Raw genomic sequence first — 57,671 nt, 5'->3', positions numbered from 1 at the left:
TAAGGCTCAAAGACTCTTTCCATTTCTTCAATTCAGCATGAATCCCCTGTTCTATTTCTTCAACAGGTACCATCACAGGAACTTCATTATAAGAAATGGGATAAGTGTACACATTTATAAGTACCACTTCCTTATTCAGGGCTAGTGCCAGATCTACTGCATAGTCTGCTGCATTTTGAGCAGCCGGAGAAAAGTCTGTCGCAACAAGTATCGGGTTCATACCAATATAATTGATTGTGAAGAAAGAACTTACGATGTGAAGGTAGCTACAATTTCTTCTCTGAATAATGACAGGAATCATTCGAAACCCTGACCCATCTCATTGTCTATGGGCAAATACAAGATTAATTTTGTAGTAAAGTTGGCACTATGAAATCTGCTCGACCTAAAGGGATATTCATGGTTTACACGGATTTGGCGACAGACCTATTCCGTGTTTGCAGATTCATTGGCAGATACTTTTATGAATTGATCAGACCGCCCTATGAATGGCGTGAAATTGCCCGGCAATGCTATAACATAGGATACAGATCACTCGCCCTCGTCTCACTTACAGGTTTTATAACAGGACTTGTTTTTACCAAGCAATCGCGGCCATCATTAGCAGAGTTCGGCGCTACTTCATGGCTACCAGGACTTATTTCCATTGCCATTGTAAGGGCATTAGCCCCTTTAATCACCTCTTTGATTGTTGCGGGGAAAGTTGGATCTAATATAGGCGCCGAACTAGGCTCCATGAAAGTGACAGAACAAATCGAAGCAATGGAAGTTTCTGCCACCAATCCTTTCAAATTTCTCGTAGTAAGTCGCGTAACCGCTTTGACTCTGTGAATCCCATGCTAATGGTATACATGGCATTCATTGGCCTGTTAGGAGCTTATGTGAATGTACACCAGAATGAAAATACCAGCTTCATTGCTTTCTTTCAACATGGGTTTACCAGCATTTCCTCTCTGGATGTTCTTGCCTCTCTGATTAAATCGATGGCTTATGGCTTCTCCATAGGCATCACAGGATGCTACCAGGGATATTATGCGGAGAAAGGCACGCAAGGAGTAGGAAAAGCCGCTAACATGGCTGTCGTCATTTCAATGTTCCTCATTTTCATTGAGGAAATGATCATTGTGCAAATCGTTAATCAGTTCCGGCCATCTTAATAGAATTTTATGAAAAAAAGATCCGTAATAATAAACAAAGATAACGCCGTTATAAGTATCAGAGGGCTGTGTAAGTCGTTTGATACGGTAGATGTACTCATGGGCATGGACTTAGATCTGTTTAAAGGAGAAAATGTAGTGGTCCTGGGGCGCTCAGGAAGCGGAAAATCAGTTCTGATCAAACTGATAGCGGGCTTGTTGAAACCAGATAAAGGGACCGTGAAAGTAACCGGCGAGGAGGTAAGTCGCCTCAACGTTAAAGAACTGGAACACCTGCGCTTAAAAATTGGATTCCTCTACCAGGGGAGCGCACTATATGATAGTATGACCGTAAAAGAGAATCTCGAATTTCCACTCGTAAGAAATAAACGCCATTTGACCAGGAAGGAAATTGATGAAGAAATTAATCAGGTATTGGAGAATGTAGGATTATTACAGTCCATCAATCAGATGCCGGCAGCGCTGTCTGGCGGACAGAAAAAAAGAATTGGTATTGCCCGTACCCTCATCTTGCAACCAGAAATCATGTTGTACGATGAGCCTACAGCTGGCCTGGACCCTGTCACCTGTGGCGACATCATTACGCTGATTAACGATGTACAACAAAAATACAATACCAGCTCTGTTATCATCACACATGATCTCACCTGTGCTAAATATACAGGCGACAGAGTGGCCCTGATTGCAGATGGAAAATTCAGGAAAGAAGGAACATTTGAAGAGGTCTTTACCACCAGCGACCCGGAAGCCAAAAGCTTCTATGATTATAATTTCATCATTGACAAATGAGCAGAGATAGAAAAAAATACATGCTTGTTGTGAGCCTATTCTCATTAATCGCCATCATAATATTAGCGATAGGGATCATAACGCTAGGGGCACAACATAAATCATTTGAAAACAAATTCACCGTCAATGGTCTATTCAATGATGTCAATGGTCTGAAAGCTGGCGATAATATCTGGATTTCAGGCGTCAAAATAGGTATTGTAAAAAAAATAGAACTTATTGAGGATGGCAAGGTACTCATTACCATGAGTATCGAAAAAAAATCCAGAAAATATATTCATAAAGATGCAGCTGTGAAAATTGGTACTGATGGATTAATCGGCAATAAAATTATCATCATTTACGGTGGCACCAAAAACAGTCCGGTCATTGAGGATAACGAATACTTAAACATCCGCCAGGAAGCCGGTACAAAAGATATGATGACGATGCTGGATTCCGCCAGTAACAACCTTTTACAAATTACGGATAACCTTAAAAAAATTACAGATAAAATAATAAATGGACATGGCACGATAAATACCCTGTTAAACGACTCCACGCTTTCTGGGAATCTTAAAACAACTATTCATGATGCACGGGAAACAGCAGCTAACTTAAAAAACTCCTCTTCTTCCTCTATCCAGATGTTAAACAATCTGAAGGCATTTTCAGCACGCCTGAACCAGCAGGGAACATCTATTAACAGACTACTTGCTGATACTGCCATTTACAATAATATCAGTAATAGCGCTGCCGGATTGGAGGAAACCATCGATAATCTTTCCGCCTTTGCCGCCAATATCAAAGCTGCCAGCGATGCGCTGAATAAAAACAGCGATAATATTACCCACGTACTTTTACATGACGAGGCCGCTGCGGCTGCGCTGAAAAGCACAATACATAACCTCGATTCTGCCAGCAACAAACTGAATGAGGACCTCGAAGCGGTAAAACATAACTTTCTTTTAAGAGGATACTTCAAAAAGAAACCAAAGCAATAAGCCTTCTCATCTGCCACCAACGGTTTATTCACCCGCTCCCCCGCACGAATACAACAGTCCCCACCTGTTTACGTATAACCATTTCCGTTACAACATCTAATAAATTTCTACCTCACTTCCTGCCTGAATACAATAATGTCGCAGCGGGTTCCCCTAATTTTATCATGTTACCCTTATTTTTCAACAAATCTGTAGCACTATGAGAAAACTCTTACTCCTTGCAACAGTATTGATTTACAGCTCCATGTCGTTTGGACAGAATTATTGGAAAGCCCATACCGACCCAGCCAAAATCAACACCGACAAAGCCATTGCCCGGCTTTCATTCCCAGCAAATTTCAAATTATTTGATCTGGATCTTTCTGCGTTGCGCAGTGAAGTATTTAAAACTGTTACCAACAGGGCCACTCCCAAAACAGTTATTACAATACCCAATGCGGACGGCCAGATGGAAGAATTTGAAATCATCGAAGCCTCCAACTTCGATCCTGCATTGCAGGCACAGTTCCCAGAGATAAGAGCATTTTCAGGAAAAGGTATCACCGACAAATATGCCACCCTGAAACTGAGCGTTTCTCCACAAGGTATTCAAACAGTGGTTTTCCGTACAGAAAAGGAAAATGAGTTCATCGAACCCTATTCCGCAGACCACAAAGTGTACACCGTATTTAAAAAGCATCCCAAGGTATTACCCTGGAAGTGTACCACTCCTGAGCACAAAATGGCTACTGCCATTGGAAATCAATTACCCAACAATGTCGCCAGATCAACCGGCGATGCAAAAACGCTGCGACTCGCACAATCTGTAACTGCCGAATACTCCAATTATTTCGGCGCTACCAGTCCTGCGCAAGTTTCATTAGTACTGGCAGCTATCAACGCCACCCTTACCCGTTGTAATGGCGTATATGAAAAGGACCTGGCGATTCACCTGAACCTGATAGCCAACGACACAGCCGTGATATTCTACAATCCGGCCACCGATCCTTATTCTGTAGCTTCTACCGGCGCCGGCGGCGCATGGAACAGCGAATTACAGAATACGCTGAACACTAAAATAGGCGCGGCCAACTACGATATCGGCCACTTGTTTGGCGCATCCGGCGGCGGCGGAAACGCTGGTTGCATCGGTTGTATTTGTGTAGACAACTCAAAAGGAAGCGGATTCACGTCTCCCGCTGATGCTATCCCGCAAGGCGATAATTTTGACATTGATTATGTAGTGCATGAAGTAGGCCATCAGTTGGGCGCGAACCACACATTTTCTATGAGCAATGAAAATACCGGCGTAAACGTGGAGCCAGGATCTGGTATCACCATCATGGGATATGCCGGTATCACCAGTCAGGATGTGGCGCCACATTCCATTGATATCTATCATGCAGCGTCCATCGGACAAATTCAAACCAACCTTTCCAGCAAAACTTGTCCTGTCACTACCAATATTTCGGCAAACAATGCCACTCCTGTAGTGAATGCCGGCAGTAACTACACGATTCCTATCAGTACGCCGTTCGCCCTTACCGGCTCCGCTACGGATGCTAATGCAGGCGATGTGCTGACGTATTGCTGGGAACAAAATGATGCGGCCCTGTCTACTCAAACAGGCGCCAACAGTGTCGCTAGTCCAACCAAAGCAACAGGGCCTAACTGGATTTCATTCCCGCCTTCTACCTCTCCTACCAGGTATTTCCCTAAAATGGCCACTATCCTGGCCGGAAACCTGGTATCAGGTCCATTGCCAGGCGGCGATGCAGGCGCCAATACAGAAGCGCTGAGTTCTGTTACCAGAGATCTGAAATTCCGGTTAACAGTACGGGATAATGTTCCCTACAGCTCTACCCCTCCGGTTACGATCGGGCAAACCAATTACGGGGAAATCACCGTTTCTGTGAACAATACGGCCGGTCCGTTTCAGGTGACCTCTCCTAATACGCTTGTCACCTGGGTAGGAAATACCTCTCAACTGATCACCTGGGATGTAGCTAATACCACTGCATCGCCGATTAGTTGTGCCAACGTAAAGATATCTATCTCCACAGATGGCGGCACTACCTTCAGCACACTGGTGGCCAGTACGCCTAATGACGGCAGCGAATCTGTCACCATTCCTAACACGCCGACCACTAACGCCAGAATAAAAGTGGAAGCCGTTGGTAATATCTTCTTCGATATTTCCAATGTTGACTTCACCATTACGGCCGGTTCTGCATGTGCGTCTCCTAGCGGGCTATCCAGCTCATCTATCACTGCAACGACTGCAACGATCGGATGGACTGCTGTAAGCGGAGCTACCTCTTATGATGTGGATTATAAAGCGACGACCTCTTCTACCTGGATCAACGCAGCAACAGCTACCAGCAGCGTTTCAGCTGGTTTAACAGGTCTGGCAGCTAATACTACTTACGATTACCGGGTAAGATCTAATTGTGCAAGTGGTAGCAGTACCTATTCTGCTGGCCAATTCCTTACGCCATCTCCAGGCGGTTGCTTTGCTCCTACCGGCTTAAACAGTACAAGCATCACCAGTAGTGGCGCAACTGTCACCTGGACAGCAGTAAGTGGCGCTGCAGGTTATGATGTAGATTATAAAGCAAATTCCGCTTCCACCTGGATCAATGCAGTAACAGGCACCACTTCTACCAGTGTTAATTTAACTGGTTTGTCAGCACTTACCTTGTACAACTGGAGAGTAAGAACAAGATGTTCCGATACCAGTACCTATGCTTCTTCCCAGTTCACTACGGCAAGCGCTGGTTGCGCCAGTCCGCTGGATACTGCCACTAACAATACCATCGCAGGCGCTGCCACCATTCCGTTTAATACGGATGTTACAGGACTTATCAGTCCTAGTGGAGATATAGACAACTACAAATTTGTTATCACCACCGGCGGCACTATCACGATTACATTGGGTACGCTTCCTGCCGATTATGACCTCAAACTGTTGAATAGCGCAGGTACACAACTTGCCATTTCACAGAACGGAGGTACCACCAGTGAAAGCATCAGCAGAACAATGACCCCAGGTACTTACTATGCACAGGTATATGGCTACAGTGGCGCCAATAGCGCAACACAATGCTATACTTTACGCGTACAATTAGGTACCGCCAGTAAAACAACAGAACGTAGCAGCAGCGAGGAAGCACAAAGTATACAGGCATTCCCTAATCCTGCTAACAATGTTTTAAATATTAATCTCACCGGGTATAAAGGAAAATCAGAAGTGAATATCACAGACATCAATGGTCGCGTGGTATTACGCAGAATGGTAAGTACCACTTTATCGCAAGTGGATATCTCTTCCTTACAGGCCGGCGTTTATGTGATTAGTATTAAAAACCGGGACGGAAGTGTAACAATGACGAAGTTCATCAAACAATAAAGACAAATAATAAGTAGAACGAAAAAATCCCGCTGCAGTAGCAGCGGGATTTTTATTTCCAGGTGAAATCCGATTCCATTAATTAAAAGCGTACGTAAAGAATATACCAGCCGGGAAGCGGGTATGATTCTTATAATTCGCGCTTAAAGCAGCTTTATCCCTAAAGTTAAAGACACTGGTATTATTTTTCAGAAAGTCCATACCATAGGCTTTAATAGTATTCAGGTAAACTTCGCCGGTAACCGGGTGTACAGCGATGTTGTTATACACAATATTCGCATTCTCCACCATTGTCTTGGCATCCACCATAAACTCTGTGGTACCCACACTGAAAATATGTCTGTATATTTTCGTACCTGCGCCGCTGAAGTACAGGGTATCTCCTTTAGCAGTGATACCAGGAGTTGCACCAAAACCAGCGCTTACGCTACCTGCAGAGACTTCATTCGCCTTGATCAAAGAATAATCTCTGAAATTAATTTTGGAAATTTTAGCAGGAGATCCGGTGGTAGATACCCAGATATTACCATCGCTGGCACGGAGTACGCCACTAACGGTTGCTTTCATATCCAATGCATAAGTAATGGTATCCTTGTTAGGTTCTACTACATATACTTTTGTGCCAGCAGCCGCGAAAATTTTATTGTTTGAAACGGCCATCGTCATTTTCGCAGCAGATTTAGACCCTTTAATAAAGGTAAGTACCTTACTGGTGGTATTGAATTTATATAGACCGTTATTATCGCGCAGGATTACATTTTCTTCATCCAAAACAGCTACGTGAGTAGGCCAGCTAAGCGTTGCCAGTTCATCATTAAAGGCGGCTTCTTTTTTCAGTGTTTCAGCATTGGCGACAACCAGCAAACCATCATTATTAAAAGATGATCCTACTGCATTCTTCTTACCGTTTTGTGAAATGATGTATATTTTGTTGCGATTGATATACAGATCCTGCGTCACATTACCCAGTTCTGTGCCATTGGCTTTAAGATAAGCGCTGTCGGTCACTACGCCGGAAGGACTTATAAAAGTCAGGGAGCCGTTCTCTGTGGTCATATTTCCTTCATTCAGGATGAAGGTGCCGTATTTATATTTTCCATATACAGACACGGTTGCCTTGGATGAAGATTTTACCCCATACTTAGTGGCTGCTACTGTGATCGTATGTTCGCCTAAATCACTGGAAATAAATTTAAAGGTGGAATCGCTGCCTACAGCATCTTTCCCATCTACAGACCATACAAAGGTGCTGCCCTGGCCAGCTTTCGCCTTAAAGAATAAGGTGTCTTCCTGTGCTACATTGTTCTGAGAAAGTACATTCACAATTTCTACTTCATTGGCTCCTACAGGCTGCAATTCATTGGCATCATTTCTCGAACAGGATACAGCTGCAACGGCGATCATCGCCCCCAATGCTAAAACTCTTTTTTTCATAATTGTTTGTTACTGATTGTTTTTTTTCGCGTGACTCTTTTTTATAGATAAAATATTAGGTTGGTACTCAGTGCGCTCGGAAACTGGAAAGTTTCGATGTTCATTATTGTTTAATGGTTGCGATATTATTGCCTAACAGGTGTAAATCTTCTCCACGTCCCACTTCCGTGGATGCTTCTCCCAGCCAGCCATTCTCCTGGTTTACGCCGCTATACACCTTTACGAAGTCGATCCCAGGTAGATTTACTTTATTACCATTCTTATCGATGGCCCAGTCGATATCAATACCGGAATTATCATGGGTATTGGGATAGTTATCTACATATCCATATCTGTAAGCATAGAGTATATAATAGCTACCTTGCCCACTCTCATCCACGCCATTATTGGCCAGGCAAATACCTTTAAAGGTTAATTTATCATCTTTCACCCATGCCGGATAGTAACTTTGTACGTGATAGGTATTTTTGATCTTATAGCCCTGGCGGCCCTGGTTGTCGGTCCAGAAAATATAATTCCCTATACTGATATAGCCATTCGGGGTACCAGGTGTTTCTACGGTTGGACGATGATAGGTCATTTCATAATTGCGGTAGGTCTTGGTATCAATTTTACTGGTAACGGCAGTATTATACCAAGGCTCGTTTTCCGCGCCAAAATTTCCGCTGCCTTTTATCTCGTACCATTCATCATCATCGGGTTTGCCGTTTTTATTCTTGTCATATGCTACCATAATAATTCCGGGCTCGCAGCTGCCGCCAAATGGCGCATCCGGACGCGGATTACTGTTGGCGCCAAATGCATTTCCATAAATTCTGAAATCGCGCCTGCCGGCAACGTTCACAATAGTATGGTCAAAGCCCAGTACTACATAACCACCCCAGCCTCCTAATGTGATAATATTAGCATCTTCACCTATCAGCTCTTTACCTGCTTTGGCGACCATTGTTTCATAAGTATCTCCTGCTACATATTTCGGCAGTTCATTTACAAACTGGCCAGGGGCAGGAAGAAAGTCGAACACTTTAGTGATGTATGGAGATTGGGTCTGTTTAGCTTGTCGTACGGTTATCTGTAGCGTATCTACTAAATCGCCGGCAGAAACTTTCAGCTGGTACGTTCCTCTGCCAACGGTAGAAAACTGTGCAGTGGCAGTACTACTGTCTGTCAATCGGTATAAATCAGATGGGGCTGTCAGGATTTCCCATTTCACATCTTTCCTGTTGGCAAATTTATCAGATGCCTGCAGTGTTAAGATGGTATTGGTGGTGGTCTCTTTGTTGATATATCTTCCTGTAGTTATTTTCACCACTTTCTGGGCAATATTTCCCCGGTTAAAGGCCATCACAATCAGGTTGTATGTTCCAGGATCGGCGGGCGCCTGAAAGCTATACTGCAATGCATTCGCCACTCTCTGCCCATCTACCATCCATACCAACGAATCTACCTTTGTTTCAACAGAAGGCTTTAACAGCATACTCTCCTTCACTACTACATAATACTCCGATTCAATTCCCGCAATAACGGGTTGTGCATCCGGTATTTCCGCATCTTCCTTTTTACAACTACTGATTATTAATAAACTGCAGGCTAAATAGATAAGCGTTTTAAATGTATAATTCATTTTATCCAATTAATTTTCATGAGTAAATGACCCTGTTATAAGAAAGCCGGGCATTAAAATTCACTTACAGTATTACTGTGTCACTTCAACGTTATCGATACAGATATAAGCTGGCGTGTTCAGGCCATATGTACCGGAATCATTTCCTTCGAAGTTGAATTCAACACGGGTAACAGTACCTAAGTCCGACAGATCGAAGTAAGTCCAGCTAGTCAAAGGACTCACTACCGGCAAATGGTTATTATAACTTGCCAGGTAAATTTCAACAGGATTACCGCCATTTGTAGGGGTACTGCCATTATAGCCATATGCCAGTAATTTAAAGTAGCCCTTGCCATTTGCGACATCTTTGAGAGGAGTAGCTGTGCCGGAACCGAATGCATTACCATTCATAATTACGCCATAGGTATAGGAAGAAAGACATACATACATGCCTTCTACTGTTCCGCTACCGCTGGTGAAGTTCATCGTTGGACGAGTGGCATAGGAAGAGTTATATCCATCTACATATCCAAACATTACAGCGAAATTGCTGCTACCGCCATATCCGCCATTTTTCGAGCCGCTGGTACCAGAATAAACACTGCATTGGTTGAGATAAGAATACCACCAGTCGCCGGTTTTACCCAGGGTATTTGACTTGTAGTTCCAGTCGGACACCACAAAACCGCCATTCCAGTAATCTACAGGAGTAGATCCTCCGGCGCCTTTGATAGCAAATCTCAGATTGGTAGGAGTATGAACATAAGGCGCGATCTGCGTACCTCCCCAGGATGAATAAGCATTGTCACCATAGGAAGTCGTATCTGCCATATATCCGCGTCCTATTCCCTCAAATGTGATGGTATAGGTGCTTGCTAATAAAGATTTTTGTCCTGCTTTAATGGTTTCGGCCGACTGTGTTGGAATCGGCGACAAATCATTCTGCTTGGAACAGGAAGCTGCCACAAGAATAACAGAACAAAGGACTGCAGCTAATAGGGTTTTACTTAATTGGATTTTTTTCATTAGTTGAAATTTTGGGTTTTGATATTAAATCGGGTGGCCCGGCTTTCTTTAATTTTTGAGGCGTTTATCCAGGATGCCTGCTACCTGTAACATCCGTCCTTCTTCCATATTGAAGTCCACTATCTTACCTCCGTTATTGATAAAATCCTGTTCAAATGGATATATCACCTTCTGTACTTTCACAAAATCAATTCCTGGTAATGCCACATGCTCTCCTTTCTTGTCTACCGCCAAATCAATGTCAATATTCAGTTTCTGTAGGAATGGAGGAGCTCCTGTAAGGTTGCAGGTAATACGTTTTCCTTTGCGGGTAATTGTGTTTTTCCAACCATCCAGTAATCCTGTCTGCTTGGAAGTAAGGTCAGTCACACTTAAACCTGGAAAGAACCCTCTGGAAGAAAAGGTGCCATCGCTGGTCATGGAGCTGGTGAAGGTTTTGTTGGTAACCACTTCCCCCTGAGCAGGAGTGGCCTGATTATCGCTCCAGTTGAAGTAAGAATATATTCGCTTGCTATCAGTTTCCGTTTTGCTATAGGTAAAGGTCATTTGATAGTCTGATATATCTTCCAGCCCTAAATCATCATTCTTTATTTCATACCATTCATTGTCATCTGGTTTCCCATTCTTATTTACATCATAGGCTACATATACTGCTGGCACATCCAGTTTAGAATAGATGGCGGATATTTCCATATCAGGCCCCGACGCATTAGCAACCGTATGATCAAATTTAAAGGTGGCATATCCACCCCAGGAACCTATTACCAGCGCAGGCCCTGCGTCGTTTTTCCGGATATCAGTGGCTTTCGCTAAAAAGTCGTTGTAGGGAAGCTTGTATTCATCTCCAAATTTCCAGTACTCTGCTGTTCCAATAATTGCCCAGTTAAAGTTCTTGGCTGGCGATGGCGCATATTCCAGTACCATATAGGCATTCTGAATATACTGTGCCGCCTTTACTGTAACATTGCGGGTGGCAATGACAGTCTGCTTTCCGGCAGTGGCACGAAACTTCAGTTCAAAGGTGCCGGCAACTGGCGAAATAAAGCTCAGGTTACGTTGTCTGCCAATAACAGAATCTCCGATAGACCACGCATAATCATAATCAGATCTGTCAGGCCCCGTAACGCCAGGCACAATATCGAGCACTTGACACATGGAAACGGCCAACTGATTATCGATCGACAATACAATAGGCTTTTCCACTAATATTTTGAACGATTGCTGATCCTCCCCTCCCTTATTATTTATTTTAAAAACAACTTCAAAGTTACCTGGTTGCGTGGCATCAAATGTATAATTGACCTGCCCTTCCGCCATCTGTTTACCATTCACTAACCATTTGTAATCATTCCCTTTCAGATTGGTGATACTAGGCGCCAACACGAACTTATCTCCAATATTCAAAACAATTGTATCAGTACTTACGCCAGTAATAGTGGGCGCATTGAATGATTCTTTCGTGCAAGAGATGGCAAGACAAACAACTGCCAGCAAATTCAGAAAAAAGGTTTTCTTCATATGTTTATTTTCAATTTATGGGATGCGTTGATTGATGATTCTGGTAATGATATATAGAGAGATAGATGCCATGCTATCCATAGTGGTTCTTTCCAGATCCGCCTGAGGGAAGTGCATGCGCTGAATATTTTCACCGCTGAATTGTGGAGGAGGAATGCATGCTTTGCAAGGGGAAGTTAAAATAGTTACATCCCGTAAAGCCTTAACAGCACCTGTGTTCAGGTGGTTAGAATCGCGAACAGTATGCTGGCCATACAGAGCAGTACAAATAAAGGCCAAAAACGTTATCGAAAACGTTTTTAATGCATTTAACATAAGGGTCGATAAATTGAACCATCGCAATGACCTGACAAGCCATCGAATGACAAATAATAAAACCTGAAATGATTCAGTGTAAGCTGTACCCAAAGCCCCATCCTCGAGGGCATCGAATTTATCTGCAGTGGCAGGTCTCCTGACTTATTCTCACGTTGAACAGCCTTCCCATCTTTTTGCTGTAAAGACAGTGGCAAGTAGATCTCAAAGCGTTGTTATAGAACTTACAGTAGCGGGTCTGTTCAGGATTTGCACCTGATTCCCTATTAATTTCAACATGGCGGAATGCCATGCCAAAAACCATTGCGGGCGTGAAAGTACAACAAATTATTGAAATACCTTAACACAGTTTTAATAATAAACATCGGCAGCGAACTCTTACATGGATTTACCTGGGTAGTTTGCAGACTAATTTTGTACATTGTATAAGGCCAAACAACAACGCATGAAATTACAGCTGAACACCATTATCCTTTATGTACAGGACCCACAAAAGTTAAAGGTATTTTACAAAGATGTGCTGCACCTCGAAGTAGTAGAAGAAGATGCCGTATGGGTACTCCTGAAAGCGGGTGATGCATACATTGGCTTACACAAAATGGGCGACCAATATCTCGATAAAATATCAAACGGATATCTATTCGATAACAATACAAAGATTGTTTTTGAACTCCATGAAGATATCAACGCCGTACGCTCCCAGTTGCTGGCCCAGCAAGTACCTATGCGGGAAATAAAGACATTTGAGCATTATAATTACTGGCTTTGCGATGGCACAGATCCGGAAGGAAATGTATTCCAGTTGAAACAACAAAAGCGCAACAGCGAATAAAGCACCCTCCTTTTGGCTACAAAATAGCGACATTCGGCTACATCCATCCTGTTCATTGTTCCGACTTTTGTATCAACAAAAAGCAATAAGATGAACATCGTACTCACCGGCTCGCTGGGCAACATTGGTAGGCCTCTCACCACAACGCTGGTAAATAACGGCCATACTGTTACTGTTATCAGTAGCCACCCAGAACGCAAACAGGAGATCGAACATATCGGCGCCAAAGCCGCCATCGGCAAATTACAAGAGGTAGATTTTCTCACCACAACCTTTCAGGGCGCCGACATCGTGTATCTCATGGAAACCATGGAAGCAGTGGGCGATATGTTCGATAAGTCCATCGACTTTATCAGGGATATCACCCAAATTGGGCTAAATTATAAAGAGGCCATCATGCGTTCCGGCGTTAAAAAGGTCATACATCTCAGCAGCATAGGCGCACACACGAATAAGGGAACAGGCATCATTCGCTTCCATTATGAAGTAGAGACGATACTTCGGCAGTTGCCACCAGACATTGCTGTCAAATTTATTCGTCCGGTCAGCTTCTATATCAATTTATACACCTTCATTCCCACCATCAAAACCGCAGCAGCCATTATTTCCAATTATGGCGGCGATGTAAAAGAGCCATGGGTATCACCGAAAGATATCGCTGCAGCCATTGCCGAGGAAATAGACCTACCATTCAATGGTACAACTGTACGATATGTTGCCAGCGATGAAGTCTCCCCCAATGAGATCGCCAGAACGCTGGGAGAAGCTATTGGCCAACCAGACCTCGAGTGGCGCGTTATTTCAAGTCAGCAGCTCCTGGATAACTGGCTTCGCATCGGTTTTAATGAACAAGTAGCAAAAGGATTTGTCGAATTGCAAGAAAGCCAGGCTACCGGCTTGCTTTATAAAGATTATAATCTGCATAAACCCGTGCTAGGCAACGTAAAACTGAAAGATTTCGCTAAAGACTTTGCCGATGCATATCGCATGCAATAATAGGATAACAACCCTGGGAATCAAGGGCATTCTCAGGGTCGCAGTGCCGTTAATAATATTCTTTAACTTTGGATAGGATCGTTTAGGGAGACGAACAGTTGTCGGCACACCTCATTTACTTTAAGCGTCAACAGGAATAGTAGTTTATGAGTAACATTCAGCATTTAAAGACCATCCAGGAGTTTCATCAAACCAGGGGGCTTCCATCTCCGGATCATCCTTTAATCAGTGTGGTGGATTATTCCGAAGTGCAGTTGCAGCCGGAATTCTTTGACTGCAGCTGGACACTCGACTTTTATCTAATCGCGCTGAAAAGGAATATTGGTGGCAAGGTAAAATATGGCCAGCAGACATACGATTTTGACGAAGGCGTCATGTTCTTCATTGCACCAGGACAGGTTTTTCGTATAGAGCAACCGACAGGCTCCTCCACGGAAAGGTCTGGCTGGATGTTGCTCATCCACAAAGATTTTCTTTGGAATACCCCGTTAGCCAAAGCAATAAAGCAATATGAATTTTTCAGTTATACCATACATGAAGCGCTCTTTGTATCCAGGAAGGAAGAAGATACGCTCATGGATCTCATCAGCAATATAAAGCGGGAATATCACGCCAATATTGATAGGTTCAGTCAGGGTATCATTGTTTCTCAGATAGATACTTTGCTTAAATACGCTGAACGATATTACAATCGTCAGTTTATTACCCGCAAGCAGGCAGGAACGCAAATGCTGGAGCAATTTGAACGCCTATTCACCGCATATTTCAGCGATGATATTGCCAGCGAAAAAGGGCTGCCTACTGTGCAGTATTTCGCCGAACAGTTACACCTGTCTCCCAAATATTTAAGCACGATGCTCAAAACCCTCACCGGACAAACAGCGCAACAGTTTATCCATAAAAAATTGATTGAGCTGGCTAAAGAAAAATTATCCATCACGAAGCTGAGTGTAAGCGAAATAGCCTACCATCTGGGCTTTGAGCATACCCAGTCTTTTAATAAACTTTTCAAGAACAAAACATCCCTCACTCCCCTCTCATTCCGTAAATCTTTCGATTTAAACTAAAGATTTGTCCCTTATCTAATGAATGCCATTCCACTTATAAATTTCACTATAAAAAAAGTACGGTTTTATGTAGCTTGGATGTAAGCATGATTCTATCTTGTATGAAGTTAATTCCGCTAAAAACCCTTGTCGCCTTTATCCTTTTATCGCCATGCAGTTATGGGCAAACTGCTGATACCTCATCGTTCATTAAGAGTAACAACCCATTAAAAACGCCACTTGATAGCTTGGCGCAGCGGGCGGCAGAACGATACCTGCAATCTCCGGTAACATTTGATGTATCCATTGGCATCATTAAGAATGGCATTCCCCATCAATATAACTTTCATCGGGGACCTGGCGCTTTAACACAGGCTACTACGTTGTTTGGTCTGGGCTCCATCGCAAAAACCTTTGTAGGTATTCTGCTGGCACAGGCAGTGGTAGACAAAAAAGTACAACTCGATGATGATATCCGAAAATATTTACCTGGTAACTATCCAAACCTGCAATACAAAGGGCATGCGGTGCGATTGGTTGATTTAGCCAACCATACTTCCGCACTCCCCACTATGTCCAGAGAATATGATGATAAGTATGTGGACAGTATCATTAAACTGAAACCGGCAGCCTTGCGGGAGTTTTTCCGGGTATATACGGCGGATAGCCTGTTTGAGGACATGCATCACTTTACCTTGGATACAATCCCTGGAACCAAATATCGTTATAACGGTAACGGTATGATGGTATTGACGGCTATACTACAGCGTGTCTATCATCAGCCTTACAACCAACTTATTACCGCTTTTCTGAAAAAGCAGGTTGGCATCGTACATACCAAACCTCAACTGACAGCAATAGAAGAAAAACAATTTCTTGCAGGCCATGATGAGCATGGCCAAGTACTCCCCTTTACGCCTGATGATGGTTTCAGAGCAGCCCCTTCTATGTTTTCCACTCCCGGCGATATGCTGCAATACGCAGCAGCGAATCTTCTCCAAAAAAATCCCGCCATTCGCCTTAGTCATAAAATTACGTACACCTTACCCGATGGATTGAGTATGGGACTCAGTTGGAGATTAGGTCAGGAAGAGAATGGCATTCCCTTCATCATGCATACCGGCAGAGATGGATTTGGTTTCTCTTCTCTCTGTTACATTTACCCGGATAATGATGCAGCAGTTATCATACTGGTGAATGATAGTAGTGGCCAGGAAAGGGTGATGAATTTGAAGAATGAGATTATAGCCAAGCTATTGTGACGATAAATCGAAGCAGGAAGAATTAAAACGATATTAAAATATATTACATATTTTTACATACAACATATTCCATACCTATATATTGTATTACTGACAAATCCTAAAGCCTACACCTCCTATCATGATAAGATCATTGATCAAACTTACACTGACGCCACTTTTCATCCTATTCTTCTCTACAACTCATGCACAAATTGATCAGATCAGAATTGGACAAAGCGCTGTTAAAGTTCACACGCTGGTACTGGGAGAAGTGGAGAATCATAACAAGAATTACGGTCCGAAAGATCACTCGCGTATGAGTGCAGATATGAAGTCTTCCAACAGGGATATTACAGAAGTCATCTTATATTATAAAAAATCGGTGGAATCTGCCGCAGATTCCAACCTTAATTACTGCCAGCGTTATTTCATGGCGGATGGCAGTCTTTCTTTTAAACAGAAAGAATATGAGCAGGTGACAGCAGCACAACTGGTATCGATGTATGACAGAAGCAACATTTACCGTAAAGTGGGGAGATGTTATTTTACAAATGACTATAAATACTACACCCGGATTTTTGCGGCGCCAAATGGCCACGCTATTGCGGAGTACCGCAAAACGATGACGGCCAATTTGACTGCCGATGAACTGAAACTGCTTCAGAAACAGCTGCCTGCCATAAAAGCAGCTGAGCAGGAAGTATATGATGAAAGTATGGAGGAAAGCGACTCCGATAATGATGGCATTAGATTATCGACCCGTATTGAAATAGGACAATCGGCCGCACAGATCCAGTCGCTCATCTCATTTACCACGAAAGAGTATAATAAAATTAGTATATACAGAAATGAGGCATCTTATTGCAAGTCAGATGTACAATATCAATACGGTAAGATTGCCGCTGTGACGCAGTGCTACCAGAATGCTTATCTGGCCGATTTTCAACAGCTTACTAACTATTGCAAACAGTACAGGATGGTCAACAACAGGCTGGCAGATATAGTTACCCAATATGGGAATATGTCATTAGGGCAACTAAAATGGCACTATCAGAGAACCTCCTTTGATGATATCATCGGAGATCTCTACTTCACAGACGACTATGAACATTATACAAAAATTTATTTGTCTGACGGCCTGCCCACAACCGTCTATCGAAAAACTATTCTTTCCGAACTGCCAGCAAATATCCGCACTACAGTCAGTACTAGATTAACTACAATGCGGACACAAATACGGAAAAGAGAAATGGCGGCCTATATTAAATCATTTAAAGCGGAAGATGCGGGAAGAAAAATAAGGGAGAAGATATTGCTTGGCTGCAAGCCATTCAGCGAGGGACTGGCAGCAGTTGCCATTGCTTCGGCAAAAGACAGACCTGATTACAGGGATTATCTTTGGGGCTATCTCAATGAAAACGGTGATTATGCCATTCGCCCACAATTTGCCTACACCACCTCGTTTCACGATGGCATTGCCTTTGTTATCAGATATGGAGATAAAAATAAATATGAATGCATTAACAAAGCCGGCGAAATCATTTTTGATACCACCTTCTATAAGTTTCGACCTTTTTCCGAAGGGATAGCAGTTGTTGGAGATGGTTATTACTATACCTTCATAGATAAAACCGGCAAACGAATTACCGCAGAAACATATCAGGAAGTAGGCGATTTCAAGGGCGGCCTTGCAAGAGTACAAAAACATGGCCTGTGGGGATATATTGATAAGACTGGCAAGGAAGTGATTCCTCCCCAATTTGATCGTGCAATGGACTTTGAGGATGGCATTGCGATAGCTTACCAGCAAGATCATGACAGTTTCATCTACCTGGATAAGACAGGCGCAATAGTAAAAACAGTCCAAGCTTCAAAAGGAGGATATCAGGATTATGGGATTAACGGGAAGATGATACCTTTCCGATTTGTAAACAATTTTTCCATTGTAAAAGAAGGAGGTAGGTATGGCTTCATAAGAAGTTTCCGGAAATACCTGATAGGGCCCATATTCGATAGCGTGGCAAATTTCAGTGAAGGGCTGGCCCGGGTAAAACGCAATGGCTATTGGGGTTTCCTCGATACGACAGGACATATGGTTCTCAATAAAGGAATTATGAAACAGAACCAATTAGCATCAGATAGCGCTTTTCAGTCAGTAACCGATTTTTCTGAAGGATTCTCCGTGGTTAGAGTGAATGCTATGTACGGCTATTTAGCCAAAGATGGTAAATGGCTAATCCCCCCCGTGCTTGAAGAAGCCCTACCATTCTCAGATGGGAAGGCACTTATACTCAACACAAAAGAGAGAAAAGGTTGGAACTTCATTGATAAGACAGGGAAAATTGTGTATGAGGATTTCATGTAGCCGTTATACGTATCTCATGCAGGTATGTACTATCTGACAGCGCATGCGAAATAAATTTCGGTTCTAATATTCAAATATATTGCCGCTATTTCACGGTTTCGCATATTGATTACTTTCGGGACCAAACAAAGTAGCATGGAGAAATATCGCCTGATTTTTGATCGAATAGCTCGCTCATTTAGAGGATCTAAATAGTCAAAACATCGAAAGGGAAACGGGCCATATTCTAATTGTCCCGACAACTAACCTATATTTGCCGCGTATAAACAGTAGTATATGTCAGCACCAAACGAACTGGAACTTATTGCTCACAAATGGTTCGAAGCCTTCAATGAACATGATCTGGAGAAATTATTATCCTTGTATCATGATAATGCGATACATTATAGTCCGAAGTTAAAAATTCGACAGCCAGCAACGAACGGTCTTATCAAAGGCAAGCAGGCACTCCGTTCCTGGTGGCAGGATTCTTTCGAGCGATATCCTCAACTGCAATATAACTTACATACATTAACCGCCAACCAGGACAGGGTGTTTATGGAGTATCTCCGTCAGGTACCTAACGAAGAAGATCTGCTGGTGGGTGAAGTACTGGAGATAAAAGACGGAATCATTACTTCTTCCAGAGTGTATCACGGGTAGGCTGTTAAGGAATATAGGGACCTCCTGGTTCTCCCCATCCCCATTTGGGCATGGGTTGTTCTTCGTCCATTTTCAGCTCCGTTTCGTTGGAGTTAATAACGGCAATACGAGTGCCCCATTCCAGATAAGCTACAAAGGCGGAGCGGAACTCTGGGTCCTCCGGTAAATGCATTTCATCGGCCGTTTCCACCAATAGCTGGACCCATCTTTTACGATGTTGTTCTGTAAGATGCTTGCCGAGATGCTTTTGGACCATCTTGGAATGGGAGCCTCCTTCTGCGCTGTAACTTTTAGGGCCGCCAAATACTTCGGCAATAAAATGAGCCACATGCTGCTGATGGGTCGGCGACATATGCTTGAATATGGGTGCCAGCAGCTCGTCATGCAATACTTTACTGTAAAAATCAGTGATGAGTTTTTCGAATACCGGCATTCCACCAGCCCATTCGTATAATGATGGGATATTGTTGTTTGTCGTCATTGTTTCAAGGTTAGTTAAAAATGCAGCCAGTATAACACACCAGATTTTTTAAGTGTGCACTATTGGATTCCGGATGTTGCAACAGCTATTTTATGTCAAATAATTTCTCTTTTCCATTATGGAAGCTGTATTTTGGACAATAAATAAATGATGAAGAAAGAAATTAAAGCTGAATAGTCGCAGCATAAATTTTTTCATCATTAATTAGATATAGCATGCGATCCGGTAAAGCTACAGCTGCTACATCAGTCAAACAATAACTTACCAAAAAGTAGGGTCAAGAAAAGCTGGTCAATTATGATTACACTTCACAACAAAGTATACACTTGCCCCGTGGATGTTACTCTGAGTTTCATAGGCGGCAAATGGAAAATCCTGATACTCTCCCACCTGCACTGGGTCGAAAAGCGCAGCTATGCAGACTTGAGAAACAATCTGCCAGGCATCTCCGAGAAAATGCTGAGTCAGCAATTGAAGGAACTCGAAGCACATCAACTGATAGGTAAAGAAGTACTCTCCTTAAAGCCATACAGGGTAGAATACTTCCTTACAGAAGAAGCAAAAGAACTGGAGCCACTCTATGAGCTACTGAGCAGCTTTGGCGTAAAATATCTGAAGAAACACGGGATCGATTATATAAAAGACCAGGAGTTGTTTAAATAATCAGTAGTCTTTCTTAATTTTTCACTTCTTTGGATTCCCATAAGGGACCCAAAAACCCTCCCACCAATTATAATTATATTGGTGGTGATAATACCGAAGCACTTCCTTCCAATATGGAATATCGGCCTCGGCCAGACTGATCATCTGTAAGGCATCCAATTCCGGAATCCCTCTTACCATATCTTCGTATTCTTCCTGAAACTCTTCATTATAGTATTTTGCTGTCAGTCCAAGTTCCGTGGCAAATTTCCGTAACAAAAAATGGCGAAGGCTCCATGCCACTATAATAGAATCAAAACCATAAACTGAAATTACAGGCTTTAGGCCATGCCCTCCATCAGCCATCAGAAATGAGTGAGCATAGATAGGTAGTAACGCTGGTGTTTTTTGAAACCACTCTTTAAATACTACTATTTTCTCTTCCATAGTTTCCTTAGGCGGTCCCCAAGAACGAAGCCAGGATGTATTAGGTCCGGATATCGACCCCATTAACATATCTTCTACCCATGCAAGTCGGCTTACAATCCACTCTTTATCCGTTATCCAGTTATAGAAGTATGAAGGCCGATTGGGTGGATTCCAGAACTCAGCAATCCTTTTCTGCTCTGCTGTTATTTGATAATCTGCTTCATCTTCTGGTGCTTCCTCTATTTCATAATGCTTATCTATCGTGTGCAGTATTTTCAGAAAAGCCCGATGCTCTACATCAAATTTAATAGCATATGTTGCTTCTAGTTCATCAATTTGCGAATCTGAAAGGGGCAACCATTTTGCCCCATGTATTAGTTCTTCAGAAGACACTTTACTCCAATATGCTTCTGTTGTTTCACGCACCCAAATAAGGAAATCTGTAAGATCTTCAGGGAATGATATCATTGTATTCATCAGTAGTTGGTTATTCACGCATCGCGAAAGCGATACATATCATCAAATTGAAATCCTTTTATACTCATTCCGGTACAATACTTATTCTTTCTCCTATACTCGTTGCTATGGTGAACCTTTCACCACTCATCATTTCAGCTAGTGTCCCTTGTCTAATAATCTTTACTTTCTTAGTTCCCCAGGGATTTACCATGGTTAAAGATCTTCCCTTTTCACTCAGTATCTCTACATTAGTAATTTCCCCCGCTTTTCTTTCGGCAGAAACCAGAAAAGCGCCATAAGCTCTCAAATGACTAAACGACGCATCAATTCGGGAAGGTAGCGAAGGGAATAAACGGATTACATTTCCTACACTCATGCAAAGCATTTCATCAACAGCATTAGTGATGATACATGAGTTCTCAATACCATGCACATTATCCTTTATAAAGCCGTTAGGACGTAAATTGGTAATAAAGTCATGCAATTTGTCATAGATAGTGTCCCCGCTAAATCCTACCCTGATTGCCGCCATAAAGAAGCTGCTACTGGTGTTCTGATCTTTCCAGCGATTCATTTCAGCTATAGTATTCCGGGAGATAGCTAACAATTCAGGGTTACTGTCAAGTGTAATAGCACTAGCAGGATAGATATGTTGTATACCCAGTCCATTACCATCATTCCAGGCCATTCCTTTCTCTGTATAGCGGAAAACAGTTCTTCCATTTCTTTTTTGGGTCGGAAACTGGCTGATATGATTCAATATATTTTCCCATTTCGCAATTTCATTTGTATTGATATTCAAATTGCGACTCATATCAATCATCAGGCTAAATACATTACGTACTAATCCCAGTGATAATATCGGGTTGGTATTACGGCCAGATCCTTCATGTATTGCATCGTTATAAATAATATAACGGCCATCTTCGAATTTCATGTAATCTTCCCAAAATTCAGCTACAGACAATGCATATGGATAAATCTTTCTTGCATATGCGGTATCATAAGTGCTGTACCAATACTGTCCCATATTCAACAACGCATAAGCTGCATTAGATCTTTGCTGCCAGAACATGCCCCCTTTCTCAATCCCTGCAGGATGACTTTTTGTATAAAAGTTATCTACCTGCCTGGTTACTTCAACCCCCTTAGGTCCGATTCCCACGGGATACAATACTCCTCTGGTATGCGTTACATTCTCTGCATACCATTTCCCTCTTGGCATAAATGCGAGAATTGGCGCATCATGGGGCAAGGCTTGCTCTAAACGGTTTGCTGCGTAAAGTGAATAAAATGGCGCTTCAAAATTATAATTCAGGTGATAGTCGTTATTCCATAGAGGGCGGTCATTGGTGATCCATCCAAAAAGGCCGGGCGGGTAATCAGGGTTTCTGCTGCAGGCAGCCATGGTATACAGTCCCTGATAATAACTTTTCATCATGGTTGTATCATTCAACACTACACTGGATTTTTGCCAGTATTGTGTCCACCAGGCGTTATGTTGTTGCAGGAATGCAGGAATGCTCTGCTCAGTAATATTCGCCAATTGCTCTTGGATATACCTAGATGTTTTCTCGCCCTTGAAACTATTTTCAGCGGAAACTACCAATAAAAGAGGCTTATCCTTTTTTACAATAATTCCTGAGGAAACACCGTAATTCAGCATTTTCACAGCGGTAGTTGCACTAACACGTATATCCACATCATCGGAGAAAGAGCGTATATGATAGTGCGCACTATCCCATTGCCCTCTGAGCTCCATTGATGATTCATTATCCGGAGCTCGAAGCCTGATCTCCAACATTGCATCCTCCTTCTGGGCTGCCACCTTAATAAAAATTAAGTTTTGCGTAGCGCTGACCCAGGAAGTAACTAGAATGTTTTGACCGAATTTTGCCGTCGTTTGTCCGTTCCAGATATCTTGGGTGGCGGAGAACAAGGTATCATTTCCACTATACTGCTTCCATTTAAGATCATTAAATCTCATGGTGATGTTCGTCAGTATCCGGCTACCGGCCAGATCAAATTCAGTATCTCCATGCCCGTATTTGGAGGTCCATTGACCAAAATCATTTTTTGAGATATAGAACGTAAGACTGTTTGACGCTTGCCCCAAGGTAGCCAGCAAGTCGCCATTCCCCATTAGTGGAGCGTCAGTTGAGGTCCTCGACGGAATATGCTGAGGGGCTTTTGTCCAGATGTTTTGATAAGGAGGGATAAAGGTTGTTTGAGCGAATATCTTTATTGGCAATAGAAAGCTGGCAAATGCAATACTTAGTTTTTTGAAGCTGATAGTCCTGTTCATTGTGTCATTTTTAGGCAAAGGATATACTAAAAGTAAAAATGTTTTGTGTATCCTTTTAGATTTGTTTCTGTGATTCCACTGAGATTACCAATTGGATAATATGGCGTCCTTTCAGGGAAAGGCGTGTCGGCTATTACCTTTGAAAGGTTCGATTTCAATCTGTATAAAGAACTGATAAGGTTTTTAACTTATGATTAAATAAAACAGCGAAAATCACAAAGGTACTTTCTCACCACATGAGCAGTTGAACTATCTTTTAGTAATATTCAGCTTCGCATCTCTATCCGCTAAGAATTTAGCCTTCTGATCTCCCAATTGATCCATGAGATAAGCATGAGGATCCTCTACTCGGTGACCATTAGCCAGGAAGAACTTTTTAAGCAAATCATATACTTCGAAATCTGCTTTTAGTCGTTTAGTACCAGTTGTCATATGTTTACAACTTAAACAAACATTTAAGGTGGAAATTATTTTACCTGATGAATTATAAAAAACCACTGCGTCTCGATAATAAGGAGCGCAAAGAAAGTTCATACACTCAACCATTTCCATTTGCAAGATTTGCTTAAGATGCAGCACCTCTGGATCATCTGCTTGAAAAGTAGAAACTCTCTCACAAGAATGATGAAAAGACCCACTTTCATCAATCAATAGCTCTAAACCATTAAATATGGAGCCCAGTTCCTCAAGCCTCTTCGTATCAAAAACTGATAACCTTCCATGTCGTCCTCGTTTAAACAATTCGTCATATTCTGCCGTGAGTATAGGGTTCAATCTATTAAAGGAATAAGTTTCTATATAGGAAAAGTCCACGGATTTGATATATTCTTCTGAAAGTATCCATGGCGTATTGTCAGGGGGGATTAAATTGAGCATAGAAAAATATTACGCTTCGCAAAAATAGTATTTCATGAGCACTCAAAAGAAATAAAATCAAGCCAGCTAGATCCTGAAGTAAAATCCGAAATATTCGTTAACCTGAATAAAGCATGGCAAAGAAATCTGGGCTATATAAAAGGAACTCGACTAATTACTCAACTAAAACTTACAAACCCCGCACCAAGCGCGAGGTTTGTAAGTTTTCTGTGATCCCGCCGGGACTATATCAAAGGCTCTATCAGAGCCATTTTTCACGGTTTTAAAAGCTACTGTATCCGAATTTGTATCCTTCTGGAATAGCTTACTTTTATCTTGTTTGTTAAGAATCGATACCGTTAGCCGCTATGCATTTATTCCTCCTTGATATTAATACTTAAACAAAATTGATAATCGGCTCAAGAATTTCAAAAATTTTCATTGTTCTTTTTTGTTTAAACTTCAAATACTCTTTCCTATCCATTTTTAGTTTCGCAGGATCATCACTGTATTCCTCAACTAACAAGTGTTTTTGGATAGATATTCCTGAGTTTTTAAGATTAGTGAAATAAGATTCTGGATCCTCGGCCCTTTTTCTTATGTTATCGGACGCTCCTACTAATCTGTAATTACCAATATGATTGATATCTTTTGCATCGATTAATAATGGTTCCTTTCCGAGTTTGCTTTTAGGATAAATATGATCAACATGCGGCGCATTGTTCTTCAGCTTCACATTAAAAGCACTCGAACTATTTGTTTCTACGTATAATAAATGTAGAAAGAAGAACCTTAGACTATGATCTTCTAAAACAGCCATATCAAAGTTAATTCGAGTATGCCTACTATTTACAAAATATTCCTGAATATCTGATAGAGGAAAATCCTTACCAGCACAGGATTTCAGTGTTCTATTGAAAATAGCCTCAAGAACTCCATCAGTTTGAGAACTAAACCAATTAAAAATCTGCGCTTTATAATAGAATGCTTTTAGTCTACTTTTGTTTTCAGGGGTTGCAGCCGGATTAAAATACAAGTAAATTAAAATCGGTACTAAACTATTATAGCTTCGGATAATTTTCGAATTGTCCAGTTTTAAATCTGTAATGATGAAATCCCGCAATGCTTGAAATGCCGGAAGATAGTTTGAATCCCAATTCCCATCTATAGAATTAACCAGCGTAATACCTTCTCCTCCTTTAAATTTTTGGGGATCTACGGTAGCCCCCTTGCCATTAATTAATAAAATGGCTTTTAAAATAGTATCTATTTCAAAATTTATGTTTCCATTACTAAGTAGCAAGGCTGCATCCTCCAAGTTTTCTTCAATGTTCGCAGATAATTCCTTCATTGCAGCAAACATCAGATCTGAAGCATCGAGCTTTGTACCTCCGGAGTTTACACGAACAAATATTTCTAAAATTGTTTTATAAGGATATTCGTTAACTGTACCATCAAGCTCTTCTATCCAGAAATGAACATCTTCAGTAAGAATAGACCGGAGCTTGGAAATATTTTTACGAACGATTCTTTCCCTTGTCTTTTTTTCGTCAGCACTTTCGTTTAATATACCATCTAATTCTTCATTTACTTTATCAGATATATCTTCAGAGGCCGTTTTTTCATATTTTGAGAGTAAATCTTTAACTCGAAATAAGGGTAATGACTCTGGTGTTCTAGCATCCACAAATTGGAGGTTATAAATCTGTTCTGTAATAGTATCCACATTTATGCTGGTTATATCCAAGTAGGCTTCTTTCAGGACGCCAGCATCAGACTTCAAAAAACCATGATAAATACAGTAGAGAGTTTGCAACCTTTGTTGACCGTCAAGTACTAAAACCTTCTCTACTTCATTTTGTGATTTAGATTCATCATAAAGGGTATGCAAATCTATATCGACCTCAATTTTTTGCATAAACCTTCTTGTTTTTATTTCTTCTTTTGTCTTCCAAAATAGGAAAGTTTGAATGGGGTACCCTCTCATTAAGCTATCAAACAATTTACTCATTTGTGTCTCACTCCAAACAAAAGACCTTTGAATATGAGGCAAAAATATTTCATGATTAACTGCGGAAATAATACTAGATAGGGACCGGGATTTGTATGCCATAAAGGTTCTTCTTGATAATTTTAAATATCTAAAAAAATATAGCTATAAAAGTATCAAAATCAATTCATTATTTCAAGTATAATGCCGTAAATAACTGAGTAAGTAAAGATGGGGGTTATTGGAAATTGGAAATAGCCAACCGAATCATTAAATTAAATGAAATGAACTAAATAAATATTAGCTCCGACATTTATGGTTTAAAGTAATAAACCAATAAAACCCTTTACTGATAAGCATCTACCAGAAAAAAGGATACAGTAAAACTAAAATTATTTACTGTATCCTTTTTTGTATCCTTTCAGATTCGTTTTGTAAGATTTACCTTTTATTGATAAAATAAAAAAAGCCGCTTAAATCCTGTGATTTAAGCGGCTTTAATAACCTTTGATATTCTTGTTGTGATCCCGCTGGGACTCAATGACACCATTTCTACTTTACACAACTTTTCGCAAATTAACACCAACAAGCTGATTTTCACCATATTATAACACACCCAATCAAAACCTAATCATTACCTTTACTAAGATTAACAGCATTGAACTTGACTAAAAACTTGACTAAAAATGCTGTTACCAACAAAACTGGTTTGCCGAGTAAACAAGATTCGTCGCGATGGCACGAGTGTAATTTTCATTCTCTACTCTGGCAAAAAAGAAAAGCAAATTTTGCTAAATACAGGAAAAGCAATTCCACCAAAATATTGGAACCATAAGTTTAATCGGATCTCTCCGACTCTACCTTCAATCTATGGAAATCCCCAGGAATTAAACAAATACGTGACAAATTGTCAAAATATTGCAAATAAAATACTCGAATTCGCAATAGAGCACCAAATAAATGATATCCCCAAATTTGTGAAGGGAATTTACAAACCAGATTTTGACCTGGAACTATTGCCGTTTATGGCAAAACAATTGGATGAGGATGACCCCCATAAGAATTTTAACTTAAACTTCCAAATGGAAGAATATATTAAAAGTAAGTTGGGTAGCGTCTCTCCTAGAATGATCACGAATTATAGAAATATGAGAGATATTTTTATTTCCTATGAAACATTTTGCGGACAAATTCATACCTATAAGGATATTCACTATTCATTCTACACCAAATTTCTACGCTTCCTTACTTATGAATATGTTCAAAGAAGAAGGTCAGATTACGTTGATAACGTAAAACAGCCAATAAGGGGATTGAGAACATCAACAATTGGCAAAGTAATTAAGCATTTCAGGATGTTTGTTAAGAATAGAATAGCTCACAAATATTTTCCACCAATTGATTTATCAAAATTTACTTCTCCAGATGAAGAGTCGGATGCAATCTATCTGACCCCAGATGAAATCAAGAAGATTTATCAAACCGATCTGAGTACCTATCCTGAATTAATGGTTGATCGGGATATGCTAGTTTTAGGATGCCTTACAGGTCTACGAATTTCAGATTTTGCCTCGATTGATTGTGTGGAAGACATTCGGAACAATTCCATCTTCAAGAAACAACAAAAAACAGATAAATGGGTAGTTATACCACTTCTTGGAATTGCAAAAGAAATTGTAGACCGTTATAAATCACAATTTCCCAAACTTAGCGAACCAATATTTAATCTCAATATTAAAACTATTGGATCATTGGCTGGAATTTGTGATACTATCAAATTCTCCTACAAAAAAGGTACAAAGAAAATCGTCCAGGTTAAACCCAAATATGGGTGGATTACTTCCCATACTTGCCGACGCTCTTTTTGTACAAATGAATTTTTAGCCTCCACTCCAGTAGAGTTAATTATGAATATTAGTGGTCACAAAAGTCATCGTGACTTTTTCAGATACATTCGCGTCACACCAATGGAGGCCGCAGAAAAAATCAAAGTACTATGGGAGTCAAGATCCGAACAAAACAAAGGAGCCTGAAATTGTATTTTTAAATTATATACCAGTTTCTAGGATTCCTCTACATAAAGGCCCTTATACCCAAATTTGGAACCAAAAAAATAAAAAGAGTACTTCAAGATGTAGCAGTAACTAGTACAGGCCTAACAGCAGGTGTGGCGGAATTAATGGCAGTTACAATATTACCCAGTTTGGCAAGGAGAGTGTTCTTTATTGGCTTACCATCAAGTACCATTTTACGGACTATACCCTCATAAGAAGAAGCCGATATCCCAAAGGCTGCCACAATACCACTAATTACTTGGGTCTCTCTAAATGGATACAGTGTAAGAAGACCATTTATGTCTGAGGCAGCAACCATTTTGTCAAATTTGGCTACTTCAGCACTTAAATACTTCGAGGCTTTTTCGTCTATGTTCTTGAATAGCTCCTTGCTATCTAGCCCCTCACTAATTTGCCTCCATGTTGGAAGCCCTCTAGTTATTTCCTCCTTAATCCTATTTTCACAAACACGAGAACATAATCTTCTTTTGTGTGGCTCCATATTGGCTATGATCTTTTCTTGTGAGGCACTAAAAATGTCAATTGCTTTACGACCAACAAAATCAGCATAATGTTCAGCGGCTGCCCGAACGGTATCCGGATTATAATAAAGATATTCAATGGAATAGGCAGGTAGCGCATATACTCCTTTTGCCTCCATTTTTTTTATTTGATCCGTTGTCCGGTCATCAGCATCAATAATTCCAAATGCCTCAACCCAGTTCATAATAGGGTTTCCCCGTACGCCTTCAACAGCTCTTTCTACCTTCACACAACTCTCCTTACATTCGACAGTTGTTTCAGGAAACAATAGCTGGTATAAATCCATGTCCCTACTGGTAGGCGCTCCTTCGACAAAGAGAACCTTTCTTCGAGCCCCCAGGATTGCCCTTTTCATGTCCTCAGGGATTATCTCATTCATTATCCCACTCCCGGAGATCTGGTCAAAAGTCCAAAAAAACTTACCTCCTTTTTTAGTTACATTTCGCAAAAGAATGACAGCAGAGTTAACATTGGTCTCAGGCAAACTTAGATCATGTGTTGCTATAACGAAAGAACAATCAGGTCTACTTTCCACTATAGAATTTATTAATGGCCCCATTAAGGCAGGGTGCAGATGTCGTTCTGGTTCGTCAAGAATAAAAAGGGTATTGGTCTTGGCTGTCAATATCTCAGCGCAAAGCATGAAGGCATTCTTCTCTCCATCTGAAAGATCAACTATACTATATTTGGAACCATCTTTTCCTAAGGCAAAAAATTCCTGCAATTCATTCATAACAATTGAAATATTCAAACACATTTTTTTGAATATTTCATTGATCATCTGTAGAGGAGAGACTTTCTGTTTCAATAATTCTGCTTTTGTCATATCTCCAGATCTATAGGCCTCAGCTAATGCACGATCAATTCCATTTTGCATCTGTACCAAATTATCAAGTGCAAGTCGCCTTCGCTCATAATATTCAAAGGAATAGGTACGACCGGTATCCGATACCTGTTTTTTAATCCTTTCTTCAGTAATTTTTCTTTCTCCAACTGAAATAACAGCGGAATTACTTTCCATCCAAATTGGACGGTGAGCTAGTACTATGTAGGAATTTTTAATATTTTGTCGAAAAATATGATTTACTAAGGCCGATTTTCCAGCTCCATTTCTACCTATAACAAATAATAATTGCCCAGTTCCTATGTTAATAGGAATATTTTGATTAGTTGCTGTTTGAATATTAAAGGTAAACGTAGCCATAAAAGCCCCGGATTTTGATTGATGAAAAATATAAGTTATGAATTCGCAATATCGAAGCCAACTAAAAAGCGTTGTCGACCTCTCTAAAGTTTGGCCATAAGAATTAGAGTTATGAATTGGGGAACTTAACAGCAGGTTAATAAGTCGTTCATTTTTCTTTTTGCAAATCCATGACAGATAATTACAGAACTAAATTTAGAATAATTAAATGAGCTCTAGTAACGTTAATTACAGTATGCAGCAATTTTCTCATTAACACCATTCGCAACACAGGTGCCGAGTCTAACAGAACTACCGGCCTTTAGGCCTACAAGATGCCCATTCATCATACCCAAAAATCTAATCCAAACTATGCTTTGTCGAGGAGGTAATACCTCATCTTCCAAATAGTACTTCATCAACTGACTCGATTCTGAATACGCCTGATTTAGAAGTCCACCCGCGGCAGTAGCGCTTATGTTATCACTGGGAATAGTTACACATATTTCTGGATAAGTACATTCTAAGTTAGTGTAAGGAGCACCTTCCAAAATAAAGTTCGCCTTTAAATCCTTTAAAGTAATTACATAATTATCATCAATTAAAGAAAAATTATATGACCCACATAATCTTGTAAGTCCTCCAACATTATTATTCCAGGTTACGAATGGAGAGCAACTATTGTTAACAGCATTTATAGAGTTAATGCTAAAGTCTTTAATACATCCATTTCTAAGAATATTATTTACACCAATCGATAGTTCTAATAAATATGTAGAAATGAAACTTTGACTGGACCACAATTTGAGTAATTCTTTATCCCCCACAATTCTTAATCCATCGTGAGTAGGAGTCACCTCGTCAAGTAAACCAGAGGAAAATGCATTTGCTTGTAGAATTTGTAACTGCTGAATAACAGCCTCCATTATCCTTGGAGTCGGATCTACAACGCAGGTATGAGTGTAACTCGTTTGAATACGCCAAGAAATTTGGCAGCGTTCTCCGATTTGTGAATATGATGTCTCAACATGTTTCTCAAATAATTTCGCCCTCTCTATTGTGGCACTTGTCTGACGAACTTGTAGGCTTTCTTTTTCCATACAACTGCTAGTAAAAAATAAACAAAATAAGCATAGTCTCTGTAGACTAAATTCTTTTATTTTTATCATTTTTTGGATAGGGATTTTTATATTACTACAGATAATTTTGAACTTTGCATCAAAATTGTGCACCTACTTTGTACTAGATTACCATAGGATCGATTAAGCTTATTCAAATATACGGTAAACTCTCGTCATATCAAACATCTTCATAATAATCATCGAACAAAAAACGCCGACCAGGAGGTAATCCCAAAAAATCTAATACTTTTGGACTGCCAATATACTCCTGTCCCATCATCTCTTTTAAAAATCAGTCTTCCATCTAAAAACTTATAAACAGGAAAATTAAACTCTTTTGATAATTTCCCATCATAAACAGCCTCCCCACCATTAATAAACCTTTCAACTTCCTTCCGAATTAGTTTTCGCGGAAATTTATCCTGCGACATAATTGATATATTTTAAAATAACAAAAAAAACACCTGAATAATCTTCATCTTATTATTGTACTTCTTGAATATCATCCGAGGGATTTTGTGGCGACAAAAAAATAGTACTTAATGGATATCCAATTCGCATTGTTGTAATCCATTGTAATGGAGGAATAGGGTAAACGCTCATGCTAGCTCAAAATGCTTAAAACCATCCACCAATTATCATGTAATTATATACTTCCTAATAAAATCAATTTTCTTCTGAGAAAATAAACTAGATTCCATAAATTTATATAATAGGAAGAAATTCTTTAACCATTAGGATCAGATTTTTAAAATTGCGACAGGATGATCCAGAGTTGAGGAAGCGGTTTAATAATATCTATGAACCACCTTACACCGGCAAACTGGATCTTTGTGACAGAATGTATTCTCAGGTACAGATAAATCGGAACTTAATCAGAATTTAAAAAACAAACAAAATCCCAATCATTATTCCCCAAATAGTCATTTAGAAATGATAAAAAACTTACAAATCCTTGCAGATTTATCACCAGAGAAACAATTAACTTTTGCTTATCTTATTTGCAAAAGATTAGCCCCCAATTATGCATTTTTTTCTAAACAATTTGGCTTTGGAAATACCAATCAGTTAAATGCGTGCATTGATTTTATTTATAACCATATAATAAAGAATGATTTTGATGAAAATGCAGCCATAATACATTTACATAACATTGATGCCATTACTCCCTTCCCCGAAAACTTCAACACTATACTTGCATCCTCTGCACTGGATGCCTGTTCAGCAATTCTGGATACCTTAATTTTCATTACAGACCAAGATTTTAACCTAATTGAAAATATATCAAGTTATGCCACCGATTCAGTTGACATGTATGTACAGGATTTAGAAAACTTAGACAATAATACAGATGAGGATTTTGAGAAAAAGATTACTAACCATCCTCTAATGGTCAAAGAAATAAAAACTCAAAATGACATCTGTATTTCTCTTAAAAATACAGATGTCATTAATGAAGCTTCTATTAAAAGTCTTTTATTGTCACATGCCCCTCAAGGTAACCTAGGTCTAAATTGATACTGGGAGCAACTCACTAGAATATTCCAGAAATTCCAAATCCGAAAGATGGAAAGCTATTCACAACCTTTAGTCGAGAACTAAATCGGGTGAAATTCACCCGATATTTTAAGGAGTTTTTGAAACACTCCTTTCAAATTTTGAACTCCCCAGAAAAAATGTAGATTGAGAAAATGAAAATTTCAAGGCAGGCTTACAATAAAAAAAACCGCCGTACATCATACAGCGGGCTTTACTATCAAACTACTTTTTAGGTGGCTGTAGAAAATTTAACCTTCATATGCTCAACCATTAAATCTTTTTTATTCATATAAAGATTACGTAGCCGTTCTTCTACATGCTCATAATCCCATACAGCTAGCCGTTCTACACCAATGCAATCCTGTGGCCCAACTTTGGTTTCTCTTCCCTCTAAATCCACTAACCAACAATCATTTAAATTCAATACCCCTTGCCGAAAGAAAACAATTTTTCGTCGAGTCTCCTCCTCACTTAATGAAACGCATCCTATCACTTCCCAATCACTTTTCTTAAAGACATCAACATGAAGCCCTATAGTAAAGGCTACAGGTCGTTCTAAAAGATTGGCAATATTAATCTCCTCTTCAGTAAAAAAAGCGTAAACATCAAAAATAAGCTTTCTTATTACCCGCGCATATGCATGAACTTTTCCTTCAACCGGAATTCTAAACACCTCACCAATATGATCTTTTTTTTTCATATAACTATTTATATCTTAACAAATTAAACCCTGTAAAGGCGTGTAACTCCTCATGAAATAGAATGTTTGAGGTATAGTGATAAATAACTCCCCTTGGATTTAATTTCCCCACGCCCCTGATTCTATTTCCGGATGTTCCGTCATCTGAAAGCGCTCCACCATTGAAATCAATTAGTTGTTGCTCTCGCCCGCGAATTGCCCACTTGGCAGCAGGATTCTTTAAATTCCCTACCGCCTGCTGGTCAAGAACTGCTGGCCCATACCCCTTCAACCAAGTGTTGCTTGCTGTATGTTGTTTATCTCTGAGCTGAATAATTTGAAATGCCGTTAAATTTGCGGGACCACTGCTCCTACCACTATATACTGTCATAGTGCCATTTAGATTAATTTTAGTTTTGGTATATGTCACATAACGAATATTCTTTTCCGGATTATTCTTCTCATACAAATCCTCTGTTAGCTCCTGTGCATCAGCATCTCTGTTATTCAAATAAGAATTTTCAGGATGTCGATTCGTATTCTGAAAGAAATCATTAGGTATAATCGTCAGAAGCCCCGTCAATGCTACTAGCCTGGATAACGGCGGTAATGGTGGTAATTGCCCAATTTTCTCGATTGGATTATACCCTCGGATCATGTTCGACTTAAAATCAACACGCGTCCTAATTGCATTCTGCGCCTGTGGTGGAGTAGATGGTGTTGGTCTTGGATCCACAGCAATCTCACTGCTATTGACATTTACATTCCCCTCCAGACCATCAATATCTATTGACAAGACAGGAGTATTACTCGCAAACTGATAAGGTGTATAGAATGGGTACATTTGCGTCAGTGGATCGACACTCAAAAATCTTCCCAGCCTAGGATCATAAATCCTCATTCCATAATCCTGCTGATTCCCTTCACCTTTTACCTCATTATCATTTTCCTTGCCATTAAACCCATATCTATTCGGCACACTATCCTCCCAATTCCCTCCTCGACCAGGCATCAATGCCCCGAACGGATAATAATCGTGGGCACTGGTGACTACTGGTTCATAATGATCTATGGAAGTCCCATCTGTAGAAATAGAACGGCGCCTATCTGAGACAACTGCCATTACATTCCCCAGGTGATTACTTAATTCAAAGAACTTGTTTCCTCTTATAAATATAGGGAAAATACCATTAGTTATGCCTGCTTTTATAAATGGAGAAGTAACTATGGTATCCATCTTAATAGTATCCATCATCATACCGATACGAGAGACACCATAAAGGTGTGTTTCCGTCAAAGTAGGGCTACCATTATTTACTTTGCTATCTCCAATGGTATAAATACTCATCACATTACCTGTAGCATCACGTACATACCAGGTCTGCACTCCCCCAACACGCTTGCTGATCCTGTTGCCTGAAACGTCATAGGTATACTCAATTAATGGCTGTCCAGTGCGTTGAATACTGGATATTTTGCCGTACAGGTTCCATTTAATACTATCTATTCCCCCAGCATGGTCCGCTGTCAGGTTCCCAATTTGGTCGTACGAATAGTTATGAGCAAGTTGATTATCGATATCCGTATTATAAGCCGATGCCGAAACCGCATCACTTACAAAATCCAATTTATTACTACCCGCAATGTAATGATAGTTCAGACTGTCCATCGCCAAACCACTAGCGGCACTGCCGTTACGCAGATATTGTAAGATGTTACCGTTAGGATCATAGGCCACCTTCTCCTTATAATCATCCGCGGCTGTAGGTGTCCAGGTATTGGTAATGGTATTCAACCCACGGTAGGTATCCATACTAATTAACCTGTTCAAAGCATCATATCCATACGCATACATTTGTGCTTGCCCTACCGATGGTAGCTGAACACTCATGGCTGCAATATTTCCATTAAACAATGAATTAAATGCAGGGTTCACTGAAAGGGCAAAAGGTTTCACTCCATTGCTGACTGGTTTATAATCATCATCCCCATAATAATGCAATGCATAACCAAAAGCATCCCGGGCGACCTGCGACCCGGAGGCTCCGTCATGACCGATATCTGCGGCGGCTGTACCAGCAGTGCTATTAACTCCTTTCATCCAACCCTGTAGCGTATAGGCGTAATCGATACCCTGTACCTTCTGCTGTCCCATCTCAACCCTGGCCAAAGGTCCGTGTGCATAATACTGATAGTAAGCTTCTTTCTCCCAATAAATACTATCCCTACTGGTTTCAACATCTGTAAGTCGATTAGATGCATCATAGGAATACTTATGATAGAAGGCATCCTTTGCACCTGGCTGATAGGACACCTGGTTTACCTTTCCACTCACCAGGTCATAATCATATACGATACGTTTAAACCTGTTTTTCTGGCTATCCGCCATCAGGCCCAGTTTATAATCCTGTAAAAGGGTATCTACATTACCTAAAATATCATAGCTATAATAGGTCGCACTGGCATAACCAGCAGCAACTGTATCCGCAGCATTGTTATACACAGCACTATAAGCCACTCTATTTCGAAGGTTTCTGGCAGCCAGTGCAGGCGTAATGTTATCATTTGCCTGATCATAAACAGTACGAGTAATTTCCCTTTTGGTAGCACTCGCATTGGAGAGCCACGTTGCCAAGGAACCAGGAGTTCGGCTTATCGCACTGGTTATGGCAGTACCACTTGACAATTCACCTACCTCTGTAATACGACCAATATTATCATACAAGGTATAGGAGTAAGAAGCTGGCATAGTCCCTGCCTGACGCTGATTTTGAGACACTGCTAACCTACCCAGCCTGTCATACCAAAACAAAGAAGTACCACCATCAGGGCTAGTTTGCCCTACTACCTGGTTCAAGGAGTTATATCTATAGATCGTGCTGAGCTGATGGTTAGGAACTTTTCTACTACCTGTTGCACGCGCAGCACGCACCTGAGACAACCATGTTTCAGAACGATCTACTACGGCGCCTGCCGGAGGGACAGTACGAATCAGGTTTCCTGCCTGATCATAATAATACAAGGTATAGTGATATTCACTAATAGTGCGCGCAAGCTTGAACTGCTCCAAACTATCTGCCAATCTACATGTAGCAATATATTCGCTATCGAATTCTTTGTTCAGAGAATCCAGATAAGCATTATACCTGGCCATGGCATTCGTTGTTATAAAAAAGCTGCTGTCACTACAATTATTAAGTGTTAGTTGGTTTATATCGGTTAATGAAGTAGTGGTACTAGTAGGACATAAAGTCAGGCTATTTTCAAAAGCTTTACAAATACTGTAACCACAGTTACTCATTAGTACAGACGGAATACTATCACTCAAAAACACATACTGGTCATACCATGAAGATGGGGAAATTGTACTATTGGTGGTTGGAGCAGCAGTTACGACGGAATAAGTTGGGGCACTCGCTGTAGCTGTTGTATTGGTAAAGAAACAATTTACCATATCCGAACCAAAAGTAACTATAGCAGGAGAACCCAAAAACATCCCCGATGCAAATATCTTTGAACCATATGTCGCTATTCCTGTATAATAATTTTGACCTCCGGGAGAACTAAGGGAACCCACCCAGTCAAAGGAATTATCTGCCTTTATTTTGTACAGGTAATGGTTGGAGGTCTCACTTGTATTGACTTGCGTCGCCAAAAGGATACTTCCATCAGCCATCCTGGCACTGACATTTCCGTTAAGGTTAGAAGAGGCAGGCGGACGATCAATTAACACTGTTTGATTGAGGTTGAAATACTTATTTAGGTCGATCAGTAGTGTTTTCTCGTCATTATTGTTGTTATCCTGCTCATCAGAAAGAACAACCTTATAGCCTGTTGGCGTTGCGTAAAGATTTTGAATATCATTTTTCCTGGCACTCCGAACCCAGGAACTTATGCCCATGCTTCCGTCCACCTGGCTTACCTTAGCCAAAATTGTTTTGTAAAGTGAGCTGGTAAATCCTAGTCCCCCCAGGACAAGGCTGTCGCCATCTTCGGCCAGCGTGTACAGGATATCAGAACTTGTAAAACTTGTAATCTTGGCCCATGCCAGACTCCCATTACTATTTAATACACCATACTCCCACGCTCCTTGGCCATTATGTACATCATGACTTGCAGCTATTGCGTATTTGCCACTTGCCAATTGAATTATATCTCTACCATAATCCCCATATTGCGCCCCCGTGTGTAATGTTTTACTCCACTGGAGGTTTCCACTGGCATCCAGCTTTATAATAAACACCCCAATAGTTGCAGCTGAGTCATAACTTGCCAGCCCTATGGAAAGCGCCTCACGTAAAAATCCTGGATTACCGCTATTGAGGCTACTTGTACCAATAGCGATGTAGCCTCCATCTGAAGTTTGCCTGATTTTCTTTAAAGAGACTACACCATTACCTAAACTGATTGCCTTAGCCCATTCTACCCTGTTGACGTCATTCATTTTTACTACATAACCCATGTTGTACAACTCTCCAGTGCCAGTATCATACTTAATACCAGCGGAAATGCTGCCACCATCTTTAGTGGCTGATATATGGTTTATAACCTGTTTGCTATAATACATTGTTCCAGGATAGCTCGTATATCCACTTTCTTTCCCATTAAGCATGGCTAAGGATTGCTGTGAATAACATTCCATGTTATCAGATGGAGCTCCCACACAACGATTATGGAACTGAATATATTCCCAGGCCTGTTTGGATAATCCCAGCCTGCTATTCATGAAATTTTGGAATACCAGATTGATCTGCGTTTGCAAAGGGGTAGAATCCTTTAGCTGCGGCGTCATACCAGGATATGTAGAGGTAAAAGTGCCATAGCATAAATTAACCATATCGCATGTCGCGCAGGTAGAATCGATACTACGTCTGTTACATTGCAATACTGATGGGATGTAGATAACCTTTTCCAGATAGGTGCAGGACGTCATGTTACAGGCACTCAGCAATTTGGTAAGCACATCTGCACTCATATTGATACCGTGAGCCCTGAGCAGAAAATCGGAGAAGTTTTCACCATTATTCCTGAGCGTCTTATACTCTGTATTTAGTGCCGTTATATTACTACACTCGCAATCTGAAGGTTTGGTAATAATTGGTTTATCACCATAGTCAGGCTGCATATTGTAAGGGAAATGGGTGCTGATCAGTGATCCATTACAATATGGAGTGGTAGCAATTCCATTATCTGAGTTGAATCTATTTATTACATCTTCGAAACTCGCGTAAGCATTAGACCTGCCTGGATTGATCGTACTTGAACCATAAGGATGGTCTCTGTCAGCACCAGCAATACATACTGTCAGCAATCTGGCTATAATGGTATCCACTTGCACAGGGGAATAATATGTACAAGGGGACAACTGTTCTATCCATTTAGAGATAAACGATTTACAGTTCTCCAAATAGGTACGACTTTCAATGGCATTGGCCGAATCCTGTGCTACCTGTCCTGTACTGAAGTTACCACTAAGCAAATAGCCTGTATTGGTTTGCTTCAACACACTCTTAACATCCTGGAAGTTGACATATTTACCATTCGCTAATAAGGAATCTGTCGGAATGCAACCTGCTCGACTTATCAAGCTATCTATATAATCTTTCTTTATTTGCAAATACAAATCTCTGTAAGTCTGCCAGATCATATTACGATCGCCTTTACATACCAGGCTTGTATCTATTCCCCCTATGATCGCATAACTATTGACACAGTTCTGATCTGCCGTGCTACACAATACATTAGCAGCAGCAATACTCCATAAAGAGGTATGTCCTTGATAATTGCTTATTTTACTATTTAGGTCAGCCTTGATTGCTGCACTTTCTGCGGCCAGTGGATCTATCGTTGTTGGAACAAAATAACCTGCCGCCAATGCCTTAGTGTAATCTTCCTCATTGCGGTAGGCTATATCCCAGGCAAGGCTTCCGTTATGCTTTTCCTGTTCCACCAGCTTGCAGTATTCCGGATGGAATGGCAATAAGGTAGCGGCCCAGGAATTCTTAAATCTCCCAGCGAATTCTTTCATATTTAACTGCTGTGGACGTACATACGTTCCTGTTGCAGTACTAAATACTTTATCTGGATTTCCTTTCTCATCAAGATAAACCAGGTCGTCTCGCTGATATAGTGGAGTACTGGTATCCGTTTTCATATAAAAGATGGAATACTTACTGGCGCTGTCCAACAGTGTGGCATATTGCCCTGATGGCGCCGTCATGTCCAGTAGCATAGCTGTTCTAGTTTCCATGCTCTCTGTGGAAGTAGTACACAACGCAGCACAATTATCTGCTGCCTTCTGGTAGGCTGCTGTAATTTCACCTACATATTGGGTAGAATCAGCAAGGGGTATTCCAATACGAGCAAGGTAACTGTCACGGAAGGCGGGATAAGAGCCCAGAGTAGCAATGCAACTTGAACAGGAAGGAGCACAATCACCAATATTTACCAGACTACGTTGCTGCTGAACAAACTGATCAATGGTGACGCAGGCGCCAAATTGTTTACTATAAACACTATCGCGGTAGTAATCCATTGCATCCTTACTGATCTTCAAGGTCTTGACTACATTATAAGACCCCTGTCCAAGGTCTAAACTAAAGGATATCGTTTGAAAAGGTGGCGGAGTACAATTCGGTAAAATAGAGTCTACTAAAAAGTTGCGATACGTTTTGATGATGGGCTGTCTATCTGGCAACAACATGTTATTGTAATCATCTGAAATCTTTATCTCCAATTCATACAAACCCGCATAACAGGTTTCCTGTCCACAAATCGTTTTCTTGTATACTGGGGGACTGAGGTTATACGTAAATGTGTATTGACTCGATTGTTCAGCGGTAAATGAATGGCTGATAGACATGGAATTATCTGCGATCGTATTCTGTCCCTTGCCAGATAAGGTAATTATGTCCGTTACATCGGATTTATCAGGCAGATCTGATAACGATGTAAACATAGGAGATCCGGATAAGGCCGTAGCTACCGTACGTCCATGCATATCCAGATAGAAAACACTGTACACCCCATTGGCATCACGAACTGTATTCCTGAAGTAGTGTTGCGCATTACCTGCATCAGTGCCAAACATGGCATCCAGATCATTCTGTGTAGCGCCACCATAACTATAAACAGTTTCAAAGCCTCTACCTAATCTGAACTGACTCCCAAGTCCGCTTTGCCTGCTAACCCGATTGGTATTATCACTTACATACACCGTTTCTGTAAAAGGATACTGATTGGCATCTGGTATTAACTTGTTAAACCCGCTTGTATCCGGACTATTAGGTGAATAATACCGACTAGCTCCACTCATTACAGACATTGGGTTTGCTGCGGCAGCAAAATAATTGTCCAGTGTATCTAAATAATCGTAATTACTTTTATCATATTCATTTCCTAACGTATCCCGGTTAAAAAGTGCGTTATACTTAATCACGGAATCGATTGTAGGTACCGGGAGCACTGAAATAACCGCTCTTCCAAGATTGTCGTACAAAGATTCGCCAACAATTGTTCTATTCAGCACGTTATCTTTCGTTACCACCTGACGATTTAGCATATTGCCATCAAAGTAGCTGACTACAGCTTTGTTCTTTCCATCTTCCGCGAAGCTGATACTAGATTGCCAATTGAGCGTTTTCTCATGGCCAAGAAATGTAAAGGAGGCCACATTGCTCCAGTTCATAGGTATCCTTGCATCTCTGGACTTCACCTGCACAGCCCTTACCCTAAAAAACACGACCCCTGTATCTTCATAAAGCAGTGGAATCTTATAGTCTGTTCCCTGTAAGGTCACCCTGGTAGCGTTATTCCTGAAATTTTGCGATGGGTCAGTTGCATATCTGGAGGCTCTTGAAGAATCTATGAAAGTCCATTCGAGATCATACTCATCCGCGCCAGTAACGGGGTTCCAACCTATTTCCAGATCATCTGAGGTGGCGGTAGTCTGTCTTAGCCCTTGTACCACGTCCCTGGAAGGATCCATGGAGTAAACTGGCAGCACTGTCATTTCATTTTCTAACACTAGTGTAGCTGTTGCAGCCGGAATAGAGGTAGTGAGCGAGACCAATGTCACATTTACCTGCCTGCTGTTATGAAATAGAAAGCTGGAACGCACCAAGTGGTTTTTCGCAGTATCATTATTCACTATTAGTGTTTTGTATGTAGTATCCGTCTGTTCGTGATTCGTAGCATCCAAATAGGTGTAGGTAATTAATACCTTTGCCGTCGCCGTAAATGCGTCAGGAATATAACGAGTGGAATACTCATTGACCTTTAAGGTGACCAGGTTATCTATTTTGTAGGGCAATATCAATCTTGATGGATCAGCGGCACTATAAAAAGCTTCATCCTTCACTAAAATGCTAGCATTAGCTACCAACTCATTATTACTACCATCAAGTACACGACTGAAGGTTACTGGATGCTGGGCTTGTACAGTCAAACCAGTTAGCAAAGCCAATAAAGTCAATAACCTAAAAGATAATTTCTGAGGTATTAGGGATCTTTTCATTTGATATTGGAGTTTGGGGCTGCCAACAAATATTTTATATCCAGGAATCAACATTTCACCATCACAAGTGAAATAGGATTCTCCTTACAGTCCTGTATGACCAGGATTATCATAAAAAGCATAAGCTGTCTAAGGAGCTGTATCATACTGTTACTGTTTTAGGAGTGAGCTTCTCGTCTCTTTTATGGTTTTAATACCTCGTTCCGTTTCTTTTTTGACACGTATGAGGATACCTTCTTCATCATATTCATAGAAAGTGGCATAGTTATCTTCATCTAGCTGCGCCATCAGCTTCATGGTAACAGGATCGTATACAAATGATGTCATGGCCGCATTAAAGGGATGAATTCGGAGATCATCGAAATTGACATCCGCACCATTCCCCGCATTAAATACAATGGCAAATACGCCGTTACCAGGCATAATATCTATAACCAACTCAAACAACTGCCAACCATCTATCAGATACCCACGGGGTTTTGCAGCATACCAGGCAGCCCCATTTCTCACACTAAAGCCACTATTGACATAGGAGGTACAATTACAATTAACACTTTCCCTTACCCATACGCTCACCACCATCCTACGACCTTCCACAGGAGAGAATGTAGGTATGATCGCCTGCTGAGTAGTTTTAATAGCAGCTAACAAACTATCACTGGAACACGTTCCTGTGGTTTTATTAACGGCCAGGCTAAAAGAAGAGTCACCGGTAGCTACAACACTGGCAGAAAAAACCAAACTATCGCCATGATTCACTTTAAGGCTATAAACTCCTGAATGGGATACTGTTGCATCCAGATATGCAGTATAAGCACTTACTCCAAACCCTCTTCCAACAGGGCAAGGAGTATTGCAATTAGCTCCACCAAAAAAGTAATCTTCGAAGCCATCAAATGCGGACTCCCTGTAACTACTGTTTTTTACCGTTGCAATTGGAAGAGTATTATCATACCCATAAAGCACCGCATTGTATCTGCCCAAAGGGTCCAAGTTCTCCAGCTCAAGCCCACGTTGGTTATACAATGTTGATGAACTATTCCATACCCACCTGCTAGTATCTTGAGATGAAGACCATACATTATTTTGCCTGCTCCAGAAGCTTATAAATGAAGGAATTGTGCCATCAGTACGCGGCGCCACCAGCGAAGTTGTATCTCCTTCTGCACGCTGGCTGTAATAGACATAAGACTTTGATAATCTCCAATTACCACTAATTCCTGCAAAATAAGGGTTAACACTGGCAGCAGTTACTACGCTCTCACAACCTGAAGTATCTGCTACACAAGATGTAAGGCTGCGACCTATATATGCGTAAGCACTATTTATAGGCAGCGAGAATAATAGGGGAAACACTAAAAATTTAATACTTCTCATAATTACTTTGTGAATGATGCAAGAATAACTTCTGATGAGTCTAAAAGGATGGGAACAATATTGTTTCTCCTTTCCAATCGCGTGACGGGCAGCAATAGCCCTGTAATAGAGAATGAATAAGCAGTAGTGACTGCATTCACACCCGAGCCACTTGCTGGCGCCACCGTTTTATCCCATAATCTATTGGCCATTATCATAACAGTGCTCCCTGTGACTACAAATGTCTCTGTACTGGTTGTAACAGTTGGATTTGATTCATTTCCATCTACAGTAACTGTTTTTGTAACAAGTATCTTAACTGTCTTATTTACTACCGAAACCGGTATAGTTCCAGCCTGGTCACTGAAGAATGAAATACTCACATCTGTATATCTGTTAATTATAGTAGGATTTCCACCGAGGTTTTCGACTCTAAGTGGCGCATAATTAAGCTTCCCATACAAACTTCCGGAATAGTCGCAGGAGCCCATGGTATTTGCATTGGTTAGGCCATTTGCATTGATATCACTCAATGCCAATCGATTAGCAGAGTCTTTGGTGGGGGCAAAATAGGTATTAGCATTAACCGTGTATGGAACAGAAGAACCAATATAATTGGGGCCACAATTATTTCTGGTAAAGTACTGGGTCATGCTGTCATTGCCCACAGTTTCCAGACAAGTTCCATACAGATTCGCATTATACTGACCTTCACTCTGAAGTAGCTGTAGGGCAATGATATTGGCCGAATCTTTTGTTGGGGCATAATAGGTATTGGCAGCAATACTATAAGGATAGTCGACACCCGAATTACCTCCCGGACAGTCAGATTTATGGAAAATTCCAGTCTGACTATCATTTCCATACTCACATATTCCAACGCTATTCGCATATGTCGGTCCATCTACATTCAACTGTTGCAATGCCAACATATTGGCAGAGTCTTTTGTGCCAGCAAAAAAAAGATCTGGTTTGAGACTTACATGTACCGGCACTGCGCGGCCGCCTGGACAATTGGCAGAGTAAGACCTTGTTAAAGAGTCATTACCAAATATTGGTACGACAGCTATCGGTCGGTTTCTGTCCACCACCTTCCAATTTTGCCTAAATTCACTGGCATTGGCAGTGATAACCTTACTAGAGCTATCAATGACTATATGCAGACTACGGTTAGTATCCGCTTTGATCGGGCTACTCAGCATTGTAACTTCGCCAGCTATGGTGGCGAGGTTTCTTCGTCCGGACCTAATTACTTTGAGGGTAACATTATTTCCACTATATGGTTGGCCATTAGCATCCAGGAAATAAATATCACCGTTACCTGTACCACGTAATTGTGCCACATCAACCGCATATATTTTTGTAGAACCAGGGAATGTGGCCACATCCGGTGTACATCCCTGAAGGTTTCCCACAGCACTATATGCATATACCAGCAACTCATCCCCACCAACAAAATAATCCCCAATACTTTCTCCTTCAGGAAAGCCACCTGTAATATGTCCATTTTGCAAGGTAAGATGACTCAATACAGCATTTATATTCTTATAGGCGCCACTCATGCCATCATAAACCCAACCCGCTGGATATCCAAAATTATAAACTGGATCATCGAACTCATTCTGCGTACTCGTAAGACAAGCCTCACCAGTCTCAGCATCGAACAACATATTCCGAGTAGTTACCTTACTACCTTTATCAAATGCCTCAATTCGGTCTAGAATGCCATGTCTGCTGATAACTTTGGTTAGCGCAACCGTCCGAAACATCGTCTCTTCATGCTGCGACATTTTAAAAAGTGTAGGCAACAGAAAGAAAGGTGGAAAGCCAAAAGAGAAGAATTCTGAGTTGAAAGGAATATTCGTAGAATTTGTAACAGATCGCTCCTCCCGCATATCGCACATCAACTCTATGTCTTCACCTACAATAGATTGAGTATCAATATTGCCTTGATTATCAACTGTACTTACTACATTGGAAAGGTGTTGTTGGCTTGCGTTTTCATCATCTACTTTATAATAATATGTCGTATTCGTTACCCAGTCTCCAGGGGCATCACTTCCATTCTTATAGGTGGATGTAGACTTTAACTTGCCATGCATATCATTAATCTCTACTTTGAAACCCTGTGAAACAGCTAGATAGTGCCTGGCATTGATTCTAAGAAAATTTCCCAGTCCGGGTTTGAAGCGTTTTTTAGTATCATTATCAATATTACTTCTGTCTGTGATAGTGGGGTAATCAAAGGCCGTATAAAAACAGGATTCGGAGAACCCATTCGTGCTACGGGCTTTGGGTGAATTTATCGCTCTTACCCTTACACGGCTATAACCCACTACTGGCGCGGGGAAAAAGGCCTCCCCTAGCGGCTCCTCTGTATATCCCGCTGTCACTGGTGCAAGCACCGCAATTTGTTCTTTATAGTAGATCGGCAGATGAAAAGGATTTTCCTCCCCTCCTAAAATAGGCTCGTAAGCAGCTACCCCACTACTTATTTGCACATCTCTGTTGTTGATTCGAATGGTGGTTTTATATTCATATTCTTGTCCATAATCTGATTCTTTTTGTTGTGTCATGGCGTTCCAGTTATCATGCACCATGATTCGTTTTACTCTTAAACCGCCACCATACTTATTAAAGGTTGGATTATTGAGTCTGATATAAGATCTTGTAGGATCCACCTGCTGTGCCCAGCCTTTTGCCCTGGCCTTTTCATCAAAGGAAGTGAACATCTCTGATACATTAGTAATGGTAACCGCCAGGGTTTTAAGTAACTCTCCGAAATTCGGGTTATCATTATTGTCGGAGCCCGGATATCCCTTTGAAGGAAGGTTTAATCTCAGAAACTGAAGTGCAGTCTTAGCAATTGGACTATATACCCCACCATCATTACCGTTTTTATCAATAGTTGTCAGCTTTATCCAAATGTGTGTGTCATCAATTCTACCACAATTACCTGGACCTGCTGCAATCTTCGCATATCCTTGGACATATTCACCACCGGCGCCAAAAGCATCGGATGGCATAATTACATACACTTTAAATCCAATATCAGTGATCCCCTCTAAATACCGATTAGTAATATCAGACACAGTACTAATCGGAAATGGCACCTCAATGCCAACATAAAAGTTATCTCTCCCACTATCGTAAAGATTAGGAGAAAGACTATCTACGGAGGTTGGCACAGATGAAGCAAATCCAGCTATAGTGAACATTTGCATTGTTCGCTTATGCTGCACATAGGCATAATCATCAGATTCATAGGTAATTTTCATCTTAGCACCAGTAGGAGTAACAATAGAATCCAATGTCCAGGCAGCAGCATTAAATGCCGCTTTTGCGCTGTCCTGTACCGAATAAGGGTATTCAGCATTCGTAATTACATGACCAGCGGAGCTCTTAGGGTTATCAAGTGGTGATTTGTATGTACCCCAACGATCGTTGCTCTTAGGGCTATAAGTTGGGTTGTTATTGTTATAGGAAAATTTATAAGGATGCTTAGCCCCTTTGTTACTACCGTTAAAGGTAAACCAGAGCTTCTTTAAAGTAAGCTTGCCATTGGAAGAATCATTTGTCAGTGCATTTCTGTCATTGATACCCTTACATAATTCATAGGTATATCCGAAATGTACTGTCTTTATTGGTATAGCATTCACACCATTCTTACGGAGATCTGCCTTCATGAATAATTGTATGGAATCAAGCTTCCTTGCATTGCCATAGGTTTTCCTTCCCAGTGTATCAATTTGCAGTAAATCTTTTCTTGAACCGGAATCCAGGTAAAAGATAGCCACCATTTTCTTTGATTCAATAGAATGTAGGTACCAGAGCTCCTTTTCGCCGTAAATGTAGCTTCCTTTGTCATCACGGTAGTCGGTCCGTAATCCTGCATCATAAGTGGCACTATCTGAATAAGGAACTCTCCACTTAAATGGATTATCAATTCCTGCAACCTTCGAGTAATTAAACTTGATGGCGGTACCCGGGTCATCAGATGTAATACCATCGCCGGTTACATCCACATAATCTGGGGAAAGAATCCCTGACAATAAAAAATTATGTGCATATGCCGGCATTCTCTCGCCGGTATAAAACTGGTTATTGATAGCATTTTCCTTACTGTCATCAGAACCCGCATTATAAGCTACCAGCCCTTCTTCAAGATTAGACCTGGATTTATCGACATTGAAAGAAACTTCCTTTTGAGAAAGGTTATATACGGGTACGCCATATACGTAGCGTTGCCCATTGGGATTTAACACTGTGATCTCTGATATATGATGTGATTTACGAAAGGAGTTAACCCTCAGTTCTTTCCTTACATTACCGCTTTCTATGAAATCTTTTGGAGGGTATGGGGAAAGAGCAGAAGGAGGAATATCCTGAAAGTTGGTCAGATCCCCATACTTCCAGGTCAACATCATAGCACACGGTCCTTTGATCTGGTTATATTCAATTGTCACGGAATAATTCTTGCCAGCTTCTAGGTATAGCGTATCATAAGTATAAAAAATATTGTGGGGCGCCCAGCTTCGTGAAAATAAGGTATCATTAATCTTAACGCTTATACCATCATCAGGATTCGTACGGAAGATATAACGACCATTAACAGGGGCTTTCACAAAACCGGTCCATCTCACGGAGAAATAAGTTGATTTGTTCGCTAGTTTAAATCGACCGTCATAATCAAATTCATTCTTGTTATGCGATTTGGAAAAGTTCAGCGCAGAATCTACTCGGGTAAACCAAAAATTTTTCAATTCGGAATCTTTAAAATAAGTACCAAGTAAGCCATGGGTACTTCCGTCCGGCTCCTTGGATATCTCGGGCAGGCATAATTCCTGGTCAATAGTATTAGGTTTATAGCTTTCAATATATTTGGATAATCCGACAGTCCCTGCTTCTCCTGCTGACAGATAAGAAATTACCTGCGCCCGTTTTTCTCGAGGGATGTTCAAGTTTCTGGGAGATAACTGTACATCTGGCAATTTCGTACTGTTCCTATATCTGATGAGAGCATTGGTGGTAGAAATAACGGGGTCACTTGAATTAGTCTGAAACAATCTGGCGGTTACTACATCCTCCCCTCCTATCGCATCATAATCATTTTTCCGATTTATGCTTTTTTCTCCCGGTCCCCTGAAATAAGAAGATTCGAATTTCTTATTGGATGAATTGAACACGATAAGGTTGGCTAATGGGTTCTGTTCAGACCATCGGCCTGAACTAGAGACATTCCTGGTATAGTTAAAGTCGGCTCCGAAGTGAAAAACATCTCCAAACCCCAGATCTCCGCCAATCTGGGATGATTTATCTTTCGTGGTCATTCGGGCATCATAAACAAATCCTATATCTCTCCTGTAAGCTCTGAACATACCACCAATCCCTTCTCCAGACATGGTAAAGAGGTCATATGTATATGAAGGAACTGCGATATGCTGAACAGCTGGCTTCTCCCGATAAGGGATATCCTTCTCTCTGTTGAAATCCAATACCCCGTAGTCATTCTTAATACCTTTCTCCAAGCTAAGATATCCATATGCAGGTAGCACTCGGACCTTATCTTCATCTGCTACATATTGAACAGTCTCATATCCTCCTATAGAGAAGTTGGGGTGTATTACCTTTGTCTCAAAACCTACTTTAAAATTGCCAGTAATAGCGGAACTGGTATATGGTATGTTGATCCCTGGGGTAAATGTCGGGTATGCAAAGGAAATAATGGCGCCATGAAACGGATAATTAGTCGGTTGTCCAGTCGATTGCTTAGTAAGCATAGCACTACCAGTGAGTTGTAATGCATGCATACCTAATCTTGAATTATATCCGCCACTCAAACCTATGCTACCAGCACCACCATACTTTGCGTCCCGCTCCTGCACCATCATGGAATAGCTGATAGCACCATTAACAGCAACTCCAGCCGCTGAATTGCTTGTAAGTGATAATCCTGCTGTACCTGTCCCCATACCTTTTGCCCCAACACTAATACTGGTATTAATACTATTCTCTATCCCCCATCCTCGTAGGCTGTTCTTGAAAACCCCAAAGCTGGCGCCGACACCCGCCCTAATAGAGGTACTATCTGAATTTGCACCCAAGGCGGGTAACTTTGGAATACCGATAATTTCAAGATCGGCGCCAGTTGAAAATCCAACAGTCCTAACTGGCTTTATTGAAAATTCCTTTGTAATAGAATCAGCGCCATTAAAATCATCAGGTAATCCCCTCAGATTCCTGGAAATATTCCCGGGGTTTAGATTCCAGCCCAGGCCGACCCAACTGGCTTCCTCATCCATACCAACTCCACTGCTGTAGCCAAGGGTCAACGGATAGCCATCAATATCTATCAAAGGTATATTGTAAGAAAAATTTCCAGTGAATAAGTCTACCATATTGTCATTAGATGAGGAATGGAAGGACTCCATTTCCGGCTGCGATGGCCCACCCTCTAGCTTTTCCATATGTACTTTATCTGATGGTTTTCCAGATAAAGCTCCAGAAGCCTTGCCAGAGTGGGTCACAGTCAATTTACTCATCTCCGGAGGCCTCGAATCCACTACCCCACTAGATGAAAAAGGACGGGGAATACCTGTTGCCGTGTAAGCATACCTCGGCAGAAGGATTTCGAAATAAAGCAATACAAGAAAGGTATAGGCAAAAGTCTTATTATACTTTGCTGCTAGAGCCAATATCATGAAATAACATTTATAATTAGGGTTAAGATTCAACTTCTATTCTGGTCGATAGATAAAGTTTAACCGCCAGACTTCTCTCCTGCTGTTTTTCAGTCTGAACTGGTACTGGCCATCTTTATGTACATGCTTTAAGGCAAGAGTTAGCATATTCTGTCCGCGTTGAACGTCAATAGTACCATGCATTACACGATGATCATCTTCCAGTGAGATAACTTCATAGCTTGCCTGTTTATCTGCGCTCTCATTATTATAGATGAATTTCAAAGGGTTCATTGTAGTTACCACTGCCCCATCCAAACTCTTTCTTAACTGCACAAAGGCAAGACTCGTATGATTTATGCTATCTCCCTTGTTCAAGGTAAAGGACCGGATATCTGTTTGTGCCGCAAATTGTTTTCCATTATTCGCAATCACCATCCAGACGTAGGTCTTACCTGTATCCAACGCAGTACCTCCTGATGGATAGCTGTTAAATGAATTGCGTAAGCCAATTGCTCTATACACTGGAATGTTTTGTTGGACTGACTCCGCAAAGGATTGGTTAGGTAATACTTCTACTACCCGAAGTTCATAGTTCAGGTCCGTAAAAAGGTTAAGCGGCGCTGGTGGTATCCAGGAAAACTGCGGTAGTCTGGAGTCCAGTACTGCACTATCCTCGGGATAATTCAACAGCGGGGGACTCACGGGTTCCACCACGAAGGGAATACAATCTTCCACAGCGGGTTGAAAATTTTTTTCATTGTCCAGCATCACTGTATAGCAGGCAATATAGTTACCTGGAGAAAGCATCCCGTTATCGCGTTTGTCAATGGATGAAGAAAGGAACTCATATTGCAGCGGCGCAAAATCTTTTACTTGCAATTGTTGCCCCCCGGGTTTAAGGATAATACTTTGGGTGGATGCAGCTAAGATAGGTTGCGAATTCCCAGCATCAAGCATCCTAAAAACTATTCTAATACTGACAGGCCTCGTTCCTCCATTTATCAACATGATATTCCACAACTGCGATTTCATCAAAACCCCTACAGGCGGCAACTGTACGGCCATGCTCACCTGTGAAAAAGTATCGCCACTGTAGGACAGAAAGACTATCATCAATAGCCAGACCAATGCTAAATATGTCTTCATAGTATTTAAAAATTCTTGGTATAGGTAATTCTTCCAATATTATTGCTTACTAGATTCTTATTTATGCCAGGTATAAATCCTTTATCGACCATTAAAGCAAATTCTCCAACAATAGGCACCTGAACCCTGGCTGAACCAGAATATCCCCATCGAATACTACGGTAGACAGTTTGCCTGTTATATTTCACCCCACCTCCTACTTCAAGCCACTTCCAGATCCTCCATGACGCATCTCCACAGGCGCCGTATAAGGCATATTCCTCATTAATAGCAGCCGATATTGTACCATTGAGGGTAAGATTGTGAAGAAAGAAGGTTTGGCTGGCAACCAAGTTTTTAGAATTGAAATAAACAAAATTGCTATCCGTTTTCTTATTATAGAATTGGGAAAAAGTCAAAACACTACTCATCTTCAATTCATGCCATTGATAATAGTGACTAGCTGTTCCGATAAATGTATTAAACAACTGCTCAGTATAATGCCCGTCAGTAAGTTTCATTAATTGTGATGTTGGCTGATAGCCAATCGTGACGGAAGGCCAACGCGGTATTCGCAAAGTTGCCTGAATACTTCTAAAAACTGTATTGCTATTATAGGTTACTGGCATCAGGTAAGAAACATAATCATTCTTGCGTATAACACCAGTAAGAATCAAGTGTCTTTTGAATAATGCTTGTCCAATCTTGATATTCCAGGCTGTTTGTTTGGATCCTGTTGTATATAAACTGAACGATTGAAAATTATTCCCCATCATTTTATACATCATGCCGATGGAAGTATGGGTTCGCAAGATTTCCGTATTAAAGCTGGCTGCATAGGCCTCATTGGAGCGGTCGCCCATATTTATCATACTGCTCAAGATACCCTTCCCCTCATCATAAGTCGAATTGAAAGGTACGGAGGACTTGGCTACTTCCCCACTGAAGCTTGTGGTACGATTGATTTGCCAGCGGCCTTCTAAGGCGATTCCCATAATACGGCTATGCATGTTTATTGTCTCGCTTGCACCACTGGTATCAATATTGTAGGTCTGTTTCTTTCCCTGGTAATAGGAAAAAATAATATTATTACCTTCTTTCCTGCCTGTACCCAATCGAATCATACTCAGGTACTGCGCAACTCTGTTTTCATTTATTACGAAATTCCGAAAACGATAATCCACGGCTCCAGTAGCGATAGCGACATAATAAGAAGGATTGAACTCTATCTGCAAGCCATTAAGGCTGATATCCTTGGCTGTTAGCTCAGAATAGTTAACCATTGTCCTTCCGATGCCTAAGGAGCGAATTGCTAATAAGGTTCGGTATCCCCTGGGTAGAAGGCTATCTGGTAGTCCCATTCCATCAAGAACATCAGAAAGCTCTTTGCTGTTACGGCTTTTGGTAAGTATGTCCATCAGGCCTTGTTTTCGCTGACCAATCTTTTGTTCTAGTTTTTCATATTGCTGCCTTACTCTATTTAGCTCATTGATTATAGAGTCAGCTTCATATCTTTTTGCATAATAATACTGTTCAAATCCAGAACTGGCATCTACTCTACTAACTTTTGATTTTGGTTTACTTCCAGGGAACGTAGAGTCAAGTCCCTTAAATCCCTGCTGATAGCTCATAGGTGATTCGTTCCAACCAACTGTCCCTTTGTCCAATACACGCCGGTTCATCCGTATAGAAAGGGAATCATTCAAGCCATATGCATTTTTTTCACGTTCTTCCACAAGGCTCTGTACCCGTGCCGAAGAAGATAACCATCCTTTAAGTGTACTCAATCTGGATTGTAGATCGGAAAGCTTATTTTGCAGTCTACTTAGCTCCTGAAGTTGTTTCAACCTTGCTGCATCCCATTGCTGCGCACGCGCCAACATCATACTCTTTAGGTCCCTGCTAAAATATTGTAGGTTTACACCTATGATGTTTCTAAACAGTCTGGAGTTACCTTCTTGTGCACTAAATCCAATATGAAATGGATATTGATTTCTGATGGTTACAGTCAGAGATGTTTGAAGAGTATGTTGATAAATATCTTTCTCTGCGTAAGGGGTATCAATATTTGATTGATAATAAAAATCGTACATCACATTACCATGCACAGTTAATAATGGGATGTGGGATGGCAAAACAGTTGGAGACTTTGATTTTCGGTCCACCACTGGCTTAATAGCAATACTGTCCAGTTTTCCATACTTGTATAGCTTCACTGGCACGGTTGCTTTGCAACCTGCGGCAATGTAGCAAAATCCACTATCAACTATCTGGCAACTAGAAATAGGAAGGGATTGCCCAGGACAGAACATTCCTGTCAATAGGAGTACAAACAAAACCAGTAACCGTTTCAAATAGAATAAATAGAAGGTCTGAATGAATTTTATATCACAAAAACACTTACTTACTCATTACTAATTATCCAAAATGGTATTGCATAAATTAGGAATTATAGGGATTGAACAATACTATAAGCTTCGTTAATATTTACACTAAGGAAAATTGGGGTACTGGATTATTATGCTAATGGGGAAAGTTACTCATATCTAAGTACAATCTTACAAACTATCGACATTTTTTGGCTTGTATCTAAGATATAAAGAAATCATTAATAAATTACTTAATTTTTCTTCTTAGAAAGAATATCAAAAGAGGTGATTGAATTTCAATGATATCCAGGAGTAGTTATCTAAAAAAATACGCCTGCTACACCTAGATACTGCCATTCAGCATGCGACCCAATTTCACTTAGTCCAAATTAGTTGACAATTGAAATAATAAAAAGTCGGACGGAAACACATAAATAATTTATAAAATTCGACAAATCTATTACCTTTTTAAAAAGAAGGGCTAAACAAGCCCTTCATCAACCATAGAAAAATAGCTTTCTCTAGTTATTATGATATGATCTAGAACCTCAATATCAAGAAGTTTACCTGCTTTTATCAGTTGTTGAGTAATTGCAATATCAGCATTACTTGGTTTAGTATTACCTGATGGATGATTGTGCACCAATATAATCCTTTTCGCATTGAGCTTCAAGGCAGTTGCGAATATTATTCTGGGATCTACTACTGTTTGAGTACATGATCCAGAAGATTGCTCTGCTAAGGCAAGAACAGAGTTCATATTTGACAAATAAAGTACTTTTAACTGTTCTACTAAATCCATTCTACTATCATCCCAAATTTCCTTAAATAATTTTGCTACAGCTTTCGAACTATTAATAATACGCCGATCGTTTATTTTAAATGTTCGTGTGTAAGTAAGTTGAACTTCATCAATTGAGAATTCCGGAGAAAAAATAAGTTGTTCCATGATCTTTTGGTTTAAGAATTAATGATGGAACATCCGCCGGGAGGCAACTACAAATGTTACCAAATTCGATGGCGGTAAATGCGTGTAAGATAGCGCCCGTATCCATTTGGAGCTAGTGCAGGTGAGGAGTCGATTACACAGGTACTGCTTTAAGCGCCTTCGTTTATTGGGAACTTTGTAGTCCCTCCCGAACTTTGTGAAAGCATTAGGATTAAACTAAAATTGCGCTGCTGCTTAAGAATATTATCTAAAAGATGTCAGCAAGACTAATAGGTAGTGTATCTTTTACAACTGATAAACTGAAATCAAAACATTATGTATCCAGAAGTTGGATACTTTGCAAAAAAAGGGTGTTTTTCACGTATAAAAATTCCTTTATTCATAGTTACTTTAATGCATAATTTTCATTATGATAGAACAGAATAATCCGATAAGATTTAAAGTTTCAATTCCGCTGACACCCTATTATAAAAATAGGTACGTCCATATTATACCTACAGAGGCTGAAATTGAGATACAACTTATAGATGGGTCTCATATAGTCCATACAGATTTGAAAAATGTTGGAGCACTGGCATTTTTCAGAGACCCACAACTACAAGCAAGGTTAACTTTCTGGTATGACTTTGACTCAAAAAGTAACACTATTACATTGTGTTCAAATAATTTGCAGTCTTCCGATTCCACTTTTATTTCTACTGTACCAAGAGGATCCAATCAATTTTGCCATCAACATACTTATGCAGGTGATAATACTCCCTGTGGAACGAATCCCAACTGGAACTATTGTACCCCTCTAACACCTGGTTTAAAGGAAGCAATACACGAAACAGTAATAAGAGCCAATAACATCATTATTGAGAAGGCAAAAAGTATGGATTATACTGTCATTCTAAGAACACCACCTCCGAAAATTTCTTTAGAAGAATATGAAAAATACTCTGCTGTATACCAGAATGGTGAATTTAAAGAACTCTTCAACCCCGAAAAAGAATATGATGATACTTATAGTATTTTAAGTTTGGATTCTACCTGGTATGGGGAAATCTATTTGAAAAAGAACGACAATTTTTCAAATGTTATAGGCAGTACGGACGATCCGAAAATTGCTAGTAAAACATGGATAAAACTCTGGGAGGGACAATTTGGTAAACCAGATGATTGTAGCTCTCTAAATTATAACGGTTATAAATGTAGTGGGGGACTTGTTGGTGGCCATGTTATTCTTGGTAAAACGGCCTCGGCTATGCCCAAAGGGAGCAATAAAGTGTTTATTATGCCAATTTGCACACAACATAATAATGATGACAATACCTATATGGCTCCTATAAAATACAGCAAAGGTATCGCGTTACATAATTATCTTAACAAATAGAAAAGTTCTGCAAAGAATCCAAACCTATACTATCGAACTAATTTAAGTTAATCCATAACAAGAACATAGATTCCTGGTATTGACAAACGGAATCTCCTTCAGTATTTTCATTAGAAAACATTTTTAATATGAAATTAAAAGGCTGATTTCTTAAAATTTGCGTTCCAAGATTTTGGAGTCCATTTCGATACCAATTCCAAGCACCTACAAATTTATTCTTCCTAGTAGTCTTTGCCAAAGGCAGTTCAAAATCAGGGGCACGGCTACTCAGGAGAGTATCTAATAAAACATATCTCATCGGGTCAACACCATCCCTAATGGACGTAATAAGAATATTGATGTTTGATTCTTCACTCAAAAATCTATGCAAATGATTAATGCTACATTAATGTATATAGATTCAATACCCAAAGTATCTATTTAACTGCTTTATTTTTCTTCATCTCTCTAGATATTAGTTTCATTATATCTTCTGGTTCCATACCTAGTATATCCGCTAACCGCCAGGCATCAGCGAAGGTAAATAACTCTGGGTTATACATTTTCTTTGTCAAGGTCTTATGATGTATTTTGAGTAAGTCGATAGCTATTACAATTCCCATCACACGGATAACTTCCTGCATTGTGGTAATTGCCCCCTCCTTAATTCCTACTCTTATTAACTCAAATTGCGGACTGGTATCATTTCTATTCATCAAATGCAAGTTTAAGTTAGAAATGTATGTCCTAATTCCATATAATATATTAATAATTATAAAATTTGTAATAATTATTCACTTTTATTACTTTCAATTACATTTTATGTAATAATTATTACATAAAATGAATAAATAGAAAAATTGATGTAACAGAATTACTCCATTTCAAATATACAATATATGAATACTAGTTAAAATAATATTAGCTTTGCGGATCAAAATATTGATCGGCATTGTCACTGTTATTGCTTTTATCCGAGGCCCTTGGAAAGCCGGATTATGGCAAGGGCAAGACTGATGTTTTTCATCAGCTTGCCCCATTGTAACCAAGTGACGATGCCCACAGCTTATTGCGTGGGGTCGTCTGTTATGTCTGGCATCCAAGGGCCTCAGATATATCCGGAAATTGACCCTGCGCTTTTTGCTTGCAGGAGTGTCCTCTATTCAAGTGCATACTCCATGACAATAATTATCATTTTTTTTTCTCTGCTTAGTGTTTTAATTTCTGTTTGCCATCTCAAGAGTTCCTATACTCTGATTATCCCAATTATGCAGATACCTGCTAGTACTTCTCATTTCAAAAACATTGCCGTTTTGCAATACCCGAATATTCGCGGATAACTCAGATTAACAAAATACCCAAACACAACTTACATGAAAAACGCTCGTTCTCGAATTATGGATAATTGCCCCATCATTAAGTTTTTTAAAACAATTTGGCGAACTATTAAACGAAATATAGTCAATGCAATTATGGAAGATGAAACAATTGATGAATCTGAATTTCAGGCAAGTATTATTTTGATAGATCCAGATAATACAATTGTCAACAAAGTAAACTTCATCAAAGAAAGTACATCCATTTACTTTTTAGCCAAATTGTCTAAAACAACTTCATCAGAATGGAATACTTCTTCAGGCCATTACAAATTAGAATGCTGGCATATTTCAGGCGATTCAAAGGAACTTAAATTTACGTG

At 40.4% G+C, this 57,671-nt stretch carries 38 protein-coding genes, 1 pseudogene and 1 riboswitch (1 of these 40 running past the window's edge); of the genes and pseudogenes, 17 read left to right on the top strand and 22 right to left on the bottom strand.

What is annotated here, in order from left to right; all coding sequences use genetic code 11:
* A protein-coding gene (locus CLV59_RS20120) for a universal stress protein (protein WP_170137831.1) crosses the window boundary here: on the bottom strand, nucleotides 1-220 show its start. The gene continues 593 nt to the left of window position 1, outside the view; the window shows 220 of its 813 coding nt (coding positions 1-220); the start codon lies at nucleotides 218-220; its stop codon lies beyond the left edge, outside the window.
* A gap of 149 nt (nucleotides 221-369) precedes the next feature.
* Between CLV59_RS20120 and CLV59_RS29345 the strand changes: the two genes are divergently transcribed.
* The 6 genes and pseudogenes from CLV59_RS29345 (at nucleotide 370) to CLV59_RS29485 (ending at nucleotide 6,317) form a co-directional block, all read left to right on the top strand.
* A complete protein-coding gene (locus CLV59_RS29345; protein ID WP_262511908.1) occupies nucleotides 370-831 on the top strand; it encodes an MlaE family ABC transporter permease in 462 nt (153 codons plus the stop codon).
* A 20-nt stretch (nucleotides 832-851) separates the two neighbouring features.
* The gene (locus tag CLV59_RS29340) at nucleotides 852-1,157 is read left to right on the top strand and encodes an ABC transporter permease (protein ID WP_262511907.1); all 306 of its coding nucleotides are present in this window, start codon (nucleotides 852-854) and stop codon (nucleotides 1,155-1,157) included.
* A 9-nt stretch (nucleotides 1,158-1,166) separates the two neighbouring features.
* Nucleotides 1,167-1,946 carry an ABC transporter ATP-binding protein gene (locus CLV59_RS20110; RefSeq protein ID WP_111593881.1) on the top strand — a complete coding sequence of 260 codons (780 nt, stop codon included), beginning with the start codon at nucleotides 1,167-1,169 and terminating at the stop codon, nucleotides 1,944-1,946.
* 29 nt (nucleotides 1,947-1,975) lie between these two features.
* Entirely contained in the window at nucleotides 1,976-2,929 is a 954-nt protein-coding gene (locus CLV59_RS20105; protein WP_170137830.1) for an MlaD family protein, read from the top strand.
* Between the two features lie 199 nt (nucleotides 2,930-3,128).
* A pseudogene (locus tag CLV59_RS29490) lies at nucleotides 3,129-4,316 on the top strand (reprolysin-like metallopeptidase); the annotation flags it as partial.
* A 681-nt stretch (nucleotides 4,317-4,997) separates the two neighbouring features.
* Nucleotides 4,998-6,317: a T9SS type A sorting domain-containing protein gene (locus CLV59_RS29485; RefSeq protein ID WP_394336936.1), complete on the top strand. Its 1,320-nt coding sequence runs from the start codon at nucleotides 4,998-5,000 to the stop codon at nucleotides 6,315-6,317.
* A 78-nt stretch (nucleotides 6,318-6,395) separates the two neighbouring features.
* Here the strand turns inward: CLV59_RS29485 and CLV59_RS20095 are convergent, their stop codons facing one another.
* The 5 genes from CLV59_RS20095 to CLV59_RS20075 all read right to left on the bottom strand — a co-directional run bounded on the left by CLV59_RS20095 (nucleotide 6,396) and on the right by CLV59_RS20075 (nucleotide 12,216).
* Entirely contained in the window at nucleotides 6,396-7,751 is a 1,356-nt protein-coding gene (locus tag CLV59_RS20095) for a DUF5074 domain-containing protein (RefSeq protein ID WP_111593878.1), read from the bottom strand.
* A 103-nt stretch (nucleotides 7,752-7,854) separates the two neighbouring features.
* Complete coding sequence (locus tag CLV59_RS20090) at nucleotides 7,855-9,375, bottom strand: hypothetical protein (RefSeq protein ID WP_111593877.1); 1,521 nt, start codon at nucleotides 9,373-9,375, stop codon at nucleotides 7,855-7,857.
* 72 nt (nucleotides 9,376-9,447) lie between these two features.
* Nucleotides 9,448-10,383: a DUF4465 domain-containing protein gene (locus tag CLV59_RS20085; RefSeq protein ID WP_111593876.1), complete on the bottom strand. Its 936-nt coding sequence runs from the start codon at nucleotides 10,381-10,383 to the stop codon at nucleotides 9,448-9,450.
* Nucleotides 10,384-10,431: 48 nt separating this feature from the next.
* Entirely contained in the window at nucleotides 10,432-11,901 is a 1,470-nt protein-coding gene (locus CLV59_RS20080; RefSeq protein WP_111593875.1) for a PKD-like domain-containing protein, read from the bottom strand.
* Nucleotides 11,902-11,916: 15 nt separating this feature from the next.
* Nucleotides 11,917-12,216, bottom strand: coding sequence for a hypothetical protein (locus CLV59_RS20075; RefSeq protein ID WP_146616258.1), 300 nt, complete (start codon nucleotides 12,214-12,216; stop codon nucleotides 11,917-11,919).
* A gap of 112 nt (nucleotides 12,217-12,328) precedes the next feature.
* Nucleotides 12,329-12,536, bottom strand: a riboswitch (cobalamin riboswitch).
* A 125-nt stretch (nucleotides 12,537-12,661) separates the two neighbouring features.
* Between CLV59_RS20075 and CLV59_RS20070 the strand changes: the two genes are divergently transcribed.
* The 6 genes from CLV59_RS20070 to CLV59_RS20045 all read left to right on the top strand — a co-directional run bounded on the left by CLV59_RS20070 (nucleotide 12,662) and on the right by CLV59_RS20045 (nucleotide 19,341).
* Complete coding sequence (locus CLV59_RS20070; RefSeq protein WP_111593873.1) at nucleotides 12,662-13,048, top strand: VOC family protein; 387 nt, start codon at nucleotides 12,662-12,664, stop codon at nucleotides 13,046-13,048.
* Nucleotides 13,049-13,138: 90 nt separating this feature from the next.
* A complete protein-coding gene (locus CLV59_RS20065; RefSeq protein ID WP_111593872.1) occupies nucleotides 13,139-14,044 on the top strand; it encodes an SDR family oxidoreductase in 906 nt (301 codons plus the stop codon).
* A gap of 146 nt (nucleotides 14,045-14,190) precedes the next feature.
* Nucleotides 14,191-15,111, top strand: coding sequence for a helix-turn-helix domain-containing protein (locus tag CLV59_RS20060; protein WP_111593871.1), 921 nt, complete (start codon nucleotides 14,191-14,193; stop codon nucleotides 15,109-15,111).
* A gap of 101 nt (nucleotides 15,112-15,212) precedes the next feature.
* The gene (locus CLV59_RS20055; protein ID WP_170137829.1) at nucleotides 15,213-16,352 is read left to right on the top strand and encodes a serine hydrolase domain-containing protein; all 1,140 of its coding nucleotides are present in this window, start codon (nucleotides 15,213-15,215) and stop codon (nucleotides 16,350-16,352) included.
* A 121-nt stretch (nucleotides 16,353-16,473) separates the two neighbouring features.
* Nucleotides 16,474-18,699 carry a WG repeat-containing protein gene (locus tag CLV59_RS20050; protein ID WP_111593869.1) on the top strand — a complete coding sequence of 742 codons (2,226 nt, stop codon included), beginning with the start codon at nucleotides 16,474-16,476 and terminating at the stop codon, nucleotides 18,697-18,699.
* A gap of 276 nt (nucleotides 18,700-18,975) precedes the next feature.
* A complete protein-coding gene (locus tag CLV59_RS20045; protein WP_111593868.1) occupies nucleotides 18,976-19,341 on the top strand; it encodes a nuclear transport factor 2 family protein in 366 nt (121 codons plus the stop codon).
* Between the two features lie 4 nt (nucleotides 19,342-19,345).
* Here CLV59_RS20045 and CLV59_RS20040 read toward each other — a convergent pair whose 3' ends face one another.
* Complete coding sequence (locus tag CLV59_RS20040) at nucleotides 19,346-19,822, bottom strand: group II truncated hemoglobin (RefSeq protein WP_111593867.1); 477 nt, start codon at nucleotides 19,820-19,822, stop codon at nucleotides 19,346-19,348.
* Between the two features lie 297 nt (nucleotides 19,823-20,119).
* Here CLV59_RS20040 and CLV59_RS20035 point away from each other — a divergent pair, with 297 nt between their 5' ends.
* Nucleotides 20,120-20,485, top strand: a complete 366-nt coding sequence (locus CLV59_RS20035; RefSeq protein ID WP_111593866.1) for a winged helix-turn-helix transcriptional regulator — start codon at nucleotides 20,120-20,122, stop codon at nucleotides 20,483-20,485.
* A 21-nt stretch (nucleotides 20,486-20,506) separates the two neighbouring features.
* Here CLV59_RS20035 and CLV59_RS20030 read toward each other — a convergent pair whose 3' ends face one another.
* The 4 genes from CLV59_RS20030 to CLV59_RS20015 all read right to left on the bottom strand — a co-directional run bounded on the left by CLV59_RS20030 (nucleotide 20,507) and on the right by CLV59_RS20015 (nucleotide 26,625).
* Nucleotides 20,507-21,370, bottom strand: a complete 864-nt coding sequence (locus CLV59_RS20030; RefSeq protein ID WP_111593865.1) for a hypothetical protein — start codon at nucleotides 21,368-21,370, stop codon at nucleotides 20,507-20,509.
* 64 nt (nucleotides 21,371-21,434) lie between these two features.
* Nucleotides 21,435-23,657: a glycosyl hydrolase family 95 catalytic domain-containing protein gene (locus CLV59_RS20025; protein ID WP_146616257.1), complete on the bottom strand. Its 2,223-nt coding sequence runs from the start codon at nucleotides 23,655-23,657 to the stop codon at nucleotides 21,435-21,437.
* 249 nt (nucleotides 23,658-23,906) lie between these two features.
* Entirely contained in the window at nucleotides 23,907-24,533 is a 627-nt protein-coding gene (locus tag CLV59_RS20020; protein ID WP_111593863.1) for a hypothetical protein, read from the bottom strand.
* A gap of 376 nt (nucleotides 24,534-24,909) precedes the next feature.
* Nucleotides 24,910-26,625, bottom strand: coding sequence for a DUF262 domain-containing protein (locus tag CLV59_RS20015; protein WP_111593862.1), 1,716 nt, complete (start codon nucleotides 26,623-26,625; stop codon nucleotides 24,910-24,912).
* 563 nt (nucleotides 26,626-27,188) lie between these two features.
* Between CLV59_RS20015 and CLV59_RS20010 the strand changes: the two genes are divergently transcribed.
* Nucleotides 27,189-28,535 carry a tyrosine-type recombinase/integrase gene (locus CLV59_RS20010; protein ID WP_111593861.1) on the top strand — a complete coding sequence of 449 codons (1,347 nt, stop codon included), beginning with the start codon at nucleotides 27,189-27,191 and terminating at the stop codon, nucleotides 28,533-28,535.
* A gap of 94 nt (nucleotides 28,536-28,629) precedes the next feature.
* On the opposite strand, the gene CLV59_RS20005 is transcribed toward CLV59_RS20010, so the two are convergent.
* The 3 genes from CLV59_RS20005 to CLV59_RS19995 all read right to left on the bottom strand — a co-directional run bounded on the left by CLV59_RS20005 (nucleotide 28,630) and on the right by CLV59_RS19995 (nucleotide 31,834).
* The gene (locus CLV59_RS20005; protein ID WP_111593860.1) at nucleotides 28,630-30,303 is read right to left on the bottom strand and encodes an AAA family ATPase; all 1,674 of its coding nucleotides are present in this window, start codon (nucleotides 30,301-30,303) and stop codon (nucleotides 28,630-28,632) included.
* 224 nt (nucleotides 30,304-30,527) lie between these two features.
* On the bottom strand, nucleotides 30,528-31,382 hold the full coding sequence (locus tag CLV59_RS20000; RefSeq protein WP_146616256.1) for a hypothetical protein: 855 nt from the start codon (nucleotides 31,380-31,382) through the stop codon (nucleotides 30,528-30,530).
* 218 nt (nucleotides 31,383-31,600) lie between these two features.
* Nucleotides 31,601-31,834, bottom strand: coding sequence for a hypothetical protein (locus tag CLV59_RS19995; RefSeq protein WP_111593858.1), 234 nt, complete (start codon nucleotides 31,832-31,834; stop codon nucleotides 31,601-31,603).
* Nucleotides 31,835-32,336: 502 nt separating this feature from the next.
* Between CLV59_RS19995 and CLV59_RS19990 the strand changes: the two genes are divergently transcribed.
* A complete protein-coding gene (locus CLV59_RS19990) occupies nucleotides 32,337-32,921 on the top strand; it encodes a DUF416 family protein (RefSeq protein ID WP_111593857.1) in 585 nt (194 codons plus the stop codon).
* Between the two features lie 250 nt (nucleotides 32,922-33,171).
* On the opposite strand, the gene CLV59_RS19985 is transcribed toward CLV59_RS19990, so the two are convergent.
* From CLV59_RS19985 to CLV59_RS19955, 7 genes are all read right to left on the bottom strand, one after another.
* Nucleotides 33,172-33,642: an Imm26 family immunity protein gene (locus tag CLV59_RS19985; protein ID WP_111593856.1), complete on the bottom strand. Its 471-nt coding sequence runs from the start codon at nucleotides 33,640-33,642 to the stop codon at nucleotides 33,172-33,174.
* A gap of 4 nt (nucleotides 33,643-33,646) precedes the next feature.
* On the bottom strand, nucleotides 33,647-42,136 hold the full coding sequence (locus CLV59_RS19980) for an RHS repeat domain-containing protein (RefSeq protein ID WP_146616255.1): 8,490 nt from the start codon (nucleotides 42,134-42,136) through the stop codon (nucleotides 33,647-33,649).
* Between the two features lie 150 nt (nucleotides 42,137-42,286).
* The gene (locus CLV59_RS19975) at nucleotides 42,287-43,513 is read right to left on the bottom strand and encodes a hypothetical protein (RefSeq protein ID WP_111593854.1); all 1,227 of its coding nucleotides are present in this window, start codon (nucleotides 43,511-43,513) and stop codon (nucleotides 42,287-42,289) included.
* A 2-nt stretch (nucleotides 43,514-43,515) separates the two neighbouring features.
* A complete protein-coding gene (locus tag CLV59_RS19970) occupies nucleotides 43,516-50,226 on the bottom strand; it encodes a DUF5977 domain-containing protein (protein ID WP_211323990.1) in 6,711 nt (2,236 codons plus the stop codon).
* 3 nt (nucleotides 50,227-50,229) lie between these two features.
* Nucleotides 50,230-51,321 carry a hypothetical protein gene (locus tag CLV59_RS19965; RefSeq protein WP_146616254.1) on the bottom strand — a complete coding sequence of 364 codons (1,092 nt, stop codon included), beginning with the start codon at nucleotides 51,319-51,321 and terminating at the stop codon, nucleotides 50,230-50,232.
* 5 nt (nucleotides 51,322-51,326) lie between these two features.
* Nucleotides 51,327-53,654: a hypothetical protein gene (locus CLV59_RS19960; protein WP_146616253.1), complete on the bottom strand. Its 2,328-nt coding sequence runs from the start codon at nucleotides 53,652-53,654 to the stop codon at nucleotides 51,327-51,329.
* A gap of 496 nt (nucleotides 53,655-54,150) precedes the next feature.
* A complete protein-coding gene (locus CLV59_RS19955; protein ID WP_111593850.1) occupies nucleotides 54,151-54,618 on the bottom strand; it encodes a JAB domain-containing protein in 468 nt (155 codons plus the stop codon).
* Between the two features lie 409 nt (nucleotides 54,619-55,027).
* On the opposite strand from CLV59_RS19955, the gene CLV59_RS19950 reads away from it, so the two are divergent.
* Nucleotides 55,028-55,993 carry a hypothetical protein gene (locus CLV59_RS19950; RefSeq protein ID WP_111593849.1) on the top strand — a complete coding sequence of 322 codons (966 nt, stop codon included), beginning with the start codon at nucleotides 55,028-55,030 and terminating at the stop codon, nucleotides 55,991-55,993.
* A 416-nt stretch (nucleotides 55,994-56,409) separates the two neighbouring features.
* Here the strand turns inward: CLV59_RS19950 and CLV59_RS19940 are convergent, their stop codons facing one another.
* Entirely contained in the window at nucleotides 56,410-56,688 is a 279-nt protein-coding gene (locus CLV59_RS19940) for a hypothetical protein (RefSeq protein WP_111593847.1), read from the bottom strand.
* Nucleotides 56,689-57,345: 657 nt separating this feature from the next.
* Here CLV59_RS19940 and CLV59_RS19935 point away from each other — a divergent pair.
* The coding region (locus CLV59_RS19935) for a hypothetical protein (RefSeq protein WP_146616252.1) at nucleotides 57,346-57,671 on the top strand (326 nt) is incomplete at its 3' end.

It is taken from the genome of Chitinophaga dinghuensis (assembly GCF_003259435.1).
Taxonomy (GTDB): Bacteria; Bacteroidota; Bacteroidia; order Chitinophagales; family Chitinophagaceae; genus Chitinophaga; species Chitinophaga dinghuensis.
This window is presented reverse-complemented; position numbering and strand designations above follow the sequence as displayed.

Coding starts and splice junctions, on each gene's coding strand:
- CLV59_RS29345 (WP_262511908.1), top strand. CDS start 370: ATGAAATCTGCTCGACCTAAAGGGATATTCATGGTTTACACGGATTTG.
- CLV59_RS29340 (WP_262511907.1), top strand. CDS start 852: ATGGCATTCATTGGCCTGTTAGGAGCTTATGTGAATGTACACCAGAAT.
- CLV59_RS20110 (WP_111593881.1), top strand. CDS start 1,167: ATGAAAAAAAGATCCGTAATAATAAACAAAGATAACGCCGTTATAAGT.
- CLV59_RS20095 (WP_111593878.1), bottom strand. CDS start 7,751: ATGAAAAAAAGAGTTTTAGCATTGGGGGCGATGATCGCCGTTGCAGCT.
- CLV59_RS20090 (WP_111593877.1), bottom strand. CDS start 9,375: ATGAATTATACATTTAAAACGCTTATCTATTTAGCCTGCAGTTTATTA.
- CLV59_RS20085 (WP_111593876.1), bottom strand. CDS start 10,383: ATGAAAAAAATCCAATTAAGTAAAACCCTATTAGCTGCAGTCCTTTGT.
- CLV59_RS20080 (WP_111593875.1), bottom strand. CDS start 11,901: ATGAAGAAAACCTTTTTTCTGAATTTGCTGGCAGTTGTTTGTCTTGCC.
- CLV59_RS20075 (WP_146616258.1), bottom strand. CDS start 12,216: ATGTTAAATGCATTAAAAACGTTTTCGATAACGTTTTTGGCCTTTATT.
- CLV59_RS20070 (WP_111593873.1), top strand. CDS start 12,662: ATGAAATTACAGCTGAACACCATTATCCTTTATGTACAGGACCCACAA.
- CLV59_RS20065 (WP_111593872.1), top strand. CDS start 13,139: ATGAACATCGTACTCACCGGCTCGCTGGGCAACATTGGTAGGCCTCTC.
- CLV59_RS20060 (WP_111593871.1), top strand. CDS start 14,191: ATGAGTAACATTCAGCATTTAAAGACCATCCAGGAGTTTCATCAAACC.
- CLV59_RS20055 (WP_170137829.1), top strand. CDS start 15,213: ATGAAGTTAATTCCGCTAAAAACCCTTGTCGCCTTTATCCTTTTATCG.
- CLV59_RS20050 (WP_111593869.1), top strand. CDS start 16,474: ATGATAAGATCATTGATCAAACTTACACTGACGCCACTTTTCATCCTA.
- CLV59_RS20045 (WP_111593868.1), top strand. CDS start 18,976: ATGTCAGCACCAAACGAACTGGAACTTATTGCTCACAAATGGTTCGAA.
- CLV59_RS20040 (WP_111593867.1), bottom strand. CDS start 19,822: ATGACGACAAACAACAATATCCCATCATTATACGAATGGGCTGGTGGA.
- CLV59_RS20035 (WP_111593866.1), top strand. CDS start 20,120: ATGATTACACTTCACAACAAAGTATACACTTGCCCCGTGGATGTTACT.
- CLV59_RS20030 (WP_111593865.1), bottom strand. CDS start 21,370: ATGAATACAATGATATCATTCCCTGAAGATCTTACAGATTTCCTTATT.
- CLV59_RS20025 (WP_146616257.1), bottom strand. CDS start 23,657: ATGAACAGGACTATCAGCTTCAAAAAACTAAGTATTGCATTTGCCAGC.
- CLV59_RS20020 (WP_111593863.1), bottom strand. CDS start 24,533: ATGCTCAATTTAATCCCCCCTGACAATACGCCATGGATACTTTCAGAA.
- CLV59_RS20015 (WP_111593862.1), bottom strand. CDS start 26,625: ATGGCATACAAATCCCGGTCCCTATCTAGTATTATTTCCGCAGTTAAT.
- CLV59_RS20010 (WP_111593861.1), top strand. CDS start 27,189: ATGCTGTTACCAACAAAACTGGTTTGCCGAGTAAACAAGATTCGTCGC.
- CLV59_RS20005 (WP_111593860.1), bottom strand. CDS start 30,303: ATGGCTACGTTTACCTTTAATATTCAAACAGCAACTAATCAAAATATT.
- CLV59_RS20000 (WP_146616256.1), bottom strand. CDS start 31,382: ATGGAAAAAGAAAGCCTACAAGTTCGTCAGACAAGTGCCACAATAGAG.
- CLV59_RS19995 (WP_111593858.1), bottom strand. CDS start 31,834: ATGTCGCAGGATAAATTTCCGCGAAAACTAATTCGGAAGGAAGTTGAA.
- CLV59_RS19990 (WP_111593857.1), top strand. CDS start 32,337: ATGATAAAAAACTTACAAATCCTTGCAGATTTATCACCAGAGAAACAA.
- CLV59_RS19985 (WP_111593856.1), bottom strand. CDS start 33,642: ATGAAAAAAAAAGATCATATTGGTGAGGTGTTTAGAATTCCGGTTGAA.
- CLV59_RS19980 (WP_146616255.1), bottom strand. CDS start 42,136: ATGAAAAGATCCCTAATACCTCAGAAATTATCTTTTAGGTTATTGACT.
- CLV59_RS19975 (WP_111593854.1), bottom strand. CDS start 43,513: ATGAGAAGTATTAAATTTTTAGTGTTTCCCCTATTATTCTCGCTGCCT.
- CLV59_RS19965 (WP_146616254.1), bottom strand. CDS start 51,321: ATGAAGACATATTTAGCATTGGTCTGGCTATTGATGATAGTCTTTCTG.
- CLV59_RS19955 (WP_111593850.1), bottom strand. CDS start 54,618: ATGGAACAACTTATTTTTTCTCCGGAATTCTCAATTGATGAAGTTCAA.
- CLV59_RS19950 (WP_111593849.1), top strand. CDS start 55,028: ATGATAGAACAGAATAATCCGATAAGATTTAAAGTTTCAATTCCGCTG.
- CLV59_RS19940 (WP_111593847.1), bottom strand. CDS start 56,688: ATGAATAGAAATGATACCAGTCCGCAATTTGAGTTAATAAGAGTAGGA.